This is a genomic window from Rhodococcus sp. DMU2021, from assembly GCF_019641445.1.
In the GTDB taxonomy this organism is placed as follows: Bacteria; Actinomycetota; Actinomycetes; order Mycobacteriales; family Mycobacteriaceae; genus Rhodococcus; species Rhodococcus pyridinivorans.
In genome coordinates this window covers 111058-168239 of the sequence record NZ_JAIFKB010000011.1, presented here as the reverse complement: position 1 = coordinate 168239, position 57182 = coordinate 111058, and the positions used below count along the sequence as shown (strand labels likewise).

General features: G+C 67.9%; 55 protein-coding genes and 1 tRNA gene (2 of these 56 only partly in view). 19 read left to right on the top strand and 37 right to left on the bottom strand.

The features are described from left to right. The 4 genes in view from K3M35_RS16575 to K3M35_RS16560 are tightly spaced (each overlapping or abutting the next) and all read left to right on the top strand, a layout consistent with a single transcriptional unit that may run on beyond the window. Positions 1 to 806, top strand: partial view of a tellurite resistance/C4-dicarboxylate transporter family protein gene (locus K3M35_RS16575; RefSeq protein WP_220666721.1) — the 3' portion only. The gene continues 247 nt to the left of window position 1, outside the view; the window shows 806 of its 1053 coding nt (coding positions 248–1053); its start codon lies off the left edge, out of view; the stop codon is at positions 804 to 806. Then, positions 803 to 1297: a hypothetical protein gene (locus tag K3M35_RS16570; RefSeq protein WP_220666720.1), complete on the top strand. Its 495-nt coding sequence runs from the start codon at positions 803 to 805 to the stop codon at positions 1295 to 1297. Before K3M35_RS16575 ends, K3M35_RS16570 begins: the two co-directional genes overlap by 4 nt. Beyond that, the gene (locus K3M35_RS16565; RefSeq protein ID WP_064256938.1) at positions 1294 to 1941 is read left to right on the top strand and encodes an alpha/beta family hydrolase; all 648 of its coding nucleotides are present in this window, start codon (positions 1294 to 1296) and stop codon (positions 1939 to 1941) included. The genes K3M35_RS16570 and K3M35_RS16565 overlap by 4 nt, the downstream gene beginning before the upstream one ends. Then, positions 1938 to 3596, top strand: coding sequence for a GAF domain-containing sensor histidine kinase (locus tag K3M35_RS16560; RefSeq protein WP_220666719.1), 1659 nt, complete (start codon positions 1938 to 1940; stop codon positions 3594 to 3596). The genes K3M35_RS16565 and K3M35_RS16560 overlap by 4 nt, the downstream gene beginning before the upstream one ends. Positions 3597 to 3621: 25 nt before the next feature. Here K3M35_RS16560 and K3M35_RS16555 read toward each other — a convergent pair whose 3' ends face one another. Further along, complete coding sequence (locus K3M35_RS16555) at positions 3622 to 4269, bottom strand: response regulator transcription factor (RefSeq protein ID WP_033096942.1); 648 nt, start codon at positions 4267 to 4269, stop codon at positions 3622 to 3624. Positions 4270 to 4451: 182 nt separating this feature from the next. Between K3M35_RS16555 and K3M35_RS16550 the strand changes: the two genes are divergently transcribed. Together K3M35_RS16550 and K3M35_RS16545 are read left to right on the top strand one after the other, a co-directional pair. Next, positions 4452 to 5375 (top strand): hypothetical protein, encoded by a 924-nt coding sequence (locus K3M35_RS16550; protein ID WP_374107767.1) that lies wholly within the window; start codon positions 4452 to 4454, stop codon positions 5373 to 5375. Positions 5376 to 5398: 23 nt separating this feature from the next. Further along, positions 5399 to 5662 carry a hypothetical protein gene (locus K3M35_RS16545; RefSeq protein ID WP_220666717.1) on the top strand — a complete coding sequence of 88 codons (264 nt, stop codon included), beginning with the start codon at positions 5399 to 5401 and terminating at the stop codon, positions 5660 to 5662. Between the two features lie 27 nt (positions 5663 to 5689). Here the strand turns inward: K3M35_RS16545 and K3M35_RS16540 are convergent, their stop codons facing one another. From K3M35_RS16540 to K3M35_RS16530, 3 genes are all read right to left on the bottom strand, one after another. Then, the gene (locus K3M35_RS16540; protein WP_006551567.1) at positions 5690 to 6601 is read right to left on the bottom strand and encodes a universal stress protein; all 912 of its coding nucleotides are present in this window, start codon (positions 6599 to 6601) and stop codon (positions 5690 to 5692) included. A 25-nt stretch (positions 6602 to 6626) separates the two neighbouring features. Further along, positions 6627 to 7667 (bottom strand): LLM class F420-dependent oxidoreductase, encoded by a 1041-nt coding sequence (locus tag K3M35_RS16535; protein ID WP_006551568.1) that lies wholly within the window; start codon positions 7665 to 7667, stop codon positions 6627 to 6629. A 73-nt stretch (positions 7668 to 7740) separates the two neighbouring features. After that, positions 7741 to 8649, bottom strand: a complete 909-nt coding sequence (locus K3M35_RS16530; protein WP_220666716.1) for a universal stress protein — start codon at positions 8647 to 8649, stop codon at positions 7741 to 7743. Between the two features lie 146 nt (positions 8650 to 8795). On the opposite strand from K3M35_RS16530, the gene K3M35_RS16525 reads away from it, so the two are divergent. From K3M35_RS16525 to K3M35_RS16515, 3 genes are all read left to right on the top strand, one after another. Continuing rightward, complete coding sequence (locus K3M35_RS16525; RefSeq protein WP_064852118.1) at positions 8796 to 9239, top strand: Rrf2 family transcriptional regulator; 444 nt, start codon at positions 8796 to 8798, stop codon at positions 9237 to 9239. A 54-nt stretch (positions 9240 to 9293) separates the two neighbouring features. After that, on the top strand, positions 9294 to 10517 hold the full coding sequence (locus K3M35_RS16520; protein WP_019289865.1) for a globin domain-containing protein: 1224 nt from the start codon (positions 9294 to 9296) through the stop codon (positions 10515 to 10517). Between the two features lie 74 nt (positions 10518 to 10591). Continuing rightward, a complete protein-coding gene (locus K3M35_RS16515; protein WP_220666715.1) occupies positions 10592 to 12904 on the top strand; it encodes a M28 family peptidase in 2313 nt (770 codons plus the stop codon). Positions 12905 to 12909: 5 nt separating this feature from the next. Here K3M35_RS16515 and K3M35_RS16510 read toward each other — a convergent pair whose 3' ends face one another. Continuing rightward, entirely contained in the window at positions 12910 to 14418 is a 1509-nt protein-coding gene (locus K3M35_RS16510) for a glutamate-cysteine ligase family protein (protein WP_220666714.1), read from the bottom strand. 127 nt (positions 14419 to 14545) lie between these two features. Beyond that, a complete protein-coding gene (locus K3M35_RS16505) occupies positions 14546 to 15367 on the bottom strand; it encodes a M23 family metallopeptidase (protein ID WP_006551574.1) in 822 nt (273 codons plus the stop codon). 236 nt (positions 15368 to 15603) lie between these two features. On the opposite strand from K3M35_RS16505, the gene K3M35_RS16500 reads away from it, so the two are divergent. Both K3M35_RS16500 and K3M35_RS16495 read left to right on the top strand, forming a co-directional pair. Next, positions 15604 to 15676: transfer RNA gene (locus tag K3M35_RS16500), tRNA-Arg, on the top strand. 170 nt (positions 15677 to 15846) lie between these two features. Further along, on the top strand, positions 15847 to 16662 hold the full coding sequence (locus K3M35_RS16495; protein ID WP_006551587.1) for a DUF5602 domain-containing protein: 816 nt from the start codon (positions 15847 to 15849) through the stop codon (positions 16660 to 16662). A 21-nt stretch (positions 16663 to 16683) separates the two neighbouring features. On the opposite strand, the gene K3M35_RS16490 is transcribed toward K3M35_RS16495, so the two are convergent. Beyond that, a complete protein-coding gene (locus K3M35_RS16490; protein WP_231913151.1) occupies positions 16684 to 17055 on the bottom strand; it encodes a VOC family protein in 372 nt (123 codons plus the stop codon). Positions 17056 to 17154: 99 nt separating this feature from the next. Between K3M35_RS16490 and K3M35_RS16485 the strand changes: the two genes are divergently transcribed. From K3M35_RS16485 to K3M35_RS16475, 3 genes are all read left to right on the top strand, one after another. Further along, positions 17155 to 18138 carry a YafY family protein gene (locus K3M35_RS16485; protein ID WP_006551589.1) on the top strand — a complete coding sequence of 328 codons (984 nt, stop codon included), beginning with the start codon at positions 17155 to 17157 and terminating at the stop codon, positions 18136 to 18138. A 55-nt stretch (positions 18139 to 18193) separates the two neighbouring features. Next, on the top strand, positions 18194 to 18967 hold the full coding sequence (locus K3M35_RS16480; RefSeq protein WP_220666713.1) for an amidohydrolase family protein: 774 nt from the start codon (positions 18194 to 18196) through the stop codon (positions 18965 to 18967). A 94-nt stretch (positions 18968 to 19061) separates the two neighbouring features. Beyond that, the gene (locus tag K3M35_RS16475) at positions 19062 to 19514 is read left to right on the top strand and encodes a hypothetical protein (protein ID WP_019289873.1); all 453 of its coding nucleotides are present in this window, start codon (positions 19062 to 19064) and stop codon (positions 19512 to 19514) included. A gap of 68 nt (positions 19515 to 19582) precedes the next feature. Here K3M35_RS16475 and K3M35_RS16470 read toward each other — a convergent pair whose 3' ends face one another. From K3M35_RS16470 to K3M35_RS16435, 8 genes are all read right to left on the bottom strand, one after another. Further along, complete coding sequence (locus tag K3M35_RS16470) at positions 19583 to 19912, bottom strand: YnfA family protein (protein ID WP_006551592.1); 330 nt, start codon at positions 19910 to 19912, stop codon at positions 19583 to 19585. A gap of 11 nt (positions 19913 to 19923) precedes the next feature. Beyond that, the gene (locus K3M35_RS16465) at positions 19924 to 20937 is read right to left on the bottom strand and encodes a hypothetical protein (protein WP_220666712.1); all 1014 of its coding nucleotides are present in this window, start codon (positions 20935 to 20937) and stop codon (positions 19924 to 19926) included. Then, positions 20934 to 22148 carry an ATP-binding protein gene (locus tag K3M35_RS16460; protein ID WP_039583976.1) on the bottom strand — a complete coding sequence of 405 codons (1215 nt, stop codon included), beginning with the start codon at positions 22146 to 22148 and terminating at the stop codon, positions 20934 to 20936. The genes K3M35_RS16465 and K3M35_RS16460 overlap by 4 nt, the downstream gene beginning before the upstream one ends. Continuing rightward, positions 22145 to 22417: a LuxR C-terminal-related transcriptional regulator gene (locus K3M35_RS16455; protein WP_016692216.1), complete on the bottom strand. Its 273-nt coding sequence runs from the start codon at positions 22415 to 22417 to the stop codon at positions 22145 to 22147. Before K3M35_RS16455 ends, K3M35_RS16460 begins: the two co-directional genes overlap by 4 nt. Positions 22418 to 22565: 148 nt before the next feature. After that, entirely contained in the window at positions 22566 to 23588 is a 1023-nt protein-coding gene (locus K3M35_RS16450) for a hypothetical protein (protein WP_220666711.1), read from the bottom strand. Next, on the bottom strand, positions 23585 to 24808 hold the full coding sequence (locus K3M35_RS16445; protein ID WP_024103133.1) for a sensor histidine kinase: 1224 nt from the start codon (positions 24806 to 24808) through the stop codon (positions 23585 to 23587). The genes K3M35_RS16450 and K3M35_RS16445 overlap by 4 nt, the downstream gene beginning before the upstream one ends. After that, entirely contained in the window at positions 24792 to 25469 is a 678-nt protein-coding gene (locus K3M35_RS16440; protein ID WP_006551596.1) for a response regulator transcription factor, read from the bottom strand. The genes K3M35_RS16445 and K3M35_RS16440 overlap by 17 nt, the downstream gene beginning before the upstream one ends. Positions 25470 to 25512: 43 nt before the next feature. Then, positions 25513 to 27885, bottom strand: a complete 2373-nt coding sequence (locus tag K3M35_RS16435; protein WP_220666710.1) for an ATP-dependent DNA ligase — start codon at positions 27883 to 27885, stop codon at positions 25513 to 25515. A 124-nt stretch (positions 27886 to 28009) separates the two neighbouring features. On the opposite strand from K3M35_RS16435, the gene K3M35_RS16430 reads away from it, so the two are divergent. Continuing rightward, a complete protein-coding gene (locus tag K3M35_RS16430; protein ID WP_033096756.1) occupies positions 28010 to 28339 on the top strand; it encodes a hypothetical protein in 330 nt (109 codons plus the stop codon). A 318-nt stretch (positions 28340 to 28657) separates the two neighbouring features. Here K3M35_RS16430 and K3M35_RS16425 read toward each other — a convergent pair whose 3' ends face one another. From K3M35_RS16425 to K3M35_RS16415, 3 genes are all read right to left on the bottom strand, one after another. Next, a complete protein-coding gene (locus K3M35_RS16425) occupies positions 28658 to 29299 on the bottom strand; it encodes a helix-turn-helix domain-containing protein (protein WP_220666709.1) in 642 nt (213 codons plus the stop codon). 32 nt (positions 29300 to 29331) lie between these two features. Continuing rightward, entirely contained in the window at positions 29332 to 29532 is a 201-nt protein-coding gene (locus K3M35_RS16420; RefSeq protein ID WP_033096757.1) for a cold-shock protein, read from the bottom strand. Between the two features lie 314 nt (positions 29533 to 29846). Continuing rightward, positions 29847 to 31649, bottom strand: coding sequence for a glycoside hydrolase family 15 protein (locus tag K3M35_RS16415; protein WP_220666708.1), 1803 nt, complete (start codon positions 31647 to 31649; stop codon positions 29847 to 29849). Between the two features lie 121 nt (positions 31650 to 31770). Between K3M35_RS16415 and K3M35_RS16410 the strand changes: the two genes are divergently transcribed. Beyond that, a complete protein-coding gene (locus tag K3M35_RS16410) occupies positions 31771 to 33222 on the top strand; it encodes an MFS transporter (RefSeq protein ID WP_308257080.1) in 1452 nt (483 codons plus the stop codon). Between the two features lie 395 nt (positions 33223 to 33617). Here the strand turns inward: K3M35_RS16410 and K3M35_RS16405 are convergent, their stop codons facing one another. Both K3M35_RS16405 and K3M35_RS16400 read right to left on the bottom strand, forming a co-directional pair. After that, complete coding sequence (locus tag K3M35_RS16405) at positions 33618 to 33920, bottom strand: SHOCT domain-containing protein (protein WP_220666707.1); 303 nt, start codon at positions 33918 to 33920, stop codon at positions 33618 to 33620. A 32-nt stretch (positions 33921 to 33952) separates the two neighbouring features. Then, positions 33953 to 34402, bottom strand: a complete 450-nt coding sequence (locus K3M35_RS16400) for a DUF6325 family protein (RefSeq protein ID WP_024103124.1) — start codon at positions 34400 to 34402, stop codon at positions 33953 to 33955. Between the two features lie 197 nt (positions 34403 to 34599). Here K3M35_RS16400 and K3M35_RS16395 point away from each other — a divergent pair, with 197 nt between their 5' ends. Beyond that, the gene (locus K3M35_RS16395; protein ID WP_220666706.1) at positions 34600 to 35991 is read left to right on the top strand and encodes a hypothetical protein; all 1392 of its coding nucleotides are present in this window, start codon (positions 34600 to 34602) and stop codon (positions 35989 to 35991) included. A gap of 51 nt (positions 35992 to 36042) precedes the next feature. On the opposite strand, the gene K3M35_RS16390 is transcribed toward K3M35_RS16395, so the two are convergent. The 8 genes from K3M35_RS16390 to K3M35_RS16355 all read right to left on the bottom strand — a co-directional run bounded on the left by K3M35_RS16390 (position 36043) and on the right by K3M35_RS16355 (position 44830). Further along, positions 36043 to 36873: a class II glutamine amidotransferase gene (locus K3M35_RS16390; RefSeq protein ID WP_220666705.1), complete on the bottom strand. Its 831-nt coding sequence runs from the start codon at positions 36871 to 36873 to the stop codon at positions 36043 to 36045. Positions 36874 to 36932: 59 nt separating this feature from the next. Beyond that, positions 36933 to 38255, bottom strand: coding sequence for a diacylglycerol kinase family protein (locus K3M35_RS16385; RefSeq protein WP_220666704.1), 1323 nt, complete (start codon positions 38253 to 38255; stop codon positions 36933 to 36935). Between the two features lie 196 nt (positions 38256 to 38451). Further along, positions 38452 to 39522, bottom strand: a complete 1071-nt coding sequence (locus K3M35_RS16380) for a YeiH family protein (RefSeq protein WP_138841837.1) — start codon at positions 39520 to 39522, stop codon at positions 38452 to 38454. Beyond that, complete coding sequence (locus tag K3M35_RS16375) at positions 39512 to 41125, bottom strand: long-chain fatty acid--CoA ligase (RefSeq protein ID WP_259444112.1); 1614 nt, start codon at positions 41123 to 41125, stop codon at positions 39512 to 39514. Before K3M35_RS16375 ends, K3M35_RS16380 begins: the two co-directional genes overlap by 11 nt. An 11-nt stretch (positions 41126 to 41136) precedes the next feature. Next, positions 41137 to 41748: an alpha/beta hydrolase gene (locus tag K3M35_RS16370; RefSeq protein WP_138841835.1), complete on the bottom strand. Its 612-nt coding sequence runs from the start codon at positions 41746 to 41748 to the stop codon at positions 41137 to 41139. Between the two features lie 57 nt (positions 41749 to 41805). Further along, positions 41806 to 42858 carry a 3-keto-5-aminohexanoate cleavage protein gene (locus K3M35_RS16365; RefSeq protein WP_039587506.1) on the bottom strand — a complete coding sequence of 351 codons (1053 nt, stop codon included), beginning with the start codon at positions 42856 to 42858 and terminating at the stop codon, positions 41806 to 41808. A 54-nt stretch (positions 42859 to 42912) separates the two neighbouring features. Continuing rightward, positions 42913 to 43761, bottom strand: coding sequence for a TauD/TfdA family dioxygenase (locus tag K3M35_RS16360; protein WP_220666728.1), 849 nt, complete (start codon positions 43759 to 43761; stop codon positions 42913 to 42915). A 94-nt stretch (positions 43762 to 43855) separates the two neighbouring features. Beyond that, complete coding sequence (locus tag K3M35_RS16355; protein ID WP_220666703.1) at positions 43856 to 44830, bottom strand: quinone oxidoreductase; 975 nt, start codon at positions 44828 to 44830, stop codon at positions 43856 to 43858. 164 nt (positions 44831 to 44994) lie between these two features. Here K3M35_RS16355 and K3M35_RS16350 point away from each other — a divergent pair, with 164 nt between their 5' ends. Beyond that, positions 44995 to 46005, top strand: coding sequence for an AraC family transcriptional regulator (locus tag K3M35_RS16350; protein ID WP_220666702.1), 1011 nt, complete (start codon positions 44995 to 44997; stop codon positions 46003 to 46005). A 183-nt stretch (positions 46006 to 46188) separates the two neighbouring features. Continuing rightward, positions 46189 to 47586 carry an MFS transporter gene (locus K3M35_RS16345; protein WP_220666701.1) on the top strand — a complete coding sequence of 466 codons (1398 nt, stop codon included), beginning with the start codon at positions 46189 to 46191 and terminating at the stop codon, positions 47584 to 47586. Positions 47587 to 47639: 53 nt separating this feature from the next. Here K3M35_RS16345 and K3M35_RS16340 read toward each other — a convergent pair whose 3' ends face one another. The 9 genes from K3M35_RS16340 to K3M35_RS16300 all read right to left on the bottom strand — a co-directional run. After that, the gene (locus K3M35_RS16340) at positions 47640 to 48077 is read right to left on the bottom strand and encodes an SRPBCC family protein (protein ID WP_220666700.1); all 438 of its coding nucleotides are present in this window, start codon (positions 48075 to 48077) and stop codon (positions 47640 to 47642) included. A 96-nt stretch (positions 48078 to 48173) separates the two neighbouring features. Further along, positions 48174 to 49808 (bottom strand): cation acetate symporter, encoded by a 1635-nt coding sequence (locus K3M35_RS16335; RefSeq protein WP_220666699.1) that lies wholly within the window; start codon positions 49806 to 49808, stop codon positions 48174 to 48176. After that, a complete protein-coding gene (locus K3M35_RS16330; protein ID WP_019289889.1) occupies positions 49805 to 50170 on the bottom strand; it encodes a DUF485 domain-containing protein in 366 nt (121 codons plus the stop codon). Before K3M35_RS16330 ends, K3M35_RS16335 begins: the two co-directional genes overlap by 4 nt. A gap of 124 nt (positions 50171 to 50294) precedes the next feature. Next, entirely contained in the window at positions 50295 to 52091 is a 1797-nt protein-coding gene (locus tag K3M35_RS16325; protein ID WP_019289890.1) for a cation acetate symporter, read from the bottom strand. A gap of 7 nt (positions 52092 to 52098) precedes the next feature. Next, a complete protein-coding gene (locus tag K3M35_RS16320; RefSeq protein ID WP_033096946.1) occupies positions 52099 to 52473 on the bottom strand; it encodes a hypothetical protein in 375 nt (124 codons plus the stop codon). Further along, complete coding sequence (locus K3M35_RS16315; RefSeq protein ID WP_006551612.1) at positions 52470 to 53252, bottom strand: LytTR family DNA-binding domain-containing protein; 783 nt, start codon at positions 53250 to 53252, stop codon at positions 52470 to 52472. The genes K3M35_RS16320 and K3M35_RS16315 overlap by 4 nt, the downstream gene beginning before the upstream one ends. Positions 53253 to 53283: 31 nt before the next feature. Continuing rightward, positions 53284 to 54498: a sensor histidine kinase gene (locus K3M35_RS16310; RefSeq protein WP_006551613.1), complete on the bottom strand. Its 1215-nt coding sequence runs from the start codon at positions 54496 to 54498 to the stop codon at positions 53284 to 53286. Positions 54499 to 54572: 74 nt separating this feature from the next. Continuing rightward, positions 54573 to 56087 carry a SulP family inorganic anion transporter gene (locus tag K3M35_RS16305; protein ID WP_220666698.1) on the bottom strand — a complete coding sequence of 505 codons (1515 nt, stop codon included), beginning with the start codon at positions 56085 to 56087 and terminating at the stop codon, positions 54573 to 54575. Positions 56088 to 56119: 32 nt separating this feature from the next. Continuing rightward, positions 56120 to 57182, bottom strand: the 3' portion of a protein-coding gene (locus K3M35_RS16300; protein WP_220666697.1) for a Na+/H+ antiporter. The gene runs 584 nt beyond the window's last position; only the last 1063 of its 1647 coding nucleotides appear in the window; the start codon falls outside the window, past its right edge; the stop codon is at positions 56120 to 56122.

The following is a 57182-nucleotide window of genomic DNA, read 5'->3' as shown; positions in this document are numbered from 1 at the left end:
TCTTCACCTTCGTCGCGGGCAGCAACGTGCTCGGCGTACGCCTGATGATGGACGGCTGGCATTCCACCGCGGCCATACTGCTCGTGGGCGCGGCGGCGACGTGGCTGGTGCTCGGATATGTCGTCCCGTGGACCGCCGTGCTCGGCACGGCGGAGCGTCCCGTCCTCGCGAAGGCGAACGGAACGTGGTTCATCTGGGTCGTCGCCAGCGAGTCGGTGGCCATCGCCGCGGCCACGCTCCAACCGGTCTACCGCGAACTGGACCGGCTCCTCGCCGCCCTCGCGGTGTTCACCTGGGGCGTCGGGCTGTTCCTGTACGCGGCGGCCGGTGTCTTCGTCGCGGTGCGGATGTTGCAGTACCCGTTGCGACCCACCGACCTGACCGCCCCTTACTGGGTGTCGATGGGAGCGTGCTCGATCACCGTCGTGGCGGGTTCACGGATCGTCGAGATGGACGACGCACCGATGGTCGACGCGACCCGCGGACTGATCGCGGGCCTCGCCGTCGTCATCTGGGTCTTCGCGACGTGGCTGCTCCCCCCGCTCGTCGCGGCCGGTTGGTGGCGACACCGCGTCCACCGGGTGCCGCTGGACTACGACTCGTCCCTGTGGTCGATCGTCTTCCCGCTCGGCATGTACGCGATCGCGGGGATGTATCTGGGTCGCGCCGACGATCTGCCACTGGTCGGCGCGATCGGCGCCGCCGAATTGTGGGTCGCGGTGGCGGCCTGGGTCGCGGTGTTCGCCGCGATGCTGCACCGCATGTGGGTACGGCTCATACGGCCGGTCGAGCGCGACCGACGGTGACCGCCCGTGCTCGGGCCCGCCCCATCCCGCCGTACCAGCGGACAGCGAGCACGACAGCCAGGGCCACAGGCCTGGTCGCCGGTGCGGCCGGCGTGGCCGCCATGACCGTCGGGGAGAAGATCGAGCAGGCCGTCACCGGGCGACCGAACTCCCACGTGCCGGGCCGCGTACTCGCACGGTTGACGGGCGCCTCGGAATCGGCCGGACAGCACTCGACCGCCCTGAACTGGGCGATGCACTTCGGGCAGGGTATCGCCCTCGGCGTCCTGCGTTCGGTCATGGCCGAGGTGGGCCTGCGGGGGCCGCTCGCATCGTCGAAGTTCACCGTCGTCCGTCTGACCAACGACCAGATCCTCGAGAACGCGACCGGCGTGGGAGCACCCCCGCAAACGTGGCCCCGTTCCGAGCTGGCGATCGACGTCCTCCACAAGAGCGTCTACGGCTTCGTCACCGGTGCCGTCGCCGACGCGGCGGTTACCGTATCGGTGTGAATGTCGAACCGCTGGACACCGGCACCGTGGCCGGTCACCTGCATCTTCCCGAGGGCAGTCCGCGGGGTGCCGTCGCGTTGACGCACGGCGCCGGCGGCAACTGCGACGCCCGGATCCTGCAGCTGATGTGCTCCCGGTTCGCCGATGCCGGCTTCCTCGCCCTGCGCTACGACCTGCCGTTTCGCCGTCGCAAGCCCAAGGGACCCCCGCAGCCGTCCCGCGCCGCGGAGGACCGCGAGGGTGTGTCCGCCGCGGCCGCGGAGCTGCGCGACCGCGTGTCCGGGCCCTTACTGCTCGGCGGCGTCTCCTACGGCGGCCGGCAGACGTCGATGCTCGCGGCCGACGAACCCGGCATCGCCGACGCCCTCGTCCTGCTGTCCTATCCTCTCCATCCCCCGGGCAAGCCGGAGAAGCTGCGCACCGAGCACCTGCCGAAGATCTCGGTGCCCACGGTGTTCGTCCACGGCGACCGCGACCCCTTCGGTACCTTCGACGAACTGCGGGAGGCACTCGATCTCCTGCCCGCGGCCACGACTGTCATCGAGGTCACCGGGGCCGCACACGACCTGAGCCGCGCGAAGACGGATCCCTCGGAATCCGCCGTGTCCGCCGCGCTGCACCTGCTGGAAGAGAAGAAGTCATGATCGAACCCACCGACGTCGCCATCGACACGCTGCTCGCCGAGCTCCGCGACCGGCTCGACGATTCCGTCGACGCCCCGACGACCCTGCGCGGACTGCTCGAAGCGGTGCTCGTCGTGGGATCGGGTCTCGAACTCGACTCCATGCTCCAGCGCATCGTCTCCGCCGCGACCGCCCTTCTCGACGCCCGCTACGGCGCGCTCGGCGTGCGCGCCGCCGACGGTGGTCTGTCGGAGTTCGTGTACGTCGGGATCAATCCGACGCAGCGCGAGGTGATGGGCCATCTGCCCGAGGGCCGGGGCATCCTCGGTCTGCTCATCAACGATCCCCGGCCGGTCCGTCTCGGCGACCTGTCGAAGCATTCCGCCTCCATCGGTTTCCCGCCCAACCATCCGCCCATGAAGAGCTTCCTCGGAACTCCGATCATGGTGCGCGGCAAGGTTTTCGGCAGCATCTACCTCACCGAGAAACTGGGCGCACCCGAGTTCACCGAAGAGGACGAGGTGATCCTCAAGGTGCTCGCGATGTCCGCCGGTGTGGCCGTCGAGAACGCGCGCCTGTTCGAGGGCTCCCTCGACCGCGAGAGATGGCTTACCGCAATGGCATCCATCAACTCCCGGCTGTTGATGGGCGGGTCGGTGGACGAGACGCTGTCGATGCTCACCGGCCAGGTCCGCGAACTCGCCCGGTGTGCGGGCGCCTATGTGATGCTCGTCGACGGCCACCACGGCCGCCTGCAGGCCGCGTCCCCCGCGGCGCCGTGCGGGAAGGACAAGCGTTTCGATCTCGCCGGATCGCCTGTGCTGAAAGCGCTCAAGAGCAGGCAGCCGATGCACCTCGATACCCTCGAGGGACTGCCACCGATGGAGCAGGGCGACGAAGGACACGCGGTGGTGCTGCCGCTGTCGGCGACGTCGACGGTCACGGGTGTGCTCGTCGCGACCCGCGAGGCCGGTACCGAACCGTGGGACGACGAGGACGTGGCCCGCTTCGAATCCATGGCGAACCTCGCGGCCGTGGCCCTCGAATTCGCCGAACAGCAACGCAAGAAGCGGTTGCTCGACGTGCTGGCCGATCGCGATCGCATCGCACAAGACCTGCACGACAACGTCATCCAACGCCTGTTCGCCACGGGTATGAGCTTGCAGAGCGCGACCGCGGACGGGGCGGACACCGCACGCGTGGTGGAGGTGATCCGCCACGCGATCGAACAGCTCGACCGGACGGTGCGCGAGATCCGCACGACCATATTCGATCTGCACACCACCGGCGCGGCGGCGTCGAACAGTCTGCGCCGGAGGTTGCTGGACGTCGTGGGCGATCTGAGCATCCACTCCTCGGTGGCGCCCAACGTGCAGTTCGTCGGACCCATCGACACGCTGGTGCCGATGCGCATCCACCCACACGCGGAGGCCGTGCTCCGCGAAGGGCTGAGCAACGCGCTGCGCCATTCCCAGTCCGACAACATCTCGGTGTCGGTCTCGGTTCAGGACGACTTCCGGATCGAGATCCTCGACGACGGCACGGGTCTGCCCGACATGCCTCGCCGCAGCGGGCTGGCGAACCTCGAGCGGCGCGCCGTGCAGTGCGGCGGGTCGTGCGAGATCGGTCCGGCCCACCCGCGCGGCACCCGGGTGCTGTGGGCGGTCCCGCTCTGACGGAACGGGTCCCGCCCGCATCGGGTTAGGACGTCGGCTTGCCGCGCTCGTTGCGCAGCTCGGTGGCGAGCACCGCGGCCTGCGTGCGGCGCTGCATGCCGAGCTTCGCCAGCAGCCGCGAGACGTAGTTCTTCACAGTCTTCTCCGCGAGGAACAGCCGTTCGGCGATTTCCCGGTTGGTCAGGCCCTCACCGATGAGTTCGAAGACGGCGCGTTCTTGCTCCGACAGCTCGGCCAGCGGATCGGCCGTGCGCGACGCCCGGATCCGCTCCATGAGGGCGGCGGTGGCGCGGCTGTCCAGCAACGAGCCGCCCTCGCCGACGGTGCGGATCGCCGAGACGAGGTCGGTGCCGAGGATCTGCTTGAGCACGAACCCGGAGGCGCCTGCCATGATCGCGTCGAAGAGTGCCTCGTCATCGGCGTACGAGGTGAGCATCAGGGCGCGCAGACCCGGCATGCGGGTACGCAGCTCGCGGCACAGTTCGACACCGTTGCCGTCGGGAAGCCGCACGTCGAGCACCGCGACGTCGGCACCGCTCTCGGGCACACGGGCCAGGGCCTCCCCAACCGAGGCGGCCTCACCGACGACGGTGAAGTCGGGCACGCTGCTCAGCAGATCCACCAGGCCGCGCCGCACGATCTCGTGATCGTCGACGAGGAACACGCGGGTCATCTCGGGCACCTTTCGTTGACATGCTGTCCCGTCATTGTCCCAGGTGTACCGCGATACCCACGTCCGCGGGGCCGTTCGACATCCATATCAGGACCTTCTCCCCCTCCCCCGCGGACGCTGCTCGGGAGACGCTGAACGTAGAAGCGAACATGCGGGACGAACGAGCCGACGAGGAGGATGTCGTGACAGTCGATGCCGGAACCTGGTCGCTCGGTGACACCGAGATCATCGCACGTGCGGTGGTGGAAGCACCCTCCGTGCACGACACGCAACCATGGAATCTGCGCCTGCCCGATCACAGCGCCGAACTCGAGGAACGCCTCGAATTCGCCGAGCCGGGCTCGGACCCGCTGCGTGTCGACCGGCTGATCTCGTGCGGCGCGGCCCTCACCAACCTCGAACTCGCGATCCGAGTCCTCGGAAACAGATCGCGCACCACTGTGCTGCCCGATCCGCAGCGTCCGGAGCTCGTCGCGCGCATCGAGACGCTCGGACCGGGCACCCCGGCCGGTCGCGACCTGCGGTTGTATGCGGCGATCTCGCACCGGCGCAGCCACCGCACATCGTTCACCGACATCCCGGTGCCGACGGAGACGCTCGCCGACATCATCGCCGTGGCCGGCGAGATCGCAGATGTGGACGTGCGCCTGCTCGCGGACGACGAGGCCGTCGCCCTGGCCCAGGTGCTCGCGTATGCGGCGGAGGCCTGCCGACGTCATCCGCACTATCAGCGCGAGATGTTCTCGTGGACCTCCCACTGGCAGCCGCGCGGCAACTCCGAGGTGGTCACCACGTGGAGTGCGACCCTCGATGGGAAGGGCGCGGCGGGCGAAGCCCTGGTCACGACAGGGATCCCGGACGTCGATGCGCTGGCATCGGCGATCGCGCGCGAGTCGGTGCTGCTGTTCTCCGCACCGTCGACCTCACCGGCCGATCTGATCCGGGTGGGCGCGGCCGTCGAACGGTGCTGGCTGGCGGCGATCGACGCGCGATTGTCGGCATCGGTACTGACGCATCCCCTGCGGGTGGAGGACGCCGGGTCGCGCCTGGCCGAGATGCTCGACCTGACGGTCGTTCCGCTGGTCGTCCTGCGTGTGGGTTTCTGAAGAAACGGGAGAGTGAAGCGACGATGAGTGCACCGACCGAGCAGCCGATCGACGATCCGACCCGCGAGTTGTTCCGCACGGCCCTGGACATGGCGCAGGCCGCCAAGGCCGGCAACGTCTCCGGGTGGCTGTCCGCCCGTTACGAGTGCGGGCGCGTCGAGGACGTCGCGTTCGTACTCTCGCAGATGCTCGGGGTGCTCATCGAGAACGGCGCGATCAGCCGCGGCGTGCATCCGGCCGACGCGTGGAGGGAACTGCGCGAGCGGGGCGTCGACGACTTCGGGTGACGCCCCGCATCGCTCCCTCGTCCGGGATCAGTCCTCGGTCTGCTTCGACCGGACGACGAGGACCGGGCAGTCCGCGGTCTGGATCAGCGCGTTGCTCGTGGAGCCGAGCAGCAACCCCTTGAAGCCGCCGCGTCCGCGGGTTCCGACCACGAGAAGCTGTGCGGCCTCGGCGTATTCGCTGAGCACTCGCACCGGCCGGTCGCGGGCGACGACACGTTCGACGGTGACGTCCGGGTACCGCTCCTGGTATCCGGCGAGACGTTCGGCGAGCACGATCTCCTCACCGGTCTGGATCCGGCTCCAGTGCGGGTCCTCCGGGACGGCGCCGAGCGACGGCTGGACGCTCACGTCGCTCCACACGTTCACCGCGACGAGCGTCGCGCCGCGTGCGGATGCCTCCTCGAACGCGACCTCCACCGCGTCGCGGCACGAGACCGAGCCGTCGACACCGACGACGACGGGCCCCTTTGTCGGCGGCGCACCGTCGAAGGTGCGGCCCCGCACCACGACGACGGGCGCCATCGCGTGCGAGACGACCGCCGTGGAGACCGAACCGGCGAGCAGGCCCTTCACCTCGCCGAGGCCGCGCGAGCCGACGACGAGCCGGTCGGCGTGCTCGGCCTGTGCGATGAGCGTGGGAACGACCTTGCCTTCGAGCTGTTCGGTGGTGATCTCGACGTTCCCGTGACGGTTCTCGTCGATGATCTGCCGGGCGAGCACGGCCGCGTTGTCGAGCCGGTCGCGGGCCGTCGCCTTCATCTCCTCGTGGAAGCTCTGCGCGAGGTAGGGCTCGGAGTAGTAGAAGGCGGGGATGTGCACGACGGTGACGATGCGCAACGGCAGGCCGCGGATCGCAGCCGTCCGTGCCGCCCAGTGCACCGCGGTCGTGGACGCGTCGGATCCGTCGACGGCCACGACGATCGGCTTGTTCTCGGTCATCGCACGAGGAACCTTTCTCGGTGGGTCAGCCGCAGATCTGCCGCAGCTGTTCGATCAGTCGCACACGACCTGCGGTGTCGGCCGCGAAGGGGGTGACGTTGAGGGTGGTGACCCCGGCCTCCGCGAAGGCAGCGACTCGCTCCCGCACGAAGCCCTCCGAACCGATCAGGGAGATCGAGCGGAGCAGTTCGACGGGCACCGCCGCGGCCGCCTCCTCCTTCTTGCCGGCCAGGTAGAGCTCCTGAATGGTCTCGGCTTCCTTCGCGTAGCCGTAGCGGATCGCGAGGTCGTTGTAGAAGTTCTTGCCCTTGGCGCCCATGCCGCCGACGTACAGCGCGACCATGGGCCGGACCCAGTCGAGCATGTGGTCGACGTCGTCGCCGATGGCGAGCGGGGTCTGCGCGTAGATCTGCAGGTCGCCGAGTGCGGGATCGCGCTTGGCCTTGCCCTTCGCGATCGATTCGCCCCACACGTCGGCGGCCTTCTCCGGGTAATAGAACAGCGGCTGCCAGCCCTCGGCGATCTCGGCGGTCATCTCGACGTTCTTCGGGCCGAGCGACGCGATGATGATCGGGATACGTTCGCGCACAGGCTTGTTGATGATCTTCAGCGGCTTGCCGAGTCCGGTGCCGCGGTCTTCGGGCAGCGGGATCTGGTAGTACTTGCCCTGGTGGTCCACCTTCTCGCGGCGCCACACCTGCCGGCAGATGTCGACGATCTCGCGGGTGCGACCCAGCGGCGCGTTGTAGGGAACGCCGTGGAAACCTTCGATGACCTGAGGGCCCGACGCGCCGACACCGAGCACGAATCGGCCGTCGGAGACGAAGTCCAGGCCGGCCGCCGTCATGGCGGTGAGCGTCGGTGTCCGGGTGAACAACTGGAGGATGCCGGAGGCGAGTTCGACCCGGGAGGTCTTCGCCGCCAGATAGCCGAGCTGACTCACCGCATCGAACGAATAGGCCTCGGGTACGAACACGATGTCGAGGCCGGCCTTCTCCAGGTCGGCCACCTCCGCCGCGGTCTCCGCGAAACCTCCGCTGTAGTTCAGTCCCATCCCGATGCGCATGCGCCACCTTCGTCCCTGCTGCACACCCCCGTTCGGGGGCGCGATCGTCCATGTGCCCCGCACACTACCGCCGTCAGGAGGTGACCGGTCGCACCACCATCACCGGGCAGCGCGCCTCGCGCATGAGCGCGTTTCCGGTAGAACCGAGCACCATCCCCTTGAAGCCTCCCCTGCCGCGAGTCCCCACCACGACGAGCTGGGCTTTCTCGCTCCAGGACTGCAGATGGGCGCGGGGGCCGTCGACGTAGACCTTCCGGTGGACCGTCACGTCCGGATAGCGCTCGCCGTAGCCCGCGAGGCACTCGGACAGCAGGGAGTGCTCGTACTCCTCGAACGCGCGGGGATCGAAGTCGAGGGGCGACTCGTCGATCTCCCCGACTTTCAGGTCGCTCCAGACGTGGACGGCGACGAGGTCGACCCTGCGCCAGGATGCCTCCTCGAACGCCAGATCGACCGCTTGGCGGCTCGCGGGGCTGCCGTCCACGCCGACGACGACGGGTCGCTCGTCGGGGACGGGCCCTTCCGGTCCCCGCACCACGACGACCGGGCATTCGGCATGACCGGCGACGGAGACCGGGGTGGAACCGAGGAAGGCCTCCCCCATCTTGGTGCTGCCGGTGGCCCCGAGGACGATCATGCGCGACGTGCGGGACAGTTCGACGAGCCACTTGGCGCTTCCGGTGAGGGCGAGCTCGGCGGTGATCTCGAGGTCCGGCGCCACCGCCTCGGCGGTCTCTGCAGCCTCCTTCAGGAGTGCCTGAGCCTCGGCCTCGCTCCATTCGAAGACCTGCGAGGGGCGGAAGAAGGGAAGTTTCGTCCAACCCGAGGGTGCGAAGTCCACCGCGTGGACGAGATGCAGTGGGATCTTCCGGCCGGCCGCGGTGACGGCAGCCCACCTCACCGCCCGCTCGGAGGCCGGGGAACCGTCGGCACCGACGGTTACGTGGTTGTGGTCGCGGGGTGCTTCACCGAGAGGTTTCACGTCCGTGAGGCTAGTCGGATCCGGTACGTCCGGATACGGACTTTGGTCATCACATCAGGATTCCTTCGGTGGCAATGCATTCCATCGACAGCGATGTGCGTCACATAAAATTGTCATCGCGGATGCGAATTTACTAGCGTAGGGCCATGCAACTCACCCGGTTCACCGATCTCGGACTAAGAGTTGTGATGCATCTCGTCGCCGGCCCGGCGGGGAGTATGCCCGGTACCAGAACGATTGCAAACCAGCTCGATCTGTCGTACGCACATACGACGAAGGTCGTCGCCCGACTCGGCGAGCTCGGGGTGGTGGCCACCCGCCGCGGACGCGGCGGAGGCCTGACCGTCACCGAACTCGGCCGCACGGCGAGCCTCGGATGGCTCACCCGAGCCCTCGAAGGTGAAGAAGAAGTCGTCGAGTGCGAAGGAGCGAAGCCGTGCCCCCTGCGTCACGGCTGCAACCTGCGCTCGAAGCTGCGTACCGCACAGGACGCCTTCTACGCCGCTCTCGACGACGTCACGATCGCCGACCTGGCGACCCCTGACGCCGGTCCGGTCCTGCTCACCCTCGAACCACCCACCGGCCGCTGACCCACGGCGAGGCTGCCGGTGCAGCCCGTCACGACACACACGAGGAGACACACCATGCCGCTCTCACCCGAATCCAAGGACGTCATCGCCGCGACCCTCCCGGCGGTGGGAGCCGCCATCGGCGACATCACCCCGTTGTTCTATAGCAAGATGTTCGCCGCCCATCCCGAGCTCGAACGCGATCTGTTCAACCGCGGCAACCAGAAGCAGGGTGAGCAGCAGAAGGCACTCGCCGGATCGATCGCGGCCTTCGCGACGCTCCAGCTCGATCCCGATCCCGCCCGTGTCGAGGCGATCCTGTCCCGCATCGCCCACAAGCACGCCTCGCTCGGCATCAAGCCCGACGAGTACTGGATCGTCCACAAGCACCTCTTCGAGGCGATCGTCGAAATCCTCGGAGAGGCAGTGACTCCGGAAGTCGCGAAGGCGTGGGACGAGCTGTACTGGCTGATGGCCAATACCCTCATCTCGATGGAGGCCGATCTGTACCGGGCCGCAGGTGTCGAGGCCGGCGACGTCTGGCGCACCGTCCGCGTCGCCGACCGCGTCCACCAGTCCGCCGACACCGTCTCGTTCGTGCTCACCTCGCTCGACGGTTCCCCGCTGCCCACCTTCCGTCCGGGCCAGTACCTCTCGGTCGGCGTCCGCCTCCCCGACGGCGCCCGCCAGATCCGTCAGTACAGCCTGTCGAGCGCACCCGCGAAGGGCGACTGGCGTATCACCGTCAAGCGGGTCCTGGAGACCACCGCACCCGACGGCACCGTGCTTCCCGCCGGTGAGGTGTCGAACTTCCTGTACAACAACGTCTTCGAGGGCGACGAGCTGGAAGTCACCACTCCCTTCGGCGATCTAGTACTCACCGAGGACGACACCCCGATCCTGTTGGCGTCCGCCGGCATCGGATGCACCCCGATGATCGGCATGCTCGATCATCTCGCCGGCGTCGGCGACGAGCGTCCCGTCGCGGTCCTGCACGCCGACCGGTCGGTCGCGAGCCACGCCCACCGCCGCGAGCTCGAGACCCTTGCCGAGAAGATCCCGTCGGCCCAGCTGTACCGCTGGTACGAGGACCTCGGCAACCGCCGGCCGCTCGAGACGGTCCGCGTCGGACGTGCCGACATCTCCGATCTGCCGCTCGATCCGAAGACCCAGGCCTACCTGTGCGGCCCGCTGCCGTTCATGCTCTCGCTGCGCGAGGCCCTGATCGAGCGCAACGTCCCGGCCGAGAACATCCACTACGAGGTGTTCGGGCCCGACAGCTGGGCGCCTGCCTCCTGATCCGACCCGATCCGATCGCGGTGCCCCGGCCGAGTCTGCCGGGGCACCGCTGCATTCGCGGCTAGGCTGCACCCATGGACTCCGCCGCGGCTGTTCGCCACCCGGCCCCGTCCCCGCGTAGCCGATTCCAGGCACTGGGTAGCAGTGTCCTCGCGCTGATCGGAGTCCTTCTCATGGCGGGCCTCGTTGCGCTGTTCCCCGGGTCCGACGAGCCGCTCGGAACCGATGCACCCGCCGATGTCTTCAGCGCCGCCCGCGCCGGTGAACACATCGACGCGATCGCCACCGGCCCACGACCGCCCGGGTCGACCGCCCACGCCGCCGCCCGCGACCATCTCGTCGCCGTCCTCGAGGATCTCGGGTGGTCCACCCGCGTCGACTCCGGCGTGGGATGGATGGCGCGGTCCGGTGAGGCGACCCAGCGCGGCGCCCGCGTGCAGAACATCGTGGCGACCCGAGCCGGTACCGATCCCACCGGCACCGTCGTGCTCGCCGCGCACTACGACACGGTCCGGGGCTCCCCCGGCGCGAGCGACGACGGGATCGGCGTCGGCACGGTCCTCGAGGTCGCCCGTGCCATCGAGTCCGGTCCTCCCTCGCGGAACGACGTCGTCGTCCTGCTCACCGACGGTGAGGAGAACGGTCTGCTCGGCGCCCACCGGTTCGTGGGCACGGAGTCCGTGCGGGCCGGTCCGGTCGTCGTGCTCAACCACGAGGCCCGCGGGAACGCCGGTACACCGACGACCTTCCGGATCACCTCACCGAACGGCGTCCTGATCAACAGTCTGGCGGGGGCACCGGGAGCGAACGCGGACTCCCTCACCGAACTGATCTTCGAGGCGCTGCCGAACGACACCGATTTCCGCCGCTTCGCCGAGCACGGCCACCACGCCCTCGACACCGCGATCTCCGCGGGATCGGCGTACTACCACAGCCCTCTCGACACCCCCGACCGTCTCAGCCGGACGTCGCTGCAGCACATGGGCGACATCTCCCTCGCGACGGCCCGCACGCTCGCCGGATCCGATCTCGCGACCGTCGGCGACGGCGGCGACCAGGTCGTGACGACCGCGCCCTGGGGACTGCTCCACCTGCCGCGGTTGGCCGAGGTCGTCGGGGCGATCGTGCTGGCAGGCGTCGTGGGGGCGATCGTCGTGCTGCGGGTGCGCCGCGGCGAGACGTCGGCCTGGCAGGCCGGCGCTGCCGTGGCCGTGTCGCTGCTCGCCGCCGTCCTCGCGGCGGGCGCAGCGTGGCTGCCGTGGTGGATCGTGCAGACCGTCGATCCGGGCATGGCCGCGCCGGTCGCCGACGAGCCCTACCGGCCGGGTGTCTTCCAGTTCGCGGCGGTCGTCGCGGCCCTCGGTGTACTGCTGGTCGCGCGATCGTGGTGGGGTCGCGGCCGTCCGGCCGCCGCGCTCACGTGCGGAGCGTTCACGCTCGTCGCGGTGCTCGCTCTCGCCGGTATCCCCTTCGCCGGTGTGCCGCTGACAATGCTCGTACTCGTCCTGCCGACGGCGCTGGGTCTGCTGGTGGCGCTGCTTCTCCCGCAGGACGACACGGTGTGGCCGCTCGTCGCGATCGCCCTCGGCGCGCTCGGCTCGCTGATCTTCGGCCTGCCCGCCGTGCTGGTGTCGTTCGACGCCGGACTCCTCTACGGGGCACCGGTGACCGGTCTGTTCGTCGCATTCACGTTCGCCGCGGTACTCCCGCTGTGCGAGCCGTTCGCGTCGACCAGCCGCGGGCTCGTCGTCTCCGCGACCGGCACGATCGCGATCGTCGTGGTGGGCACGCTGCTCGCCGGCTACCTCAACCGGGACGGGGCGACCGATCCCCGGCAGGAATACCTTTGGTACTCGCTCGACGCCGATCGGGGTGCCGCGGTGTGGGGATCGCCGGACGGCCCGAGATCCGACTGGAGCGAAGGGCTGCTCACCACCGGTCCCGAATCGCTCCCCACCGCCTTCCCGTGGCGGGAGCACCGGCCGATGTACCACGGGCCCGCTCCGGTCGCCGACCTCGAGGCGCCCGAGGTCGAGATCCTCGAGGACACGACCGGCGGAAGCGCCCGGAAGATACGACTGCGGTTGAGCTCACCGAGGAACGCCCAGGCTGTCGGGTTGTGGATCGACAACACCACCGCCCACGTCCACGGCGCGACGGTGGACGGCTTCCGCGCCGAACCGTCCGACGACTTCGGTTTCCTGTTCTGGGCTCCCGGTGCCGACGGGATCGAGGTCGAGCTGACGTTGAGCATGCTCGAGAGCCGCCTAGGCGTCCGCGTCGCCGATCTCGGTGACGATCTCGGCGAAGTAGCCGGCTTCGAGCCACCCGCGGATCGCGTCGTCGTCCAGCCGACGGTGGCCGTGACGCGGACCCTACAACTGTAGGGCCGTCACTCCCACTCGTGAGCGGGAGTACCCGAGGCCATGTTCTGCACGTAGTCCTTCATCATCCCGAGCAGGGCGGTGCGACGGTTCTCGCCGGCAGCCTCGCGTCGGGCCACCTGCCGTCGTTGCCACGCTGCCCCGGTCTGCCGAGTCAGTGCACGCCCCTCGACGATGCCGAGATAGCGGTCGCGGACCGCCGCCGACAGTCCGTATGCCTCGAGGCCCTGGTGCGCAAGCGGCAACAGGCACCGCAGCACGAGTTCGTCGGCGCCGACCCATCCGGTGCGCGGCCAGTACAGCTTCGCGTCGAGACCGAACTTCGCACCGAGCACGAGGTTCCGCTCGGCGGCGTCGAAGCTGAGGTCGCGCCAGAGCGGCTCGTCGGCGTCGGTGAGGGCGCGCAGCGTCCCGTAGTAGAAGGCGGCGTTGGCCATGGTGTCGAGGACGGTCGGTCCTGCAGGGAGCACACGGTTCTCGACGCGCAGGTGCGGATGGCCGTCGCTGATGTCGTAGACGGGCCGGTTCCACCGGTAGATGGTGCCATTGTGCATCTGCAGTTCGCGCAGTTCGGGAATCCGGCCGGCGTCGAGTTCGGCCATCGGATCGACGTCCGAGACCTCCGGAAGGAGAGCCGTGAAGTAGTGGGAGTTCTCCTCGAACAGGTCGAGGACGGAGTCGATCCACCGCTCACCGAACCACACGCGGGGACGGACGCCCTGGTTCCGCAGTTCGAGCGGACGCGTGTCAGTGGCCTGCGCGAACAACGGGATCCGGCTCTCGTGCCACAGCGCCTTGCCGGCGAGGAAGGGCGAGTTCGCCGCGAGCGCGACCTGCGCTCCGGCCAGGCACTGGGCGGCGTTCCAGTGCGTCGCGAAATCTTCGGGGGCGATCCGCAGGTGCAGCTGCAGGGACGTGCAGGCCGCCTCGGGAACCACCGAATTCATGTCTGCGCGAAGGGTTTCCACGACATCGCTGCCGGGCAACGGCACACCGTCGAGATCGAGTTCGATGTCCTCGCCGCGCGCCGCGAAGATCTGCTCGTTGAGCGCTTCGTAGCGGGGATTGGCGGTGATCCGGCCCCGTTCGAGATCGTCGAGTTCGAGCGTGGGCAGCATGCCGATCATGACCAGCTGCGCGTCGTGCAGGTGCATCCGCTCGTCGGCGCGCCGCAGCGACGACCGCAGCGACTCTTCGAGTTCGAAGGGTTCGTCGCCGGTGAGACGTCGCGGCTCGACGTTCATCTCGACGTTGAACTGGCCGAGTTCGGTCTGGAAGACCGCGTGATCGTCGATCGCCTGGAGCACCTCGAGGTTCGACATCGCGGGCGACATGTCGTCGCGGACGAGGTTGAACTCGATCTCCATGCCGAGATGCGGTTCGGGTGACGAGTGCACGTCGACGAAGACGTCCTCTCGAAGCATCCGCTCGAGCGCCTTCATGCAGCCGCGAACCTTGCTCCGGAACATCCGCCGGTCTTCCCCGGTGAACGAACGTGCGGATATCTCAGCTCCCAATGGAACCCCCGGGTCGGCGCGCGGTCTGTCGAGCCAAGCCTAGCGCGCGCTCATGCTGGCGGTGGGATCGACGGCGCGCCGTCGGGTGGGATCGAACACTGCGGCGGGATCGAACACTGCGGTGGGATCAGACGGCGCGGTAGCCGCCCCAGTCGGTGACGACGCCGCGATCGCTCAGCCACGCGTTGGGGTTGATCTTGGTGCCTTCGGTGTCCCAGACCTCGAAGTGCAGGTGCGGTCCGGTGGACCAGCCCTCGTTGCCGACTGTGGCGATCTGCTGGCCGGCGTTGACACGCTGACCGGCCGAGACCTGGTAGGTGCTCACGTGACCGTAGACGGCGGTGGTGCCGTCGTCGTTGAGGACGCGGACCCACTGGCCGAAGCCGGAAGCCGGTCCGGCGTCGAGGACCGTGCCGTTGGCCGCGGACTTGATGGGCGTTCCGATCGGGGCTGCGATGTCGATGCCGCCGTGGTGGGCGCCCCAGCGCGGACCCCAGTCGGAGGTGAGGGTGCCGGAGACGGGCTGGACGGCGGAGGGAGAAGCCGGGTTGAGCTGGTCGAGCCAGCTGGGACCCGAGAACTGATCGAGGAAGCCGGTGACCTCGGCCGGAAGCTCGGGTGCGCCCTGCTCGGCCGGGGTGGTGATGCCGGGGATGGCCGGGATCTCGACACCCTCGGGCAGCAGGCCCGCGGGGAGCTCGAAGGGCAGGCTGGGCGCGGGGGCCTCGGCCTGGACGTGGTCGTGGCCGGGATGCGCGGCAGCGGTGCCGGCGCCGATCTGCGAGCCGACAGCGAAGAAGGCACCCGTGGCAGCGGCGACGGTGGCGGCCTTGACCGGAGCGGACGTACCGGTGGGCTCGACGCGGTGACGGCCCTTGCCGGAGGACGGCACGCGAATCGTCTCGAGGTCGAATGCTTCGTCTTCGCGTGTGCGCTGATGGCGTCCCACAGTGTGTCCCTTGTTTCGTCCCGACTTCGACCGGGTATCCCCCCGGCCGCTCCTGGCGACCCAAGGTAACAAAACGGTATAGGGAAAGGCCAGTGTTACCTTTCCTTGATCTCAATCGGCGGGAACCTGCAGGTCGTACGCCCGGCCTCGAGAGCCTCGAGAACGGGCGCTTGGTTACGGCACGCGCCCGGCGGCTACACTCACAACGCGCCAAGGTCGGCTTCGCCCGGCCGGACGCCTCCGTAGCTCAGGGGATAGAGCACCGCTCTCCTAAAGCGGGTGTCGCAGGTTCGAATCCTGCCGGGGGCACACATCGGGTCCGCCGGCTCCGCGAGCACTCCCGGACCCCACCCCCGGAACGTCACGGGCACCGTCCCGTCCACGCATCACGGTTCGATCTAGTCAGCCCTCCACCGTTCGCGCGACAGTTAGCATCCACAACGATGCCGCTCGACGACGACGGAAATCGAGGACCCCGCATGGACATTCGGCCTCGTGCCCGACATCTCGCCGTGATCGTCTCGGCGGCGGTCCTCGGATTGTTCGTCACTCCCGCTCCCGCAGGAGCCGGGGGAGTCTCCGGCCTGGTCGAAGGACCCGCTCATCCCGTCGGGGCGGGCAACGCCCGCACGTACGTCACCGTCGACGAGGCGGGCACGCCGGCCACCATCGGGGTGCGACTCGATGCGGCGGCCCTCGACGACCTGCCCGGTGCGCTGCTGCCGGTCACCGAGGCCTACGTGCTCGAGTTGCCCGAGGAGGCGGCCGCCACCGCGTTCGACCACGTCACGGTCGACTGGAACTCGCACGGCCACGACCCCCAGCACGGCTTCGACGTCCCGCACTTCGACGTCCACTTCTATCTCCTGGATCGGCCCACGGTGGAGTCGATCCATCCCTTCGCCCCCGGCTACATCCCGGCCGCGGCCCGCGTGCCCGACCCGCGTTACGTGCCGGAGGGGTACGCACCGTCCGGGGATCCGCTGACGTCGACCGTCGCGGGCATGGGACTGCACTGGGTGGACACCACCGAGGCGGAGCACGATCCGGCAGCGGGACACCACCTCACCGAGACCGTGCTCTACGGCACGTGGGACGGACGGCAGGCGTTCATCGAACCCATGCTGAGCCGGGAGTGGCTCGCGACGCGGCCGGCGCACCACGAGGAACTCCGACTGCCCGAGGCGTACCAACGCGAGGGCCTCTACCCCACCACCTACTCCGTGTGGTGGGACGAGGCGTCGCAGACGTACACGGTCGAACTCGGTGGGCTCACGATGCGCGAGGCGTCGTAGGCCGGTCGGTCGAGCGGAGGCTCAGTCCAGCGGGGAGACGCGGATGAGGTTTCCGTCCGGGTCCGAGACCACGAACGTCCGCCCGAACACCTCGTCGTGCGGCGCCTCCACGACCGTCACCCCCTTACCGGCCCACTCGTCGTGGATCGCATCGACGGCGGCGGTCGAGCCCGGCACCATCAGGCCCACCTCGGAGAACCGCGGAGCGGTCGCATCCACGGTCTCCGCGCGACCCGACCACAGTGCGAACAGCACTCCCGGCGCCACTTCGAAGGAGACGTAGCGCGGGGTCGTCATCTGCGGGGTCATGGCGAACAGGTCGCTGTAGAAGCGGGTCGCGCGTTCGACGTCGGTGACGTAGATCAGGAACAGGTTGGGCGACGACACGGTCATCGGTCCCTCCTTCCGGTAGGCGGTGAAGGCTTCGAGGACTACCGTGACACCGAAACCCGACAGTTCCTGTCGTGTTTTCGAAAGGAGATCGCGCATCCGATGAACCGGCCGCAGCGGTTGCTGAGCATGCTGGTCGTCCTGCAGGCCCGCAGCCGGGTCACGGCCGCCGAACTCGCGGAGGAGTTCGGCGTCTCCGAGCGCACCGTGTTGCGCGACGTGGAAACGCTTGCTGCTGCGGACCTTCCGGTGGTCGCCGAACGCGGCAGATACGGCGGCATCGTGATGCTCCCCGGCCGGCAGACCGACCTGAACCGGCTCAACGCGTCCGAGGTGGATGTCCTGCGCGCCCTGGGTGTCGACATGGGCCGGGCCCGCCAACTCGGTGTCGACGCCGCCGCGCGGGACGCCGTCCACAAGCTCACCGCACGCGCCCGGCGCACGCCCTCCACCGCACGCGAGAACGACCTGCTGCCACTGACCGAGGTGGTCACCGTCGACAATCGGGGATGGTTCGCCACCGAGGACCGGGCCGACGTCGCTGCCCTCACCCGCGACCTGCGGCGCGGACGGCAACTCGCCATCACGTACCGGTCGAGCGGGCACCGCGGCGAACGCGAGATCGTCGTCGATCCCTACGGTGTGCTCTCCCGCGCCGGCCGTTGGTATCTCGTGGCGGACGACGAGGGGCGACCACGACTGTTCGCACTGACCCGCCTGAGTGCGTGGACAGTGCTCGACCGGCCGCGCCGCCTGTCCCCCGGCCGCACCCTGCCCGCGCTGGCACGCGAACTCGGCGACGCACTCGAACGACGCGAGGACGTCGTCGTCACCGCCGATCTCGCGGCGAACCGCCTCGATCTCGCCCGGCGCATCCTCGGTGCCCGCCTGCGCGGGAGCACCGCAGGGCCGCGACCGGACGTCTCGCGGATCACGGTGGCCTACGACTCGATCGACGGTGTGCGGCAACTGCTGCAGTTCGGTGAGCACATCGAGATCGTCGGGCCACCCGAGGCACGGAACCTCGTGGCGGAACTGGCCGAATCCCTCCTCCGCCGTCACACCGCGCATCGCCGCCGCGAGTGAACTCCCGCTGATCCGAACCCTGTTCCGCTCGGACCGGGCTTCCTATCGTGGGGAGATGTTCGACGCCCACCTGCACATCATCGATCCGCGTTTCCCCCTCGTCGAGAACGACGGCTATCTGCCCGAACCGTTCACCGTCGACGACTATCTCGCGCGGGTCGCGCATCTGGGTGTCACCGGAGGCACGGTGGTGTCGGGATCGTTCCAGGCTTTCGACCACGGCTATCTCCTCGACGCGCTCGACCGGCTCGGGCCCACTTTCGTCGGCGTCGTACAACTTCCGGCCACCGCCTCGGACGACGAGATCACCCGGCTCGACGCGGCGGGAGTGCGGGCCGTGCGATTCAACGTCCGCCGTGGCGGATCGGCGACGCTGTCCGACCTCGACCGACTCGCCCGGCGGGTCCACGATCTCGTCGGCTGGCACGCCGAGTTGTACATCGATTCGCGCGATCTGGCCGAACTGCACACGACGATCGCGGCACTGCCCGCCGTCTCCGTCGACCACCTGGGCCTGTCGCAGGAGGGCCTGCCGTCACTGTTGCGGCTGGTGGAGAGCGGTATCCACGTGAAGGCAACAGGGTTCGGACGCGTCGACCTGCCTGTGGCCGACACGCTGCGCGCCGTTGCCGATGTGAATCCCGGTGCACTCGTGTTCGGTACCGACCTGCCGTCGACACGGGCACCGCGACCGTTCCGGGACAGCGACATCACCCTCGTCGAGGACGTCTTCGGCGACGAACTCGCCGACGCGGTGCTGCGCCGCAATGCTTCCGAGCTGTATCGGATCGAGACCGAAACCGCTCCTGGGCCTTCGGTGTCTCGATAGACTCACGCACGTCATCGGTGCGCGGGACGCGCCGCGGTATTCCTCGCTGCGGTCGGCTCCCGGACGTGACCTTCCCTTTCCGAGGAGCAGCACCATGCCTGCACTGCGAATTCCACGTCGAGTTCTCGCCTTGGCGGCACCCGTCGCCGCCGCAATCGCATTCACCGGTGTGGCCACCGCTGCACCCCCTCAGCCTCTGGGCACGGCGATCACCATCGGCTGCATCAACCAGGGCAGCCTGGCGTCGTTCACCTCGGTCACGGCGCAACCCGGACCGGACGAGGGCATCCCCGGTGGCCACGTCCTGTTCTCCACACGGGAGGCCCTGTGGCCGGTCCCGGCAGCGGGGCAGGTCAGCGTCGCATGGCTCAACCGCAACAACGGCCGCACCGGCATCGTCGATCTGGTCGGTACGTACCCGAACCTGTCGACCCTGGTCGACACCGGTCCGGGCGAGGTCGTGGCGACGGTCTTCGGTTCGGTGAATCTCGGCAGTGGACCGCTGTGCAACTCGACCCCCGCAGTCGGCGGCGTCGTGGTGCCGTGACGTCCGGAGAGGCATCCGGCCGCCACTGTGCCGGATGCCTCGTCACCGAGGCGAGGCCGGATGCAGCGTCACCTAGGTGAATACATGATGATGGCGACGCCGGCGAGGCACACCAGCGCGCCCGCGACATCCCATCGGTCCGGCCGGAAGCCGTCCATCACCATGCCCCACACCAGGGAACCCGCCACGAACACACCGCCGTACGCGGCGAGGATGCGACCGAAGTTCGCGTCGGGCTGGAGTGTGGCGACGAAACCGTAAGCGCCGAGAGCGATCACGCCCAGCCCCATCCAGATCCAGCCGCGGTGTTCGCGCACGCCCTGCCACACCAGCCACGCACCACCGATCTCGAACAGGGCGGCAACGGCGAACAGCAGCAACGACTTCAGCACGGTCACGAGAGGTGACTCTAACCCTGCGACGCCTTGCCGAGCTCGATGCGGCGCACGGAGTCCCCGCGCACGAGGATCGTCACGAGGGCCCGGCGTCCTGGGGGCAGGACCCGCACCGTGACGGAACCGTGTGACACCGAGTCGAGTTCGTCGGCGACCGCACGGCGGAGGCGGGCCTGTTCGTCGGGGGGCACCCCGTCCAGGCCGTGATCGTCGAGCATCACCACGTCCACGCCTCGCCGGCGCGCGGCGTCGGCCGCCTCGACGACCTGGGGATCCTGCAGGGCCGGTGCTCGAAGCCCGTCCCGCAGAAGTGCTTCGAGCAGCACACCGGCGCGTCGCTCCCCCGCCTCGAGTACCTCTCCGGTCGCGATGCGTTCGAGGAGGGGACGGGCCAGGGAGTCGAGCCGGTCGAGCTGCGCGTCGCGTTCCTCGAGCGCTGCAGCCGAGGCCGCCTGTTCGGCGCTGCGCTGCAACGACATCGCACGCAGCAGGTAGCTGGATCCGGCGAGGGGTCGCAGGGTGAAGGCGAAGAAGGTGGACATGAGGACCGGGGCGGCGTTGACGAGCGACAGCGACAGGCCGGGGCCGATCCCCTGTCCGGTGGCGTAGGTCCAGAAGGTCGCGGTCGCGATCATGCAGGCCAACCCGATCCACGCCGCGAAGGTGCGACCGCGCACGCACATGAAGGTGAAGACGACCGTGGACATCCCGAGCGGCCAGGTCGCGATGCCTCCCGGAGACGGCACCGGTAGCACCGAGAACACGAGCGCCGACGAGACCGTCCCGGTGGCGGCGAGCAGGATCGTCGCCGGCATCGGCAGCGGGTCGCCCGGAACGGTGATGAGGGTGAATGCCGCGAACGTGCACACGAGCACGGCGAGGGCGGGAGGCCAGCTCGCGGACGTGTGCTCGGCCCCGAACGCCGCCAGCACGAGGCAGACCAGGGCGTAGAGGCTCACGAGCGCACGTGCGGCCGTGGTGCGCATCCCCAGCAGGTCGCGCACGTCGCGGGTGGGTTCGGCGGTCACGGCGCGCGACGCTCGGCCGGATCGCACCAGTGCAGCGTCACCGTCGTGCCCGCGGGACCCGAGGTGATCTCCGAGTCGCCCCCGGCCATGCCGCGCATGCGTCCGTGGATGCTCGCGCGGATGCCCATCCGGTAGGGGTCGATCTGGGCGGGGTCGAATCCGTGGCCGTCGTCGCGGACGACCACCCGGACCGATCCGGGCCCGAGGTCGACGTGCACGGCCCGCTGCGTGCCCGGGCCGGCGTGGCGCACGCTGTTCCGCACGGCCTCGGCCAGTGCGGCTGCGACCGCTCTGATCACGTCGGCCGGGTAGTGCGGTCCGGCATCGGTGCTCGTCGTGGTCGTGAACTCGACGTCCTCGTCGACCTCGGAGGCTGCCGAGCGGAACTGGGCTGCCACCCGGTCGGCGTCGAAGCTGCTCTCGGTGTCGTCGCCGCGCCGCAGGGAGTCGAACATCTCCAGCGCACGACGGGCCTGGGCCGCGACGGGACCGTCGGATGCGCCGCGACCCGAGGCGAGCAGGGTGGACATCACCCGGTCGTGGACGAGTGCGTCGAACCGCTCGCGTTCGACCGTCCTGGCCGCGGCCGCCGCTGCTGCGACGACGGATTTCTCCGTGGCCGCGACGGTGGAATCGAGGACGTCGCCCGTGCGGAAGGCGACGATCGCCGCGGCGGCGAAGACCCCGCAGAACATGAGCGCGAACGCGAGTTCCGGGACGAAGCGGTATCCCGTCGTGGTGTTCACCAGCAGATAGTTGGTGGTCTGCACGACGAGCACCACCACCGTGAGGTAGGCGAGCGCCGTCCGCGGCCGCCACGCTGCCGCCGCGGACAGTCCTGCCACTCCGGGGAAGAGCGCCTGCCAGGCCGTGTTCGTGGAAACCTCACCCGTCCAGGCCGGGAACCACAGGACCGCCGCGACCAGGAAGGCGACGGCGTTGGCGGCTGCGAGTCGTCCGACCCACCGGACATCGCTCAGGAAGGTCGCCACCCCGAGCGCGATCCCGGTGCCGAAGATCGCGAGCAGTGCCGTCGGCAACCACCACCATGCCGTGAGGTGGGCCTGCGACACCGCTGTGGGGACGACGAACAGCAGGTAGAACACGTAGCCCGCGCTGATGAACCGACCGAAGACCCGGTGGATCCGGTCGGCCGCGCTCGTCGGATCCGTCGTGTGTCCACCCTGTGTGGTGGCAGGCCGACGGGTCACAGCTCGTCGATGGAGACCACACCGTCCTGCAGAGCGCGGGCGAGCAGTGCCGTCTTCGTGGTCGCCGTACGCCCGACGCGGGCGTACTTCTCACGGATGCGGACGATGTGGGTGCTGACCGTGGCTGCGGTGACGAACAGGCTCGCAGCCGCCTCGGACTTGGACTCGCAGAGCAGCCAGGCCCGCAGGATCTCGATCTCGCGAGCCGAGAGTGCGGGCTTCTGAGGCGCAGGCTTCTGTGCCGGGGAATGTTCGAGCATCGTCGTCATAGCGCGTCCCTACCGAGATGAATACATGGGATCGAACCGAGTCCCCCGACGAACTCCGTTTCGAGTGCCTACAACTTAACGGTTGAAACCGACAACTACCCAGACAGATTTTTCTCTGCCCAAGAAAATATGGGCATCGGTGTTTCGCCTAATTACCGGTGCGCCGGCCGTCGTGTCCGATCTCGATTCGGCGCACATCCTCGCCCTTCACGAGCATCGTCACCATCGCCGCGCGGGCCGGCGGCAACACACGCACGGTCACCGACCCTTCTCTCACCGAATCGAGCGCGTCCACCACCTCCCGGTAGACGGCGCGCCGAACCTCGGGAGATGCCGAGTCCATGGCGTGGTCGTCGAGCATAACGATCTCGACGCCGCGCCGGCGGGCCGTAGCGGCGGCCCGGTCGACCTCGGGTACCTGGAGTACGGGCGCACGCAGACCGTCGCGCAGTCGTGCCTCGACGAGTCCGCACTCGATCCGTTCGTTCTCGTCGAGGGGTTCGCCCGAGACGATCCGCTCGAGCAACGGACGCGCCGACGCGTCGAGGCTTCCGAGGCGGACGTCACGTTCCTCCAGAGCCGCGGCGGCCGCGGACTCCGCCGCGATCCGCTGCATCGACCGGGCGCGCAGCAGGTAGATCGACCGCGCGAGCGGGCGGATCGTGTAGGCGCAGACGGTGCCCATGAGCACAGGTCCCGCGCTCGTGATCGTCAGCCCCAGTCCGTAGCCCATCCCGGGGCCCGTGAGATGCGACCACAGCGCGGCGACGACGAGCATGAGGAGCACCCCGCACCAGGCGAACCCCGTGCGTCCCCGCACGCACATGAACACGAGGATCGTCGTGGACATCCCGAACGGCCACAACTCGATGGGGTGCGGTGCCGGATCGGCGGGCACCACCCACAGCACCGACGCCGATGCGATCGCGCCCGAGAACGTCATCGCCAGTGCGGGTCGCACCGGTAGTGGGTCCCCCTCGACTGCGACGAGCGCGTAGGCGGCGGCCACGCACACGATCACGGCGATCGCGAGGGGCCAGCGGACCTCCGCATGGGGCGCGGTGTTCAGGGCGAGCACCACGCAGGTCACCGCGTACAGGACGGCGAAGGCCCGCGCGGGCCTGCTGTGCATCCGCAGCAGATCGGAGACGGTCGAGTTCGCAGTGTTCATGCGGCCGGATCCCGCCAGTACAACAACACCCGGGTCCCGGCGCCGGGAGCGGACTGCACGACCGCCCGGCCCCCGGACACCCGGCGCATACGTCCTCGGATGCTCACTTCCAGACCGAGCCGGTGCGGGTCGACGGCCTCGGGTTCGAAGCCTCTGCCGTCGTCCACGACCTGCACGGAGATCCATCTCGGTGCCACGTCGACCTCGACCGTGCGGGACGCGTCCTTTCCGGCATGCCGCACGCTGTTGCGTACCGCCTCGGCGAGGGCAGCGGCGGTCGCGCGCGCGGGTTCGGGTGGGAACGCAACGTCGCCGGATCCCGGGGCGACACGGCCGGTGAAGACGACATCCTCGTCGGCCTCGGTCGCCGCCGATCGGAGCCGCGCCACGACCGCGGCGGCGTCGAGCGCCGACTCCCGATCGGTGCCGCGCCGCAACTCGTCGAGTTCGGCGACCGCTCGTTCGGCCTGCTCGACGAGCGACTCTCGGGGTGCGTTGCGTGACACCGCCAGCAGGGTGGACATCACGCGGTCGTGGACCAGGGCATCGAACCGTGCGCGCTCGGCGTTCCGTGCTTCCGCTGCGGCCGCGGCGGCCGCCGTGGCCTGGGTGGCAGCGATGGTCTCGTCGAGGGTGCGGCCGGTGCCGAGTCCCACCACCGCGGCCGCGAGGAAGACCGTGCAGAAGACGAACGCGAACGCCAGGTCGGGTGCCAGGAAGTATCCGAAGGGGGCGTCGCGGGCGAGGTGATTCGCGCACTGCGCGAGCAGAACCACGAGGATCATGTGGACGAACGCCCGCCGGGGTCTCCACGCGACCGCCGCCGCGAGCGACGCGAGGCCGGGAAAGGCGGTGAACCACAACGACTGGTCCTGCGGGATCTGCGTCCCGTTCCACGCCACGAACCACAATGCGACCATCACGACGTAGGCGAGCGCATTGACGGTCGCGGTCCGCTGCATCCACACCGTGCCGCGGAACGAGGCGAAGCCGAGCGCGACCCCGGATCCGAACATGAGGACGGCCGCGGTGGGAGTCCACCACCACGCGACGAGTGCCGACACTTCGAGGATCTCCGGCACGAGCAACGCGAAGTAGCAGAGATATCCGATCGCGACGAATCGCGCGAACATCCGGAGAAGTCGGTCGGCAGCCGCCGTGCTGCGATCGTGCGACTTCTCCCCGGTGTCCCCGGCCGGCTCGTCAGCGACGGCGGACATCCGACCGTTCGGGCATCGGCAGCCACCCGTCCTCGACGGCACGTTTGTACAGATCCGTCTTCGTGGGTGCGGGACGACCTGCCTCCGCGTACTTCTGGCGGATCCGCTGCAGGTAGTCGTTGACGGTCTGCGGAGCGAGGCCCGTCAGCCGGGCGACCCGGTCGAGCTTCTCCCCCGACGCATACAGTTCGAGCACTTCGAGCTGTCGCGGACTCAGGCCGACATCGTCGAGTTCGGGATCACCGTCGATCGCCGCGGCCCACTCGGTGCTGGCGACCTGCCCTCCGGCGGCGGCCACGCGGATCGCCTCGATCACCACGGCCGCGGGCTCGGATTTCCGCACCACCCCGAGCACACCGGCGCGGGCGGCCGAACGCAGCAGATACGGGTTCTCGGCGCCGGTGAAGACCAGGGTCTCGAGGCCCGCCGCGCGCAGCTGCTCGACGTTGCTCTTCGGGGAGGATCCGTCGGACAGGCGCAGGTCGAGAACGGCGAGGTCGAGGTCGGTGACCTGCTCGAGCAGACCCGAGACGGTGGTGGCGGTACCTGCGAGCTCGAGATCGGGTTGATCGGCGAGCATCGCTGCGAACCCGAGCGCGACCGACTCGTGATCCTCGACCAAACCGATCCGACGGACGACGCCACGCGAGCCCTCGGCCATTGATGCCTCCCCTAATGCCCGATCACCCGACTTCGAACGAACGTTAGCAGTCAGCGCCTGTTTCCTCTTCTCGCACCACACTCGACGCGTCCACATCGTCGCGCAGACCACGCCAGCTCGCGTGCCGCACCCGGTCTCCTTCCGTCCATCCTCCGAACCGCACCTCCCCCACGAGTTCGGGCCGCAACCACACCGCATCGCGGCGTTCGGCGGCCGGCACTTCGTTCGCGAACGGGTTCGTGCGGCTCGTGCGCCCTTTCACAGCCTTCGCCACCGACAGGAGCGTCTCGTCGTCGAAACCGGTGCCGACCTTGCCGACGTACACGAACTCACCGTCGTCGTCGTAGACGCCGAGCAGCAGGGAGCCGAAGGTCGAGGCACGGTTGCCGTTGCCACGGCGGTATCCGCCGAGCACGACGGTCTGGGTGAGCCAGTTCTTCGATTTGATCCATCCGGCGCCGCGCTTGCCCGGCAGATACACGGAGTCCCGGCGTTTGGCGACCACGCCCTCCCAGTTCTTCGCGCGGCTGCGCGCGAGAGCCTTCGAGCCGTCACCCGAGAGCAGATCCGGGACGATCAGTCCGTCCGTGGCAGCGGCGAGCGCCTCGAGGACCCGTCGGCGATCGTCGTAGGTCTTGCGCAGCAGCGACACCCCGTCGAGATACAGCACGTCGAACACGCGGTACTCGTAGTTCACGCCCCGCTGCAGCATCGAGAAGCTCGTCACCCCGGAGCGGTCGACGGCGACGATCTCCCCGTCGAGCACCGCCCGGTGACCGTCGAGGATCGTCGCGAGTTCGACGAGCTTCCGATAGTCGCCGGTGACATCGCGACCGGATCGGCTGCGGAGCCTGACGGTGCCGTCCTCGATCTCCGCGATGGCGCGGTATCCGTCCCATTTGCCTTCGAACGCCCAGTCTTCGGCGTCGAGACCCGAGACGTCGCCGGGGGTCGCGAGCATGGGCGCGAGATCGCGCGGGAAGGCCTTGGACCCCGACGATCCGACGAGGGAGGTCGGATCGGCATCGGACGACTCGGTGCTCGGCGACGACTGGTCCTTCATGCGGTGCGCCAGCCACTGGTTCTTCTCGGTGCGGATCAGCGCGTACCGTCCCTCGACCCTGTCGCCGTGGAACCGCACGATCACCTCGCCGTCCCGCCACTTCTCGGTGTCGTAGGTGCCGGTGTCCCACACGGTCATGCTGCCGGCGCCGTATTCGCCCTTCGGGACCGTCCCGTGGAAGGTCAGGTACTCGATCGGGTGGTCCTCGGTCCGGACCGCGAGATTGTTGCGCCCCGAGGTGTCCGGCAGGTTCTTCGGTACGGCCCACGACGCCAGCACACCGTCGCGTTCGAGCCTCAGGTCGTAGTGCAGGCGACGCGCGTGGTGCTCCTGGATGACGAACCTGTTGCCGGGACCGTCGTCGGGGACGCGGTCGGGTACCGGTTCCGGGGTGCGCGACGCGTCGCGCTTGCCGCGGTAGGTGTCCAGGGCGTCTCCGCCGGACACGGTCTTGCCGCCGGACCCGGCCTTGTCTCCGGACACAGCCTTGCCGAGGGGCGGGTCGAGACCGGCGAGCAGGTCCCCGAACTCCTCGATGCGGGCGAGGACCTCCCGGAACTGCAGTTGCGCGAGGTCGGGGTCGTCGAGTTCGTCCCAGCTGCGCGGCGCCGCCACCCACGGCTCGTCGCGACCGCGCAGCGAGTACGGCGCGACCGTCGTCTTGGAACTGTTGTTCTGGCTCCAGTCGACCAAGACCTTGCCCTCGCGCGCCGATTTCGCCATCGTCGCGGTCACCAGGTCGGGAAGGGTGGTCTCGAGATTGCGCGCGACCTGCTTCGCGACCTTCGACGCCCCCGACGACGACAGCATCCGATCGAGCGGGACGTACAGGTGGATGCCCTTGCTGCCGCTGGTGACCGGATAGGCCGACCACCCGAGTTCGGCGACGGTGTCGCGCACGTGGCGCGCGACCTCCGCACACTCGGCCAGGCCCACGCCGGGCCCCGGGTCGAGGTCGAAGACGATGCGGGTCGCGGGTCCGGCCTTCTCTCCGTCGAAACGCCACTGGTGCACGTGGAGTTCGAGGGCTGCCTGTTGCCCGAGCCAGACGAGCCCGGCGGCGGAATCGAACAGCGGGTAGGTGACCCGCCGGTCCTTGTGGTGCAGGGTGCGACGGTCGATCCAGGCCGGTGCGTGGTCGGGGAGGTTCTTCTCGAAGAAGGACTGTTCGCCGACACCGTTCGGCCACCGGTTGCGGGTCGCGGCCCGGCCGACGATATGGGGAAGCATCGCCTCGGCGACGACTTCGTAATACTCGACGACCTCGCCCTTCGTCGTCCCGGTGCGCGGATACAGCACCTTGTCGAGGTTGGTCAGGGTGATGCGGTGACCGTCGATCGTCCGGGTCGGCATATCTCGAATTCTGCCAATTCGGACGCGTTCGGGTGCGGTGTCGAAGGGTGACGATCGGGACTGCACGTCCGGGAACGCCGAGCTTCGAAAGGAGGTAGGTTCGGAGAGTCGGTCTGACGCGGCGATGAACTATTTCCCCGACGGCGAGCATCGCCGGCAACTCCTCGCTGCGCTCCGCGCTTCCGAACCCGGTGTCGAGGAGTTGTGGCTCCGCCACTTCGCGCTCGGCGGCGAGGTGGGGAAGATGGAGATCGAGGCGTATCTCGACGGCCTGCTTCCCCTCTCCCGTGTGCAACACGATCTGATCACCCATGCGATCAACGAACGCCTCGACGAGATCGCCCCACCCCGTGCACCCTATGCAGCCGAACTCCCCGCGTCCCTCCCCGAAGTGGACGACGGCGACGACGATCCCGGCGAATCACGAGGAACGGGGCCGGATTCCGACCGCTGAAGTGATGACGCCCGCGCGCCGAACGACCTGCGGCGCGCCGAAACCCTGCCACCCGAGCAGGGGGAAATGGGCGACAGGGTTCGGCATCGCCCGAGTGGCCTACCTCTGATCCACCCGGCGCCGGCGATCGTCCGCGCAGGGGGTGACAGGCGATCACCGATGTCCTGAGCATACGCCGAAATGCCCTCACCGGGACCGATTGTGCGTACTCGAGGCACTGCCGACGGGGCAGGTCGGCAGATCCGACCCCCTGCGTCGGAAGTCTCGCGCCCCGCCGACAGAGTCGACAGCGAACGCATCGTTCGCTTCCGGTGCAGTCTATTCGTTTTCTACAGGATCGGCAGTAGTTCGATCGGACCACAGCCTGCCCGACCGGGTCCCACGAGGCGCCCGGCCGTAGACGGACCGGTACTGCGTCGCGAATCGTCCGGGCGAGGAGAAGCCCCACCGCGCAGCGATCGACGCGACCGTCTCATCGTTCGGGTCGGCGGCCTGCAGATCCCGGTGGGCTCGCGCGAGCCGTACGGACCGCAGGTATCGCATGGGCGTCGTGCGGTGGTGACGCACGAAGTCGTACTGCAGGGCACGGCCCCCGACTCCGGCGGCGGCCGCGATGTCCTCCAGACTGATCGGACGAGCTGCCTCGGACTCGATGAACGCCACGGCCTTCCGCAGTGCCCTGGGCGTCGATGCGGTCTCCGGGGCCTCCCCGATCGAGGACGGTTCACTCGCCCGATCGGACGTGAGCACGTCCTCCGCCAACTGCGCCATCGACACGGCGGCGTGACGGGAGGCCTGGAGCAACGCGTCCTTCGCCTCTTCGGCGTCGAGTCCGTACCGCTCCATCAGCACACCCGTGGCCCGCTCGATCTTGGCCCGCGAGGCCCACATCTGCTCCTCGGTCGGAGCTGCAGCAGCGAGGTGGGTCTCCTCCGCCCACTCGTTCGCCCGTGTGTCCATCTCCCGATCCCACCATCCGAACGTCCCGTATGTCAGCACACCTGCACGTTGACCGCATGTCGACCGAAGATCCCGTAACCGATCTCGAAACGGACCTGTTGGCCACCGGTCAGGAAGCGGTAGCCGCTGCCGTCGATCTGTGAGTAGTGCACCAGGATCTCCGTACCGTCGTCGTCACGGATGAACCCGTGCCCCAGACCGGCGTCGAACCACAGCACAACACCGTGTTCCATCTTGTTCCCCTGCCACCGTTCGCGAACTTCCCCGACGGAGCAAGCGACGCGGAAGCGTATCCCCTGCGCTCCCGACAGCCCCTCTGCACCTGTCATTGAAACGTGCTCGGCGGGTCCGGGGAAGCGTCCGCGCCGAATCGGCGACATTCGTACGATTTCTACCGATTTTCAGGCGCGCCAATGTGGTTCGTTCGATGGACAGACACCGACGAACACGGGTGCGTATGCGGGGCAGCATGTACCCACAGGATACATACAGCACGCACGGTGTGGACGAAGATCTCGCGGAGACATGGCATTCGGAGGATGTCGGATCAGACGGCCGGTGCTCCGTCGGCCGGATCCACTGCCCGTGCCCGTTCGGCGACGGTGATCGCGCAGGCCGCGCCGACGAGAGTGAGGTGACTGAATGCCTGGGGAAAGTTGCCGACCTGTCGTCCCGCCTGCACGTCGTATTCCTCGGCGAGCAGTCCGAGGTCGTTGGTGAGTCCGAGCAACCGCTCGAACAACGCGCGGGCCTCGTCGACCCGGCCGTTGAGCGCCAACGCGCTCACCAGCCAGAACGAGCAGGCCAGGAACTGTCCTTCGTCCCCGGGAAGCCCGTCGTCGGTATCCGTCGTCGAATACCTGGATACGAAGCCGTCGCGGCCGAGTTCGTTCCGGATCGCGTCGATCGTGGACGTGACCCGATCATCGGTCGGGGGCAGGAAGCCGACGAGCGGAATCAGCAGAACGCTGGCGTCGAGTTCCGTGGAGCCGTAGTACTGCGTGAACGTGCCACGGACGGGGTCGTATCCACGTTCGCAGATCTCGTCGTGGATCTCGTCGCGGGTCCGCCTCCACCGGTCGAGAGGTGCGTCGAGCCCGAATCCCTCGGCGAGCCGGACCGCGCGGTCGAAGACGACCCAGGCCATGACCTTGGACTGCGTGAAATGGCGCCGGGGGCCGCGTGTTTCCCAGATCCCGTCGTCGGGTTCCTGCCAGATTCCTTCGACGTATTCGATCACGGCCTGCCAGCGGGGCCACATGTGCGGCTCGATCCTACCGAGCGCTTCGGCTCCCTTGTACGCCACGCTGAGGACCTCGCCGTACACGTCGAGCTGGAACTGTTCGGCTGCGGCGTTTCCGACCCGGACGGGCGCCGACCCTTCGTAACCGGGCAGATGTTCCACCTCGAACTCGGTCAGTCGACGCTCTCCCCTGATCCCGTACATGATCTGCACATCGGCAGGATCACCCGTTCCCACCCGGAGCAGGAAGTCGCGGAAGGCCAGAGCCTCGCCGGTGTATCCCCCGGCGAGCAGCGCTTCGAGCGCCAACACCGAGTCGCGCAACCAGCAGTAGCGGTAGTCCCAATTGCGTACCCCGCCGAGCGCTTCGGGCAGGGAGGTGGTCGGGGCCGCCACGATCGCGCCGGTCGTCTCGTCGGTCATCCCCTCGAGGACGATCAGAGAGCGGATCACCTCGTCGCGATATGCCCCTTTGTAGGTGCACCGGCCGGTCCAGTCGCGCCACCACTCCACGGTGCGTGCAAGCGCGGATTCGGCATCCTCGACGACGGGGGCCGGTTCGAAGGATGGGTACCGGTCCAGAGCGAATCGGTATCGGCCGCTCTCCACGGCGACGAACTCGGATTCGACGGTCCCGGCACGGATCTCCAACGGCACCGTCGTGCACAGGTGGAAGGCGTCCGGGCCGGCCGTCGCGACAGCACCGTCGGTCACCGCCTCGACCCACGGTGTGACCGCCGCATAATCGGGGCGTATCGCCAAGTGCATTCGCATCGGCACACGGCCCCGCAACCCCTCGACGATACGGATCAGCCGAGGTGGGCCCGATCCCCGACGAGGCATGAAGTCGATCAGACGGACGGCGCCCTCTGCAGTCTCGAAGTCGGTCTCGAGCACCAGGGTGCCGTCGGCGTAGCGGCGGTTCACCGCCGCGGGTTCCGCCTCGGGCGCGACGAGCCAGCGTCCGTGCTCCGGGCCGCCGAGCAGAGCCGCGAAACACGATCCGGAGTCGAACGCGGGCATACACAGCCAGTCGATCGAGCCGTTCCGGCCGACGAGCGCGGAGGTCTGCAGGTCACCGATGAAGCCGTAGTCCTCGAGAAGCATGGCGGTACCCCCGCGAGAAGAGGAGTCGAGTCCTTCGATCCTCCTCTGGTCTCGGATGCGAGGTCAAGGTCACGGTTTCGACTCGTCGACGCCACTGTGCACCACCGCGGTGGATCATGACGTGCAGAGTTTCGGCGACGTCCTTCGCGACGGGAAGTACGAGATGACCGACAATCCGGTGGCGAGACCGTCCGCCCCCGTCCGGCGAATGTTGCTCCCGCTCGCCCTCGCTCAGTTCATCTGCAGTTTCGCAGGTTCGAACATGAACGTGATGATCAACGACATCAGCGTCGATCTGGACACCACGGTGCAAGGCGTCCAGACCGCGATCACCGTGTTCCTTCTGGTCATGGCGGCGTTCATGATTCCGGGTGGGAAGCTGACGGATCGATGGGGTCGCAAGCGATGTTTCGTCGCCGGGCTCGTCCTGTACGGCGTGGGAGCCCTCCTGAGTGCGGCAGCACCGGGTCTGGGAATCCTGATCCTGGGCAACTCGATCTTCGAAGGAATCGGCACCGCACTGCTGATCCCACCCGTGTACATCCTCACGACGATGCTCTTCACCGACATGAAGTCCCGGGCACGGGCCTTCGGCGTGATCACCGGTATGGGTGGGATCGGCGCCGCGGCGGGGCCGTTGATCGGTGGATTGATCACCACCGCGATCGACTGGCGGGCTGCCTTCGTCTTCCAGGCACTGATCGTCGCCGCCATCGTCATTCTGAGCCGAGGGCTCGAGGATCCCCTGCCCCCGGATCCGACCACACCCTTCGACGGGATCGGTGCCGTCCTGTCCGCCGCGGGTCTCGTCTGTATCGTCATGGGGATTCTCCAGGCGGACAACGCACTCTCGGTGTCCGCTACCCTCATCGGCATCGGAATCCTGCTCGTCGTCGGGTTCTTCCTACACGTACGGCGGTTCGAACGAGCCGGCAGAGTGCCACTACTGTCGACCGACCTGTTCCGCAATCGCACGTCGAATCTCGCGCTCGTCACCCAGAACATCCAGTGGCTGCTATTGATGGGTGTCGCGTTCGTCGTCTCGGCATTCCTGCAGGTGGTCCGCGGCTACAACGCGATCGAGACCGGCGTCATCTTCACCGCGGCCACCGCCGGCATCCTCGGTGCCTCGTTACTGGCGGAGCGGTTGGCCGACAGGCATTCACAGCGCGCTCTCATCATGAGCGGCTTCGTCGTCACCCTCGCCGGCATCGTGGTTCTGCTCCTGTTGGTGCGTGCGTGGACCAGCGCATGGGCGTTCGCTCCTGGCCTGTTACTCATCGGCGTCGGGCTGGGTGCGATGCTCACTCCCTCCGTCAACGTCGTGCAGTCGGCGTTCCCGGAGGAACAGCAGGGTGAGATCTCGGGTCTGTCGCGCTGCGTGTCCAATCTGGGTTCGTCCCTGGGCACTGCCGTGGCAGGTACCGTACTCGTCGTCGGCCTCGCCACTCCGGACCGTTCGTATGCGGCCGCGATGATCGTGCTGGCGTGTATCGGGCTCGTCGGACTCGTTGCGTCCGCACTCCTTCCCTCGAGCTCGAGTGCCGCGTCTTCCGCCTCCGGAACACGGTGACGACTGCATCGGGAAGGAAAGTCGGAGACGCACCGGACGAAACATGCTCTCCGCCAACCGATGCAGTGCGTCCTTGGTACGGCATCATGTCGACGGCGGCCGAGTCGACGGTGACCGGGTGGACGGTGGCCGCTGGGACGACCAATTCTCCGGCTCGACCTCCCCGACGTCCACGTCGTGCCCGAAGAGCTCACGGGCGAGCGCACGCGCACGATCCCGTACCTCCGCCGAGGTGAGTTCGTCCGCGAGCACCAACGACAGCCTCGCCAGACGGTCGGCCGGCTCGCCGATCCGGTGTACCGTGCACCTCCAGTCGCCCACGAGCCCGGTCCCATCGCATCGATCGTCGCGTCGGAACGGTCGTAGCCACTCGCACCGGATGCCGCACTCGTATTTCAGGATCCGAGAATTCGCGCCTTCTCCCTCTCGAACTCGGCCTCGGTGAGCACGCCCTGTGCCTTCAGTTCGGCGAGGTCCTTCAGCGCGGTGATGCGGTCCGTTCCACCCGGAGGTGGGGCGGCCGGAGGAGGCGTGGGCACGGGTTCGGGTTCGGGCGCGTACTGCGCCGGACGACCGTAGACGGCCTGCCCCTGCGATGCCCATCGCTCTCCCTGCCGACGGGAGACGCGGTTGGAGACTGCCGTCGCCGTCCCGGCTACGACTGCGGTGCGAGCCACCCCGCGGAGTAGTCCTGGCATGTCGATCTCCTCCTGTATTTCGTTCGCTCGACTCACATTTCGACGTCGAGCTTCTCCAGTGAAGCCAGGATGCTCTGGACCGGGATACGCCCGGACGCGACGAGTTCGGCACCGTTGCGACGCAGTGCCCGCGCCAGCGGAGCAGCCCAGGTGTTCTCGTAGACGAGTACGGCCGCCGAGCAGCCGGGTTCGAGCGCAGCCCCCGCTTCGTCGAAATCGGTGTCGCCGAGCAGGCCCGACGACGCCTCCGCGAACAACGTCACGTCGACTTCTCCTTCGAGTCCGACCTCGGAGATGTCGATCCCGGTGACCGAACCGTCGGTGTCCTTGCGGACGAACGCGAGATCGAGCACCCGGATGATGCCTTGCTCGACGAGGTCGAGCAGCAGCGGTAGCGCAGAGCCGTTCGGTGGTCGGTCGGCAGGGAATTCGATGACGAGGTAGTCGACCGGGCCCATCTCGTCTATATCCGAATCGGTCACCTGGAGCCTCGTTTCGATGAAAGATCGTTCACGGAAGCCGGGAGCCGACTTCCGTCGGTGTCGTCGAGAACAGATCCCCCTCCCGTCGAGTATGACCGCCCGACGGCCACTTCTGAAGCGAATACGGTTCGAATTCCTGCCGGAGCGATCCGCAGCGGCGCATACTGGATCCGGCCCCGAAAGGGGGCGATGCCGGGATGACCACGAACATCGGCGCGGGCGGTGAAGAGCCCCGACCGGGCCGGCTGAGCGACGACGAACGCGCCGAACTCGACCGGTTGCGTGCGGAGGTCGCCACGCTTCGGGAGCGAGCCGCTGTCGGGGTCGAGCCCGTTCCGGAGCCGCGGCCCGCGAGACACGGATGGCGCTGGGCTGCGGTTGCGCTGCTCACCGTGCTGGTCGCGGTTCTGGCCGTCCTCTCGATCACCGCACGGTTCGTGCGCAGCGAGATCCTCGACGCCGACCGGTACGTGACCACCGTCGCCCCACTGGGCTCGAATCCCGCCGTCCAGACACAGATCGCGAATTCCGTTACCGACGAGATCTTCACGCGCGTCGACGTCGAAGGACTGACGACCGACGCTCTCGTTGCTCTCACCGATGCCGTTCCGGCCACGGAGAACGCGCCGCGCGTCGACCGCGCCGTCGAGGGACTGGCACCGGTGATCACCGGGCAGGCACGAAACTTCGTCAACGAGACGGTGTTGTCGCTCGTGCAGAGCGAGCAGTTCGAGGATCTGTGGATCCAGGCCCACCGCGCCGCCCACAACGCATTGGTCGCGGTCGTGACCGGGAACGTCGGACCGTCGTCGGTGACGGTCGACGATTCGGGCACGGTGAGCATCTCTCTCGGCACGGTGATCGACAACGTGAAGGGACGTCTTCTCGACCGCGGTTTCACGTTCGCCGAGAAGATCCCGAGTGTCGACAAGCAGTTGGTCCTGTTCCGATCACCGGAACTGGTCCGGGCGCAGCGGGCGGTGAACACTCTCGACAACGTTTCGGATGTGCTGCCCTGGATCACTCTCGCCGCTGCTGCCGGCGCAGTCGCCGTCGCGCCGCCGGGCCGTCGCCTACGCGCACTCGCCTTCGTCGGCCTCGCACTGGTCGTAGGAATGTTCGTTCTGGCGGTCGCGCTCATCATCGTCCGGTCGCTGTATCTCGACGATGTCCCGCCCGACGTCCTATCGCCGGAGGCGGCAGCAGCCATCATCGATGCCGTGCTGATGCCGCTGCGGACCAGCCTTCGGGCGGTCGCGGTGCTCGGACTGGTGATCGCTCTCGGTGCCTACCTCACCGGTGGCTCGTCCTCCGCCCGGACCGTTCGGCGTGGGCTCGGCCGCAGCCTCGATGCCGTTCAGCGACTGCGACAGCCCCGTTCGCCGAATCCCTTCGAGAAAACCGCTTTCCGCGCCCGCACCGCCATCCGATCGGTCATCATCGGAGCGGCCGCACTGCTCGTGATGTTCTGGCGTTATCCCACCGGACTCGTGGTCACGCTCATCGTGCTGGGTGCGGTACTGGCACTGCTCGCTCTGGAACTGGTGATCAGGCCCGCGCGCAACCCTGGGAACCAACCGACGACCTGATCGTTGCCGCATTCGGCGGGAGCGACGTCTGTAGCGGGGAATTCGTCGTGATCACATCGAGCGCACGGGTGAGATCGGCGCGAACGGCCGGAACTCCTGATCGCTCCCCCGAACGACACCCGCGCTCGACTCGGGAACCTCCAGCCAAGCCCCTTCGAGATCGCGGAGGGGTTCGGACACCACGAAGCGGGTGTCGTCCCCCAGCTGGTACAGCACTTCCACTTCGGGATGCTGCGCCCGTATCGCCTTGATGTCGGCCGAGTAGAACAACGAGCGTGTCTTCCGCTCCGTCGAATACCGGAACACCCAGACGCTGCTGCCGTCGGTGGTGGCGATCGTTCCCTGTATGGGATTCTCGATGCTCATGCGTGCTCCGACGTCCTCCACGAAACCGACGGCCTTCGCCACGCCGGTGAACGGGTCGTCGGCGAGGCCGAAGGTGAGCGCGAGGTAGAACAGCATCTCCGAATCCGTCGACCCCCGGATCGCGTCGTAGAGACTCGTATCGACGGCCATCGCCAGATCCCGCTTCATGAGGTGGAATCCGTGCACCGCCCCGTTGTGCATCCACAACCTGTTCTCGTAGCGGAAGGGGTGGCAATTGGTGCGCTGCACCGGAGTTCCCGTCGAGGCGCGGACATGCGCGAACATCAACGGCGTACGGATCTGCGTGGCGAGCTCGCGGAGGTTGCTCTCGTTCCAGGCGGGTTCGATGCACTTGAACAATGCCGGCCTCGGGCCTTCTCCGTACCATCCGATGCCGAAGCCGTCGCCGTTCGTGGTAGTTGCGCCCATCTTGGAATGCAGGCTCTGATCGATCAGGGAGTGCACCGGCCGGAAGAGCAGGTCGTCCATCAGGACGGGATCACCGGTATACGCCATCCATCTGCACATCCCTCCATTGAAAGCGTCGGACACGTGGAATGCGGGGATAGAAGAATTCAATTCGGCCACAATATTTCCCGTAACCGGGCGAAGTCCGGCCTCGGCGGCGGCAGCCGCACACCCGGACGGTCGCGGGGAACTCGAACCCGTAGCGCTCCGGTGGAGATCGTGCATCGAACGGGTGTCGACAACATCACCGACTCACCGTCGACTCCGACCGGAATCTCCGGCACGTCCGCATCGACGACCACCTCCGTCGCAGTGCGCTGCAACAGTCCTCGGTCGTGAGTGCGACGGAACAGGCCGACGGCCTGGCGGGCGTTCGAGACCGAGATCGCGACGACACCGAGCCGCCCACTGTCCAGACGGGCTCTTCGCCCGAGTCCCGCCAGGTCGTCGAATGTGTACGGGCCGTTGCTGACCAGGACTGCCTGCGGTCCCTCGACGGTCTCGGTATCGATTCGCGCCCGCAACCCCGGCCTACCCTGATCACCGAGCAGATCCGGCAGCATCTGCAACACCGTCGCCGTCTTGTCTGCACGGTACTGCGGGCTCCGCACCACCTCCGCGTAGACGCCGAAGGACGCATTGTTGACGAACGGGCGACCGTTGATCCGGCCGAGATCGACGCGCAGTTCGACCCCGTCGCGGAGGGCGTCCAGACCCGCAGCCGGATCGTCCCGGTCGAGCCCGAGGTCGAGGGCGAAATGGTTCCGGGTTCCGGCGCTGATCACCACGAACGGAAGACGGTGTTCCGCTGCGACCGCGGCGACCAGGGCCTGCGTTCCGTCGCCACCCGCGACGCCGAGCAGGTCCGCTCCTCGTTCGACTGCGTTCTCCGCCAGTTCGGTGACGTCGAGTTGCTGCGGTCCGCTCAGCAACACGACTTCGGCGCCGAGTTCCTCGGCTTTGCGCTGCAGGTCGAAGTGGACGACCTTGCCCCCGCCTGAGCGTGGATTCATGACGAAGAACGGGTGCTGCACGGGAACGGCCGGGAACTCCGGCTGCGGACTCACGCGATCGGCCCGCAGGGCGCGGCGCCCGCACGCGACCGCCACGGCGACGAGCAGCACCGACGCGATCGCAACCCACAGGTGACCCGACGCCGCGAAGACGACGATCACGACCACAGGCGCGAGGACGGTCACGGCCAGAGCCGCCCCGCGGATCACGCCCCGGTGGGTGAGGAACCAGTAAGCCGCGGCAACGGCCAGGGCTGCACCGGCCGCCGCGACCAGCAACAGCGCGACGACACCGCGCAGACCGGCTTCGGCGATCGGAAGCACGATGGCAACGATCAGCACCACCACGGCGGTCCACGCCCACCGGCGGGAATCGGCGGGTACCGGGTCCCGGTGCGATTCGTGTTCCTCGGCCATCGACTCGACCTCGCAATCGTTCCTGCGCGCCCGGGCAGCCGACCTCGCGGGCCGGACGGACTTCTCGGGTCGAGGACCGACCACCTCTTCCGAGCTTGGCACGATCGTGTGCGGGTGAGGAGTGTTTTACCGTTGCAGATTTTCTGCGACACCGAATGTTTCGCTGCGTCGGCGATGCCGACAGTATGGGTCGGGGTCAGCTCAGCACGAGGACACCGACGAGGGCGATCAGCACCACCCACAGCGTGGAGGCAGCAGCGAGCACGAACGGTCGCAGCCCGATCGAGCGCAGCAGTCCGACCCGGACCCCGAGACCCAACCCGAACATGGCCGTGGTCAACAGCGCTGATTGCACGAGCGCGGCGTGCTCGAGCACGACGTCGGGAAGCAGTCCGGAGGACCGCACCGCCACCGCTGCCAGGAATCCGATCACGAACACCGGCACCAGAGGCGGCTGCCGGCCGACCGTGTCCTCGTGGACGCCCGTCTCGCGACTGCGCCGTCGGCGGACCACGCCCAGATATGCCATCACCGGGGCCAGCATCAGGACCCGGGCAAGCTTGACCACGGTGGCGACCGCGAGAGTTCCACCGCCGATCATGCCTCCGGCAGCGACCACCTGCGCGACCTCGTGGATCGACCCACCGGCGAGGATGCCGGACTGCAGGTCGTCCATCCCCAGAACTCCCACCAGCAGCGGAATCCCCGGAATCATCAGTGTGCCGAAGACGACGACCAACGCGATCGAGGTGATCACCTCCTTGCGCTTCGCGTCGACGACTCCGTCTGCGGCAGCCACCGCCGCGGCGCCGCAGATCGAGAATCCGCACGAGATGAGGACCCGCTGAGTCCACGAAAGTCCGAGGACCCGCCCCAGGTACATCGTCCCGGTGATCCCGGCCGCGACGATGACCACGACGAGCGCGATGACACCCCACCCGAGGGTGAGGATGTCGTGGAAGACCAGTTGGAGGCCGAGCACGGCGATGCCGAGGCGCAGCAGCCGCTTGGTCGAGAAGTCCACGCCGGGGCCGATCCACGCCGGGACGGGAACCAGATTGGCCACCAGCGCTCCGAGCACGATCGCGATCAACATCGGGTTCACGGCGGGAAACAACCGACCGAGCACGATCGCGATCGCAGCGCCGGCCGCGCACACGCCGATACCTGCGACGAGGGCAACCGCGCGGGAACGCGGACCCACCGGCGTCGCCTCCGGCCGGACGACGTCCTGCGGCGTCGATGTCACCTCGACCTCACCCGACATCCGGCGAACCCTGACCCGTCGATGTCGTGCTCGCCGATACCACGCCTGCCGATACCGTGCTCGTCCGTACCGTGGCGACGAGTTCGCGTTTGAGGATCTTGCCCGTCGCGGTGGTCGGAAGCGTCGTGACGATCTCGATCGAGCGCGGATACTTGTATCCCGCCATCCGGTCGCGGCACCAGGAGATCAATTCCTCTTCCGTGATCTGCGCCCCGGCCTCGAGGACGACGAAGGCGCCGACCTCCTCGCCGTACACCTCGTGGGGAACGCCGACGACCGCCGCGAGTGACACCGCTTCGTGGGTGATCAGCACTTCCTCGATCTCTCGGGGGTAGACGTTGAAGCCTCCGCGCACGATCAGATCCTTCGCGCGATCGACGATGTAGTAGAAACCGTCCGCATCCCTGCGAGCGAGGTCGCCGGTACGCAGCCAACCGTCCCGCATCACTTCGGCGGTGGCATCCGGCCGGCCGTGATATCCGGACATGACATTGTGTCCGCGCAGGGCGAGTTCCCCGATCGTGTCGGTAGCTGTGACGGTGTTCCAGTCGGCGTCGACGAGGCGGGCCTCGACTCCCCACACCGGGACTCCGATCGATCCGGGACGTGGGTCACGTTCCAGATCGCTGAACGACGCGAGCGGAGACGTCTCGGACAGCCCGTAGCCCTCGAGGATCCGGACACCGAAGCGCTCGGAGAAGCGGGTGAGGATGTCGACGGGCAGGGCGGCGCCACCGGAGATCGCCCGGCGCATCGTCGCGGCGATCGGTTGCACGTCGACCGTCTCGTCCACCGCATCGAGCAGAGCCCAGTACATCGTCGGAACCCCGGCGAAAACGGTGATGTCCTCCTCGATCATCAGTGTCAGTGCGGTGCGGGCATCGAAACGCGGTAGGAGAACCAGCGTGGCCCCGACCGACAGTCCCGCATTCATGGTCACGGTCTGACCGAAGGAGTGGAACAGCGGCAAGGTCACCAGGTACGTGTCGGTACACATCGGACTGCTGTCGAACAGACGGTTCGCGGTGAGCGCGTTCGTCACCATGTTCGAGTGGGAAAGGCAGGCTCCCTTCGGTTTTCCTGTGGTTCCGCTGGTGTAGAGGATCACCGCCGTGTCCTGCGGATCACGTACCACCGACGAACGGACATCCGATACTTCCCCCAGCGCAGTATCGAGACTGTCCGCACCATCGAGTCCGCCGACGACGAACATGTCGCGACACTTCGGTGCTGCGGCGAAACCGGCACGACCGTATTCACCGATAGGCAGGTCGGGTCCACCTTCGGAGCAGAAGAACGCCCGGGCGCCGGAATCCTGCAGATGGTAGGCGATTTCATGTCCCTTGAGCATGATGTTCAACGGCACCACGACGGCGCCGGCCTTGAGGATGCCGTAGTAGACGATCACGAACTCCGGCACGTTGGGGATCGACATCGCCACGGTCTCGCCCGGCGCGATTCCACGCGCGATCAACAGGTTGGCCACCCGGTTCGCTCGGGCGTCGAGTTCGCCGTAGCCGATCCGGGTGTTCCCCAGCACCAAGGCGTCCCGGTCGGGATACCGGCGGGCGGAATCTTCCAGGAGAACGGACAGATTGAGCATCGTGCTCGCTTTCAGAGTTCGGACGGTACAGAGGTGATCTCGGACGGTGCTGCCGCAGGACGCCCGAGTAGCTCCCGCAGGAGGACGTCGGCGGCAGGCCAGTCGCCGAAGCCGGAGGCAGGATTCAGATGTCCCACCGCACCGAGGTCGACGAACCGGCTGCCCCACGCCTCTGCCAATCCCGCGACCCGACGCCGGTCGGCGAGCGGATCGTTGCTGCTCGCCGCGAGGATGCTGGGAAAGGGCAGGCGGCGACGCGGTATCGGAAGCCAGCCGCCCCTGTCGAGATCGTCGATCGTGGGATACCCCTCGGGTAGCGGCTTCTCGACGTCGGCCGGTGTCGCGAGCAGCGCACCGAGGACCGGCCTGGTCGATGTATGGGCCCAGTGCGCGGTGATCAGGACACCGGCGCTGTGCGCGACCAGCACGATCGGACCGTCGACGTCGCTGACGACCGCGTCGAGCGCGGCGATTCGCGCATCCAGGCTCAGCCGGTCGTGGTCGAGCGGAGGTACGGTGCGTACCCGGTCGAGCCGATCTGCGAGCAGTGTCTGCCAGTGGTCGGCGACGTGGTCGCGCAGGCCGGGCACGATGATGACGGTCGGTTCGGTGTCGTCGTTCATCTCTCCGAAACTTCCCTTCGTACGGAGCATTCCCATGCAGGTGCGAGCCGCCGGGTGTCAGCCGTGGTGGGTGAAGCCGACCTGACCCGGGCGGCGGTTGGGGGCGTAGCCGAGCTTCGCGAGCGTCTCGTCGGCGTCACGGTAGGTCTCGCCGATCCGGTAGATCTCGCGGGCTTCCTTGCCGGTGGCGACCTCACGGCCGAGTTCGTCTGCGAGACGGACCAGTTGCCGGATCTGTTCGACCGAGGTCATCTTCTCGCCCTTGCGTCCCCAGAGGGTGTCCTCGTTGCCGCAGCGGGTGTGCAGCCCCATGGCGATGGCCATGGTGTTGACCGGCAGCACCGAACGCATGAGGGTTTCGAGTGTCAGGCAGGCACCGTCCGGGACACGCTGGATGAAGTTCATGATGTTGTACGGGTTCGGTCCGTCGAAACCGCCGCCGATCCCCACCCAGGTCAGGTTCAGCGGACCGGTGTAGATGCCGCGTCGAATCAGGCGTTCGACGGTCTCGAGCTGCGGGATCGACGACAGCTGGAAGTGCGGCTGGATGCCGGCGGCCTGCAGGCGTCGCAGGTGCTCCTCGACCCATTCCGGCCCGGCGGGCACGGTCATCTCCCGGTAGGTCACCGCGAGTTCCGGACGCTCCATCGAGGTGCCGGCGATGTCGTCCGCGGTCATGAGCTCCATGATGTTCATCTGGCTCGTGTTGATGGCGATGGTCACCTGATCCGGCTTGGGATCCAGTTCGGCGAGCATGTGCCGAACATCGTCCGACAGCCATTTGGCTTCGGCTCCTTCACCTTCCGGCGCGAAGGAGATCGAGCCGCCGACCTGCAGGATCATGTCCGGCACCGCTTCGCGCAGGCGGGAGAGCAGTTCGTTGAACTTCGACAGTCGCTTGCTGCCCTTGCCGTCGAGTTCGCGGACGTGGATGTGCAGCACGGTTGCTCCGGCCTCGTAGCAGTCCACCGCCTGCTGGACGTGCTCGTCCATCGTCAGCGGCAGGTCTTCCGGGAAATCCTCCGGTTCCCATTCGGGTCCGTACGGGGCCGCGGTGATGACCAGCTTCTCCTGGCATTCGGGGAACAAGGCATCGTCGTGGAAGTGCATCGTGGTCTCCTGTGGATCGGGTCGTGGGTGATGAGGGAAGGAAGTTCTCGAAGGTCAGAAGGGACGATCGCCGGCGATTCCGGCACGCTCCATCCTCCGGACGGCCGGCCAGTAGTCCTGGACCGCGTAGTGCTGGGTGGACCGGTTGTCCCAGATCGCCACGCTGTTCGGCGTCCATCGCCACCGGACCTGGTACTCGGGGATCGTCGCCCGGCTCTGCAGGTATCGGAGCAGCTCGCCCGCCCCGGGGGCGTAGTCGATACCGCAGCGGACGTTTTGTGCCGTATGGAAATTCGTGAAGTGTGTGGTGAAGCTGTTGACGAACAGGACCTTCTCCCCCGTTTCGGGATGGGTGCGGACGACAGGGTGCTCCGCGTCCGGGAACCGGTCCTTCAGCGCGAGTCGTTTGTCGATCGGCAGTCGCGCACCGAAAGATGCCTCGATGCTGTGACGCGCGCGCAGCCCGGCGATCTGTTCCTTCACGTGCCCCGGGAGTTGCTCGTAGGCGAGTGCCATGTTCACCCAGATCGTGTCGCCACCGACGGCGGGACCTTCGACGCATCGGAGCACCGATCCCATGGGCGGGTTCTCCCGCCAGGTGGCATCGCAGTGGTAGGAGTTCTCGAACGCCTCGGGTGGGCTGTCGAGGTCCTTGTAGATGCGGACCAGGCCGGGATGTTCCGGATCACTGCCGAGTACCGGATGGTCCTCGAGCGAGCCGAAACGCTCGGCGAGGGCGACGTGCTCGGCCCTGCTCATCTCCTGGTCGCGGAAGAACAACACCTTGTGTTCGAGCAGCAGCGCCTTCAGTTCTGCGAATCGTTCGTCGTCGCGGGCCACCTCGGCGAGGTCTACGCGGTGCAGTTCTGCGCCGATACTGCCCGTCAGCGGTCGTGCGTCCATCTGGAATCGGCGACGTGCCTCGTCCCGGACATGAGCGTGGTCGAAGGTGGTCATGACGGTCTCCTGGGCGTGAGGGGGTGGATCGGGCCGAAGGTCAGAGCGAGAACACCGACGAGCCGACGCTGATGCCGGCTTCGAGGTCGCGGTGTGCTCGTTCGGCGTCGGCGAGTGCGTATCTCTGGTTGATCTCGATATCGATGTCTCCGGCCGCGACCTGCGCGAACAGCTCGTTCGCCAGTTCGGCTCGCTCGACCGGATCGGCGATGTAGTCCGCGAGCGCGGGCCGGGTGACGAACAGCGAGCCCTTGACCGCGAGGTCCATGGCGCTGATCGGTGGGATCGGGCCGGAGGCCGTTCCGAACGCGACGAGCAGGCCTCGGCGGGCGAGGGAATCGAGCGAGGAACGATGGGTCGAGGCCCCGACGCTGTCGAACACGACGGGCACGCCGGCTCCGTCGGTCAGCTCGCGCACTCGTTCTGCGATGTCCTCACGGGTGTGGACGATGACCTCGGCACAACCGTAGGACCGAGCGACCTCCGCCTTCTCGTCAGTGGACGTCGTTCCGATGACGTTGATTCCCAACCGTTTCGCCCATTGGCAGAAGATCAGGCCGACGCCCCCGGCTGCGGCGTGCAGCAGGACCGTGTCGCCGGCTTCGAGCGGGTGGATGCGGCGCAGGAGGTACGCCGCGGTCAGGCCGCGCATGGTCATCGCGGCCGCGGTGTCGAAGGGAATCGCGTCCGGCAGTGCGATGAGGTGTGCCGCGTCCATCACTCGTTCGGTGCTGTATGCACCGAGCGGGCTTCCCGTGTAGGTGACGCGGTCGCCTTCGTGGAAATCGGTGACGCCGGGGCCGACCGCCTCGATCACACCGGCGGCCTCGACGCCCATTCCCGCCGGCAACGGCGCCGGGTACAGCCCGGTACGGAAGTAGGTGTCTGCGAAGTTCAGGCCGACGGCTTCGTGCCGGATCCGCACTTCGCCGGGGCCGGGGTCGCCGACCTCGACGGCTTCCCATTCGAGGACGTCGGGGCCGCCCGTCTCGTGGAAGCGGATCGCGTGTGCCATCTGTGTTCTCCTTGGATGTCGAGCGTTCTGCTAGCGCAGAGTGGGTGTGACGCCGATAACACGAGACTAACGAGCACAGATCCGGAATACTTATCCCTGCGGGACATATTCGTTGTCATTCGGGGACAGTCCTTAAGGTCGCCGGGAGATCGAGGAGATGCGCGATGACGCTGCCGAAGCCGTTGGCGCGCTACGCAACACTGACGGGTTTCGTCGAACTGGCCCGCTCGCTCTCGGTCGATCCGATCGAGCTGTTGCGCAGCGTCGAGCTGGATCCGTCCGGACTCGACCTGCAGGACCGGTGGGTACCGGCAGCGTCGATCGTCCGCTTGCTGGAACTGTCCGCCGCCGTCACCGCCCATCAGGATTTCGCACTGAGACTCGCCGAACGGCGACGCCTCTCGGCCCTCGGCCCCTTGAGCGTGGCCATCCGCGACGAACCGAACGCCCGCAGCGCCCTGCGCATGTTGATCCGTTTCCAGCACACGTACAACGAGGCGCTGTTCATCGACATCACCGAGCGTGACGGGCTGTCGACGATCGTGCTTCGCGTCGAACCGGGCGAACCCATGCCCGTGCGCCAGGCCACGGAACTTGCGGTCGCCGTCATCCACCAACTTCTGCAGTACCTGCTCGGCGACCGCTGGCGGCCCGTGTCGGTGTGTTTCGAACACGGCCGGCCCGGCGACGACAGCACGCACCGTCGCGTCTTCGACGCTCCCCTCGTTTTCGACGGCAACTACTCCGGAATCGTTGTGTACACCGGCGATCTGGATCTACCCAATCGCCTCTCCGATCCCGTCCTCCGCAGTTATTCGCAACAGGTCCTCGACGACCTCTCCGCATCCGAGACCCCCGCGCTCGAGCGGCGGGTCCGGGAGCTCGTCGAACTGTTGTTACCGACCGGGCGCTGTTCGGTCGACCAGGTGGCAGCGAGTCTCGGTGTGGATCGACGCACCGTTCACCGGCACCTGGCCGGATCGGGACAGACCTTCACCCGGGTCGTCGACGACACCCGGGCCGAACTCGCCCAGCGGCTGGTGACGAGCGGGCGCCACACCTTCGCCGAAATCTCGGAAATGTTGTCGTTCTCGGCCCCGAGCGGGTTCTCGCGTTGGTTCACCCGCCGTTTCGGCATGACTCCCCGAGAATGGCGCAAGCGCTCCGAAGCCTGAGTGTCCCGAAATGGACAGAGCTGTGTCCCCTCGAGATAAGTGAGTACGACGCATCCCGACTACTGTGATGTGCACCACGGCAATCGCGGACCGGCGCAGGCCCCGCCGTCCTCCCCCATCCCCGCGCGAGACCCGTGGAACTGCTCGGGTTCCGACCCGCCCCTTTTCTATCGAGGAGCTCCTATGGGAATTCTCCCCACCCCGATCGGCACCTCTGCCGAACTCACCCTCGAATCTCCGGACGAGGTAACGAATTCCGGTGGTTCGACACCCGAGAAGAACCGACGCCGGCGCGTCGCATACCCCTGGTTGGTCTTCGCGCTGACGTTCGCACTGCTGCTCTCGGACTATATGTCGCGTCAGGTGCTCAGCGCGGTCTTCCCGTTCCTGAAAGCGGATTGGGCACTGACGGATTCGCAACTCGCATCGCTCACCAGCATCGTCGCACTGATGGTGGGCCTGTTGACCTTTCCGCTGTCCCTCCTCGCCGATCGGTGGGGCCGGGTACGGAGCCTCACCCTGATGGCGGTGATCTGGAGTATCGCGACACTGTTCTGTGCCGTGGCGGCCAACTACGAACAGCTCCTCATCGCCCGCTTCCTGGTCGGAGTCGGCGAAGCCGCCTACGGCAGTGTCGGAATCGCCGTGATCCTGAGCGTTTTCGTCCCGCGCGTCCATTCCGCACTCAGCGGTGCCTTCATGGCCGGCGGCTCGTTCGGTTCGGTCATCGGCGTCGCGCTCGGTGGCGTCATCGCAGTGCACCTGAGCTGGCGGTGGTCGTTCGCAGCCATGGCGGTGCTGGGCCTGATCCTCGTCGCCCTGTTCCGCGCCCTGGTCACCGAAGACAGGTTGTCAGCGCACAAGGTCGGTCAGGACTCAGCGCCGTCCGAACCATCCGTTCGTCCCGATGGACCGAACGTCCGGGTACCGATCTCCACACTGTTCACCAGCCCAGCCGTCTGGTGCGCCTACCTCGGGGGCGGCCTGCAGATGTTCACCGCCGCGGTGCTGTTGGCATGGACGCCCAGCTTCTTCAACCGCGAGTACGGTCTGGCCCCGGACAAGGCCGGGATGGTCGCATCGATCTTCGTCCTGCTGATCGGCACCGGCATGGTGGTGTGCGGGATGATCACCGACCGGGTCAGCCGCACGAACCCGTCGGCGAAGTGGACCAGCGCTATTGCGTTCTGCCTCGTATCGCTCGCGTCACTCGGCATCGGATTCCAGCTGGCACCCGGCCCGGCGCAATTGATCCTCATCGGGATCGGCGCATTCTTCGCCGCCGGCTCCTCGGGTCCCACCGCGGCCATGGTGGCACGACTGACGCACGAGTCGGTGCGCGCTTCCGCGCTCGGTACCCTCACGGTCGCCAACAACGTCCTGGGGCTGGCGACCGGACCGTTCGTCGTCGGGATCCTCGCCGACCGTCTGGGTCTACTCGCCGCGCTGCAACTGACCCCGCTGGTGTACGCACTCGCGATCGTGGCGCTGATCTTCGGTAAGCGTTGGTACGCAAGCGGCGTGGAGCGGCTGCACCGTCGGAGCGCAGCCGCATCGGATCATCATGTCCCGACTCGATGAGATCGGGTGGGGCCACCACGAAGCCGTCCGTGGTTCACGCTGCGCCGGAGGCGTCAGTTCCCGCCGTAGCGGCGCGCGAAGGTGTCGAGCGACGACTGCAGGTCGCCGTGCAGGGCGCGCGCAACCCCCGATCCGATCGGACCGAACAGGGGCGCACCGCCGAGGTCGATCTTCATCGACAGCGTCGAACCGTCCCCGCGAGCTGCAACGGCGAGTCGCATGGAGAACTTCGTACCTCCCTTGCCGGTCCCCTTCAACACCACGTGGTGCGGCGCGGCCAGTTCGACGATGGTCCACGTGACGCGGTTGCGCATGCCCTTGACCGACACGACCGACTGCAGCGTGGTGCCCTCGGCAAGAGTGTCGGGCAGGTCGCTGCGCCAGCCGTCGTGGATGCTCAGCCACTCACCGAACGAACTCAGACGGGAAGCCTGCTCCCAGGCAGCGTGTGGATCGAGCGGAAGATCGGTGGACACTTCGAGTTTCGCCATGGTCCGCAACAGTAGACGGTCCGTTCCGCCGGCGGGGCGCCCCGACACGACGGTGGCCCGCCCCCGGCTCGGGAGCGGGCCACGCGACGCAGAGGATCAGTGGGAGACGGCCTTCTCCACACCGACGCCGGTGAGCGAGCGGACCTCCATCTCCGCCTGCTTGTACCGGTTCTCTTGCTTGCGGCGTCCGACGTAGGTGCCGACGATGCCGAGCGCGAACGCGAGCGGGATGGACACGATGCCCGGGTTCGACAGAGGGAACCAGGAGAAGTCCACGTTCGGGAACATCGCCGACGGGGCACCGGATACCGCCGGGGAGAACACGATGAGCACGAGGCAGCTGATCAGACCGCCGTAGATGCTGAACAGGGCGCCGGTCGTGTTGAACTTTCGCCAAAACAGCGAGTACAGCAGGGTGGGCAGGTTCGCCGAGGCGGCGACCGCGAAGGCCAGGGCCACCAGGAAGGCGATGTTCTGTCCCATGGCGAGGATACCGAGGACGATCGCCACCAGACCGATCACGACGACCGTGATCCGCGAGACCCGCACCTGCTCGTCCTCGGTGGCGTTGCCACGCTTGATGACACTGGCGTAGATGTCGTGGGCGAAGGATGCCGAGGCGGTGATGGCCAGGCCGGCGACGACCGCGAGGATCGTCGCGAAGGCGACCGCCGAGATGATCGCGAGGAACAGCGTTCCGCCGAGCTCGAAGGCCAGCAGCGGGGCCGCCGCGTTCTCCTTGCCGGGAGCACCGAGGATCGCGTCGGGGCCGACCATCTTCGCAGCACCGTAGCCGAGGACCAGGGTGAACAGGTAGAAGGCGCCGATGAGCGCAATGGCCCAGGTGACCGAGCGACGAGCTTCCTTGGCGGTGGGCACGGTGTAGAAGCGCATCAGCACGTGCGGCAGACCCGCGGTACCGAGGACCAGCGCGAGGCCGAGCGAGAGGAAGTCGATCTGCGTCATATTGCTGATGCCGTACTTGGCACCGGGAGCGAGCACGTCACGCTGCGCGACGGCCTCGTTCGACGAGCTCGACACCATCGCCTGAGCGTCGGCGAGCAGCTGCGAGAAGTTGCCCCGCACCGCGAACAGGACGAGCACGAACATCAGGCCCGCACCGGCGATGAGCAGCACGGCCTTGACCATCTGCACGTAGGTCGTGCCCTTCATGCCGCCGATCAGCACGTACACGATCATGAGCACACCGACGACCGCGACGACGATCGCCTGGCCGGCCTTGCCCTCGATGTCGAGCAGCAGCGCGACGAGTCCGCCGGCGCCGGCCATCTGTGCGAGCAGATAGAACAGCGACACCGCGAGGGTCGAGAGCGCCGCCGCCATGCGGACGGGGCGTTCCTTGAGCCGGAAGCTCAGCACGTCGGCCATCGTGAACCGGCCGGTGTTGCGGAGCAGTTCGGCGACGAGCAGTAGGGCGACGAGCCATGCGACGAGGAAGCCGATCGAGTACAGGAAGCCGTCGTATCCGTAGACGGCGATCGCACCGGCGATACCGAGGAACGACGCGGCCGACAGGTAATCGCCGGCGATGGCGAAGCCGTTCTGCGGCCCGGAGAACTGGCCACCGCCGGTGTAGAAGTCGGAGGCCTTCTTCGTCGTGCGGCTGGCCTTGATGACCAGCGCCATCGTGACGACGACGAACGCGACGAAGATGGCGATGTTGAGGATCGGGTTACCGACGTCGGTCCCACTCTGCGCGAGAACGGTCACTGCTGCGGTCCTTCCAGTTCCTCGCGGATCGCGGCGGAACGCGGATCCAGCTCACGGCCGGCGAACTTCACGTAGACGGCGGTGATTACGAAGGTCGTGACGAACTGGCCGAGACCCAGGATCAGCCCGACGTTGATGTTGCCGATGACCTTCGTTGCCATGAACTCGTCCGCGTAGGTGGCGAGCAGGACGTACAGGGCGTACCAGGCCAGGAAGAACGCCGTCACCGGGAACACGAAACGGCGCAGGCGGCTGCGCAGTTCCTGGAACTCCGGGCTCTCCTGCATCGTGACGAACTCCTGCGGCGTCGGTATCCGTCGCTGCTGGGGTACGCCACTCTCGCTGAGTGGTGCTGTGGTCACTGCCGACTCCTTGGTAGTCGTGTGAAGTGAGGGTGATCACAACGTTAATGAGACGGCAGTCACACGAACAGAGGAGGCAAGAGATGGAACGACGAGGGGTGTCCTCGTGCGACGAGCGGTCGCGTCACCGCGACGAACGGCGCCTCTCCCCGGGTCCCCGCCCCCGGTCGCCGAACGCTCCGAGTTCGCGGTCGCGGCCCATGCCGAGCCGCTCGGGCACGTGCATGCGGGAGAACGTCCGGCCCACGTCGCGAGGGATCCGCCGACGCGTCAGCACGCTCACCGCGATCATCGTGACGAACGCCAGCGGCACGCTCAACGCCGCCGGATAGGCGGAGAGCACCGTCGGCCACCCTGCGGCCACCGACGGATCGATCGGCAGCAGCACGGTGGCCAGGGCGGCGCCTCCCGCGACGAGACCACCGACGACCATCCCTGCCGCGGCACCGATCGCGGTGAGGCCACGCCACCAGATCCCCAGGACCAGCAGGGGACACAGCGTCGACGCGGCGATCGCGAAGACCTGTCCCACCGAACGCGACAGGTCGAGCGAGGTCACCGACAGCGCCAGCACGAGCGGCACCACGCCCGCGAGCACCGCGGCGATCCGGAAGTCGCGCACCCGTCCGCGCAGCACGTCCGTGGACAGCACGCCCGCGACACTGACCAGCAACCCGGAGGACGTCGACAGGAAGGCCGCGATCGCGCCCGAGGCTACGAGGGCCGCGAGCAACTGCCCGCCCCATCCGGACAGCACCGATCCCGGCAGCAAGAGCACCGCAGCGTCCGACCGTCCCGTGATGAGCAACTGTGGGACGTACAGGCGCGCGAACACTCCGAGCAGCGTCGGGAACAGATAGAACAGCCCGAGCAGCCCGATCACGGCAAAGGACGTCATGCGCGCCGCGCGACCGTCCGGGTTCGTGTAGAAGCGCACCAGCACGTGCGGCAGACCCATGGTTCCGAGGAAGGTCGCAAGCATCAGCGAGTAGACCTGGAACAACGGATGTTCGCTGCTCGCCCCCAATCCGGCCCCCGGCGACGCCCAGCTGTCGTTGTCGGTCGGCGCACCGGCCACCACCGGCACCGGAGAACCGGCATCGAGGACGAGTTCGGTGCCTGCCCCGAGGACGTGCTCTCCCGGCTCGAGTTCGAAGTCACCTGCGACCGATCGGCCGTCGATCTCCCCGGTCACCACGACCGGCAACGGCTCGGCGACCTGCACGACCACATCGATCGTTACGTCGACGGTCGTGATCTCCGCGACGGTGGGCGGCACGGGTTCGTCGACGGCCCGGTGGTCGCCGACGAAGTGCAACGTGAGGACCAGTGCGGGCAGGGCGACCGCGGTGAGCTTGAGCCAGTACTGGAAGGCCTGCACGAACGTGATCGAGCGCATCCCACCGCCGACCACGTTGGCCACGACAATCACCCCGACCACGGCGACGCCCACCCAGTCGGGCACTCCCAGAAGGATGTTGAGCGTGAGTCCCGCGCCCTGGAACTGCGGCACCAGATACAGGATGCAGATGATCGCCACGACCATCATCGACAGCGTGCGCAGCCACTTCTCCCCCAGCCGGAACTCCGCGAAGTCCGGGACGGTGTAGGCACCCGAACGTCGCAGCGGCGCAGCGACGAACAGCAGCAGACCCAGATAGCCGGCCGTGAAACCGACGGGATACCACAGGGCATCGGCACCGAACTTCGCGACGAGCCCGGCCACCCCGAGAAAGGATGCCGCCGAGAGGTATTCACCGGAGATGGCTGCGGCGTTCCAGCGTGGCCCGACGCTGCGGGAGGCGACGAGGAAGTCCGAGGTGGTGCGCGCCATCCGCACGCCGTACACACCGATCGCGACGGTGGCGATCGCCGCGGCGACGAGACCGACGACGGTGACGACGGGAATCGATCCGCTCACGGGGTCGTCAATCGTCGGTGAGGTCGGTGAAATCCTGCTCGTTGCGTTCGGCGAGGCGCAGATACACCCACGCGATACCGAGCAGGATCGGATAACCGACCACACCGAGCAACACCCACGGCAGGCGGATCCCGAGGACCGTCACCACGGCGAGACCGGGAGCGACATGGAACAGCACCGGAATGCTGCCCAGCAGGCACACGGTGAACAGCGCGACCCGCAGGGCGAGCCCGAGCTGTGCCCGGACCAGCCCGCGGACCATCGCGTCGCCCACCTCGGTCTGTTGCTGCACCTCGACCCGGGTGCGGACCATGCGCGCCCCGCGCCGTTCGGCGAGGACAACACGCTGCCGCTGCGGGGGCGATCCGCCGGTGGTGCTCATCGCGACGTCCACGACTGCATCGGACCGCGGATGAGCCGGTCCTTGAGTTCCCGCGTGTGCCGGCGGCTGACCGGCAGTTCGACGGGCGGGGAGTTGCTGTCGCTGCGCAGGCACACGACGAGACCCGAACCCACACTGCGGATACCGGTGACGAGCGGCAGCGCCACGAGAAAGGAGCGGTGCACGCGCAGGAAGCCGGCATCGGCCCAGCGGCTCTCGAGCGTCGATATCGGGATCCGCACCAGGTGCGAACCGGTCGCGGTGTGCAGTCGCGCGTAGTCGCCCTCGGCTTCGACCCAGTGGACCGACGAGCGCGGCACGAGCGTGGTGACACCGCCGAGCTCGACCGGGATCACGTCGTCGCTCTGGCCGGTGTCGGATGCGGCCTGCGCCGCGGGTCGGCTGCGTTCGGCGATCCGCCGGACCGCTTCGGCGAGTCGTTCCTCCCGCAGCGGCTTGAGGACGTAATCGACGGCGCCGAGGTCGAACGCCGAGACCGCGCGATCGTCGTGCGCGGTCACGAACACCACGGCCGGGGACACCGCGAAATTGCGCAGGATGCCTGCGAGTTCCAGCCCGTCGAGTCCGGGCATGTTGATGTCGAGGAAAACCGCGTCGATGCCTCCGTCGCGCAGCACGCGCAGAGCGGTCGTCGCGTCTCCCGCGGTGTGGACGACGCCGATCTCCTCCTGCGCGCGCAGCAGGTAGGCCAGCTCGTCGAGGGCGGGCGGTTCGTCGTCGACCGCCAGCACGGTCAGGTTGTCTGTGATCTCGTTCACGGCGAATCCATCGTGCCATGCCCGGTGTTCCTCACGGCCGGATACCCGCCCTGAACTTCGGCACGCGCATGCTCACCCGGGTGCCGGCCCCCGGCGCGGTCTCGACGACGAGGCCGTAGTCGTTACCGAAGGCCGCACGCAGCCGGTCGTCGACGTTGGCGAGACCCACGTGCGCGGACTCGCGGACACCGCTGCCGTGCTCGCTCTCGGCGATCGCGTCGAGCGTGCCCGATCGCAGCAGGTCCGGGTCCATGCCGATCCCGTCGTCCTCGACGCTGATGACGCAGTCGGTGCCCTCGTCCGCCGCGGTGATGGTGATCGTGCCCGTGCGAGTTTCCTTGCCCGCGATCCCGTGCCGCACGGCGTTCTCGACGAGCGGCTGCAGAGCGAGGAAGGGCAGCGTCACGTTGAGCACCTCGGGCGCGATCTGCAGGCGCACCTCGAGGGCGTTGCCGAAGCGGGCACGTTCGAGCGTCAGGTACCGGTCGATGTTGCGCAGTTCGTCGGCGAGCAGGGTGTACTCACCGGCCGCGCGGAACGAGTAGCGGGTGAAGTCGGCGAAATCCAGCAGCAGTTCGCGGGCCCGGTCCGGGTCGGTCCGGACGAACGACGCCACCGTGTTGAGCGCGTTGTAGATGAAGTGCGGACTGATCTGGGCGCGCAGCGCGCGGACCTCCGCGCGGTCGAGCCGGGCGCGGGAGGCATCGAGTTCGGCCAGCTCGATCTGACTGCACGCGTACCGCGCCACCTCGGTGATCGCGCCGAGCAGCGCCGGGCCGGGTTCGACGGTCGTCACGACGCCGAGCACCCCCGCCACACCCATGTCCTCCACGACGAGCGGCTGGGCGATCAGTGCGCGGGCCGCGAGGTCGCCGTGGTCTCGTCGCAGGTCGTGGTGCCCGACGAGCACGCGACGCTTGTCGGCGACGGCACGGCCCGCGGCGGTGATCATCGCGTCCGTCAGTTCCTCGAACGGGCCGTCCCAGGCGAGCAGGGCGCCGTTCTCGTCCAGCAGCGCCACCGCGCGCGCTTCGGCCAGCAGCATCCGCAGGTGCGGAGCGGCCTCCTTCGCGGACGACGCGTCGAGCCCGGCGCGCAGGGGGCGCGCCGCAAGGGACGCCGTGTGCAGGGTCGCGTGGACCGCGCGTTCGGCGGGTGTGGTGACCACCCGCCGGGTCCACAGCACCACCGAGACCACGACCAGCACCAGGAGCAGTACCACCGCGGCGAGCTCGATCGCGATCATGCGCTCACGTTACGTCGAATCGATCGCCGTCGAGTTGCGCCTCGACAACGGCAGCCTGCTCCCGGGAGGCGCAGTCAGTTCTCCCCACCGAGTCGGCCGGACAACCGGCGGAGGCGTTCTAGGCTCGCGCCGTCCAGTCCGACGATGGTGACCGTCTTGCCTTTGGCCGCGTACTTCTGCTGGATCGCATCGAAGGTCGCGACGGTGGACGCGTCCCAGATGTCGGCGGCGGTGAGGTCGACGACGACGTTCTCCGGGTCGCCGATGTAGTCGAACTGGAAGACGAGATCGTTGCTCGACGCCCAGAACAGTTCCCCCGTGACCCGGTAGGTGCACGTGTCGTCGCTCGTGAGGGTCCTCTCGACCGTGGTCATGTGCGCGACCCGGCGGGCGAACAGCACCATCGCGGTGAGCACTCCGAGCGACACCCCGATCGCGAGGTTGCCGGTGCTCACCGTGGCCACGACGGTGACGACCATGACGACGGTCTCGCTGAGCGGCATCAACCGCAGCGTCCGCGGGTGGACGCTGTGCCAGTCGACCGTCGCGATCGACACCATGATCATCACGGCGACGAGGGCGGCCATCGGAACCAGACCGACGATGTCGCCGAGCGCGACCACGAGGATCAGCAGGAACACGCCGGCCGCCAGGGTGGACAGACGGGTCCGTGCCCCGGAGACCTTGACGTTCATCATGGTTTGGCCGACGACGGCGCAGCCGCCCATGCCACCGAAGAATCCGGTCACGATGTTGGCGACGCCCTGGCCCCAGCCCTCGCGGGTCTTGTCCGACCGGGTGTCGGTGATGTCGTCGACGAGCTTGGCCGTCATCAGCGATTCCATGAGGCCGACGAGGGCCATCGCGAGCGCATACGGCGCGAGGATCCGGAGGGTCTCGAAGGTCAGCGGCACGTCCGGGAAGAAGAGGGTGGGCAGGCTCTCGGGCAGTTCACCCTGGTCCGCGACGTCCGGCACGTTCAGCGAGAAGGCCACGGTCACGACGGTGAGGAGCACGATCGTGACGAGCGGAGCCGGCACGGCCTCGGTGATCCTCGGGAGGAACACCAGCACCAGCAGACCTGCCGCCACCAGCGGGTAGACCATCCACGGCACGTCCACGAGGTGCGGGATCTGGGCGACGAAGACGAGGATCGCGAGCGAGTTGACGAAGCCGACCATGACGCTGCGCGGCACGAACCGCATGAGCTTGGCGACGCCGAGGAAGCTGAGCAGCACCTGGAAGACGCCGCCGAGGATCACCGTCGCGATGAGATGGTCCACCCCGTACTGCTCGGACACCGGGGCGATCACGAGTGCCACGGCCGCGGTCGCTGCCGAGATCATCGCGGGCCGTCCCCCGACGATCGCGATGGTGATGGCCATGGTCACCGAGGCGAACAGCCCGACCCGGGGGTCGACGCCGGCGATCACGGAGAAGGCGATGGCTTCCGGGATCAGGGCGAGCGCCACGACCAGGCCGGCCAGGAGTTCGGTCTTCAGACGAGCAGGTGACCGGAGAGCGAACCGAACGGAGACGTCGGTGCGGGGATCGTGCGGCACCTGTTCCGGGCCGTGCGGGGTGTTCACTTGCGGAAAGTCTACCGTTGCGCCCGGTTGTCCTACCGTTGTGCACTGCCGTCCTGACGACGGCGGCGGATGCGCTCCTCCACCGCCGCTTCGTCGATGTCCAGGCTCTCGAGCACGTCGCGGAGGATCTCGTCGTCGAGTTCACCCCGATCGCGAGCGTCGATGAGGGCCTGGCGTCGCGCCCGCAGGGATGCCCGCCGGATGTCGTCGAACAACGCGGCCAGTCGTGTTCCGGCGTCCTCCGCGGTGTCCTCGACGGTCTCCGCCTCCTGCCGGGATCGGAGTGACTTGCGTGCCTTGGCCAGAAGTCTGTCGTAGATCTCCGGGTCCACGCCGTCAGGTGGATGCGCGGCGAGTTCGGTGAGAACCCGGTCGCTCGACTCGGCCGAGATCCTGCGGGTCACGGTCATCTGTTCCTCGGTCCGCAGCCGCTCGTAGGGGTCGGTGACGTCGAGTCTGCGGATGAGCCACGGCATCGTCGCGCCCTGGATGAGGAGTGTGCCGATGGCGACGACCAGCGCGGAGATCTGGATCATCTCGCGGCCGGGGAAGGCAGCACCCGATGCGATCACCACGGGCACCCCACCGGCTGCGGCGAGGGTGACGACCCCACGCATGCCCGCCCACGACACCACGACATGTTCCCGGAAATTCAGCTGGTCGCGGCCGAGGCGTTCGGATCCGGCGCGCCGCACGAGCGCGCGTCGCCCCCAGTGCAGCAGACCCCATGCGGGTCGCACGATCATGACGACGAGCAGGATCACCACTGCACCGAGCAACGCGAGGCGCAGGTCGGCGCCGCTGTCGCGGACCTCGTCGAGGACGAACCGCAGTTGCAGGCCCATGTAGGCGAAGACGAAAGTCTCGAGCACCACGTCGACGCTCTTCCACACCGCGCGTTCCTGCAGTCGCGTGCTCACCGAGACCTCGGTGGCACGGTGCCCGATGAACAGTCCGGCGGCGACGACGGCGAGCACTCCCGAGGCGTGGATCTCCTCGGCGGCGAGATAGGCCGCGAACGGCAGCACCAGGCCGAGCACGGTCTCGAGAGGCGAGTCGTACATCCGGGCGCGGATCAGGTGGACGGCGTACGCG

Bases quoted from the DNA above. Each gene is read 5' to 3' on its own strand.
- K3M35_RS16560 (WP_220666719.1), top strand. From the start codon at position 1,938: ATGATCGAACCCACCGACGTCGCCATCGACACGCTGCTCGCCGAGCTC.
- K3M35_RS16555 (WP_033096942.1), bottom strand. From the start codon at position 4,269: ATGACCCGCGTGTTCCTCGTCGACGATCACGAGATCGTGCGGCGCGGC.
- K3M35_RS16545 (WP_220666717.1), top strand. From the start codon at position 5,399: ATGAGTGCACCGACCGAGCAGCCGATCGACGATCCGACCCGCGAGTTG.
- K3M35_RS16540 (WP_006551567.1), bottom strand. From the start codon at position 6,601: ATGACCGAGAACAAGCCGATCGTCGTGGCCGTCGACGGATCCGACGCG.
- K3M35_RS16535 (WP_006551568.1), bottom strand. From the start codon at position 7,667: ATGCGCATCGGGATGGGACTGAACTACAGCGGAGGTTTCGCGGAGACC.
- K3M35_RS16525 (WP_064852118.1), top strand. From the start codon at position 8,796: ATGCAACTCACCCGGTTCACCGATCTCGGACTAAGAGTTGTGATGCAT.
- K3M35_RS16520 (WP_019289865.1), top strand. From the start codon at position 9,294: ATGCCGCTCTCACCCGAATCCAAGGACGTCATCGCCGCGACCCTCCCG.
- K3M35_RS16515 (WP_220666715.1), top strand. From the start codon at position 10,592: ATGGACTCCGCCGCGGCTGTTCGCCACCCGGCCCCGTCCCCGCGTAGC.
- K3M35_RS16495 (WP_006551587.1), top strand. From the start codon at position 15,847: ATGGACATTCGGCCTCGTGCCCGACATCTCGCCGTGATCGTCTCGGCG.
- K3M35_RS16490 (WP_231913151.1), bottom strand. From the start codon at position 17,055: ATGACCGTGTCGTCGCCCAACCTGTTCCTGATCTACGTCACCGACGTC.
- K3M35_RS16485 (WP_006551589.1), top strand. From the start codon at position 17,155: ATGAACCGGCCGCAGCGGTTGCTGAGCATGCTGGTCGTCCTGCAGGCC.
- K3M35_RS16480 (WP_220666713.1), top strand. From the start codon at position 18,194: ATGTTCGACGCCCACCTGCACATCATCGATCCGCGTTTCCCCCTCGTC.
- K3M35_RS16475 (WP_019289873.1), top strand. From the start codon at position 19,062: ATGCCTGCACTGCGAATTCCACGTCGAGTTCTCGCCTTGGCGGCACCC.
- K3M35_RS16455 (WP_016692216.1), bottom strand. From the start codon at position 22,417: ATGACGACGATGCTCGAACATTCCCCGGCACAGAAGCCTGCGCCTCAG.
- K3M35_RS16450 (WP_220666711.1), bottom strand. From the start codon at position 23,588: ATGAACACTGCGAACTCGACCGTCTCCGATCTGCTGCGGATGCACAGC.
- K3M35_RS16445 (WP_024103133.1), bottom strand. From the start codon at position 24,808: ATGTCCGCCGTCGCTGACGAGCCGGCCGGGGACACCGGGGAGAAGTCG.
- K3M35_RS16440 (WP_006551596.1), bottom strand. From the start codon at position 25,469: ATGGCCGAGGGCTCGCGTGGCGTCGTCCGTCGGATCGGTTTGGTCGAG.
- K3M35_RS16435 (WP_220666710.1), bottom strand. From the start codon at position 27,885: ATGCCGACCCGGACGATCGACGGTCACCGCATCACCCTGACCAACCTC.
- K3M35_RS16430 (WP_033096756.1), top strand. From the start codon at position 28,010: ATGAACTATTTCCCCGACGGCGAGCATCGCCGGCAACTCCTCGCTGCG.
- K3M35_RS16425 (WP_220666709.1), bottom strand. From the start codon at position 29,299: ATGGACACACGGGCGAACGAGTGGGCGGAGGAGACCCACCTCGCTGCT.
- K3M35_RS16420 (WP_033096757.1), bottom strand. From the start codon at position 29,532: ATGGAACACGGTGTTGTGCTGTGGTTCGACGCCGGTCTGGGGCACGGG.
- K3M35_RS16415 (WP_220666708.1), bottom strand. From the start codon at position 31,649: ATGCTTCTCGAGGACTACGGCTTCATCGGTGACCTGCAGACCTCCGCG.
- K3M35_RS16405 (WP_220666707.1), bottom strand. From the start codon at position 33,920: ATGCCAGGACTACTCCGCGGGGTGGCTCGCACCGCAGTCGTAGCCGGG.
- K3M35_RS16395 (WP_220666706.1), top strand. From the start codon at position 34,600: ATGACCACGAACATCGGCGCGGGCGGTGAAGAGCCCCGACCGGGCCGG.
- K3M35_RS16390 (WP_220666705.1), bottom strand. From the start codon at position 36,873: ATGGCGTATACCGGTGATCCCGTCCTGATGGACGACCTGCTCTTCCGG.
- K3M35_RS16385 (WP_220666704.1), bottom strand. From the start codon at position 38,255: ATGGCCGAGGAACACGAATCGCACCGGGACCCGGTACCCGCCGATTCC.
- K3M35_RS16380 (WP_138841837.1), bottom strand. From the start codon at position 39,522: ATGTCGGGTGAGGTCGAGGTGACATCGACGCCGCAGGACGTCGTCCGG.
- K3M35_RS16375 (WP_259444112.1), bottom strand. From the start codon at position 41,125: ATGCTCAATCTGTCCGTTCTCCTGGAAGATTCCGCCCGCCGGTATCCC.
- K3M35_RS16370 (WP_138841835.1), bottom strand. From the start codon at position 41,748: ATGAACGACGACACCGAACCGACCGTCATCATCGTGCCCGGCCTGCGC.
- K3M35_RS16365 (WP_039587506.1), bottom strand. From the start codon at position 42,858: ATGCACTTCCACGACGATGCCTTGTTCCCCGAATGCCAGGAGAAGCTG.
- K3M35_RS16360 (WP_220666728.1), bottom strand. From the start codon at position 43,761: ATGGACGCACGACCGCTGACGGGCAGTATCGGCGCAGAACTGCACCGC.
- K3M35_RS16355 (WP_220666703.1), bottom strand. From the start codon at position 44,830: ATGGCACACGCGATCCGCTTCCACGAGACGGGCGGCCCCGACGTCCTC.
- K3M35_RS16350 (WP_220666702.1), top strand. From the start codon at position 44,995: ATGACGCTGCCGAAGCCGTTGGCGCGCTACGCAACACTGACGGGTTTC.
- K3M35_RS16345 (WP_220666701.1), top strand. From the start codon at position 46,189: ATGGGAATTCTCCCCACCCCGATCGGCACCTCTGCCGAACTCACCCTC.
- K3M35_RS16340 (WP_220666700.1), bottom strand. From the start codon at position 48,077: ATGGCGAAACTCGAAGTGTCCACCGATCTTCCGCTCGATCCACACGCT.
- K3M35_RS16320 (WP_033096946.1), bottom strand. From the start codon at position 52,473: ATGAGCACCACCGGCGGATCGCCCCCGCAGCGGCAGCGTGTTGTCCTC.
- K3M35_RS16310 (WP_006551613.1), bottom strand. From the start codon at position 54,498: ATGATCGCGATCGAGCTCGCCGCGGTGGTACTGCTCCTGGTGCTGGTC.